The 55,945-nt window shown below is 73.6% G+C and carries 51 protein-coding genes (1 of these 51 only partly in view); 26 read left to right on the forward strand and 25 right to left on the reverse strand.

Annotation, left to right across the window (positions count from 1 at the left end):
• From ACZ6AQ_RS02495 to ACZ6AQ_RS02520, 6 genes are all read left to right on the forward strand, one after another.
• A protein-coding gene (locus ACZ6AQ_RS02495) for an alpha/beta hydrolase (protein ID WP_468756875.1) crosses the window boundary here: on the forward strand, positions 1-412 show its final stretch. The gene continues 800 nt to the left of window position 1, outside the view; 412 of the gene's 1,212 nt are visible here — the last part of the coding sequence; its start codon lies off the left edge, out of view; its stop codon occupies positions 410-412.
• 74 nt (positions 413-486) lie between these two features.
• Positions 487-1,527, forward strand: a complete 1,041-nt coding sequence (locus ACZ6AQ_RS02500; protein WP_468756877.1) for a DUF4429 domain-containing protein — start codon at positions 487-489, stop codon at positions 1,525-1,527.
• Positions 1,528-1,725: 198 nt separating this feature from the next.
• Positions 1,726-3,150, forward strand: coding sequence for a sensor histidine kinase (locus ACZ6AQ_RS02505; RefSeq protein WP_468756879.1), 1,425 nt, complete (start codon positions 1,726-1,728; stop codon positions 3,148-3,150).
• Positions 3,147-3,827, forward strand: a complete 681-nt coding sequence (locus ACZ6AQ_RS02510) for a response regulator (protein ID WP_388694555.1) — start codon at positions 3,147-3,149, stop codon at positions 3,825-3,827. The genes ACZ6AQ_RS02505 and ACZ6AQ_RS02510 overlap by 4 nt, the downstream gene beginning before the upstream one ends.
• 296 nt (positions 3,828-4,123) lie before the next feature.
• Complete coding sequence (locus ACZ6AQ_RS02515) at positions 4,124-5,104, forward strand: alpha/beta hydrolase (protein WP_468756881.1); 981 nt, start codon at positions 4,124-4,126, stop codon at positions 5,102-5,104.
• Positions 5,101-6,315 (forward strand): acyltransferase family protein, encoded by a 1,215-nt coding sequence (locus ACZ6AQ_RS02520; protein ID WP_468756882.1) that lies wholly within the window; start codon positions 5,101-5,103, stop codon positions 6,313-6,315. Before ACZ6AQ_RS02515 ends, ACZ6AQ_RS02520 begins: the two co-directional genes overlap by 4 nt.
• A 17-nt stretch (positions 6,316-6,332) precedes the next feature.
• Here the strand turns inward: ACZ6AQ_RS02520 and ACZ6AQ_RS02525 are convergent, their stop codons facing one another.
• Positions 6,333-7,358, reverse strand: coding sequence for an aldo/keto reductase (locus ACZ6AQ_RS02525; RefSeq protein WP_468756883.1), 1,026 nt, complete (start codon positions 7,356-7,358; stop codon positions 6,333-6,335).
• Entirely contained in the window at positions 7,355-7,774 is a 420-nt protein-coding gene (locus tag ACZ6AQ_RS02530) for a MerR family transcriptional regulator (protein WP_468756885.1), read from the reverse strand. Before ACZ6AQ_RS02530 ends, ACZ6AQ_RS02525 begins: the two co-directional genes overlap by 4 nt.
• Before the next feature lie 70 nt (positions 7,775-7,844).
• Here ACZ6AQ_RS02530 and ACZ6AQ_RS02535 point away from each other — a divergent pair, with 70 nt between their 5' ends.
• On the forward strand, positions 7,845-8,702 hold the full coding sequence (locus tag ACZ6AQ_RS02535) for a serine hydrolase domain-containing protein (protein WP_468756887.1): 858 nt from the start codon (positions 7,845-7,847) through the stop codon (positions 8,700-8,702).
• 151 nt (positions 8,703-8,853) lie between these two features.
• Here the strand turns inward: ACZ6AQ_RS02535 and ACZ6AQ_RS02540 are convergent, their stop codons facing one another.
• The 5 genes from ACZ6AQ_RS02540 to ACZ6AQ_RS02560 all read right to left on the reverse strand — a co-directional run bounded on the left by ACZ6AQ_RS02540 (position 8,854) and on the right by ACZ6AQ_RS02560 (position 14,844).
• Positions 8,854-9,510, reverse strand: coding sequence for a hypothetical protein (locus tag ACZ6AQ_RS02540; protein ID WP_468756889.1), 657 nt, complete (start codon positions 9,508-9,510; stop codon positions 8,854-8,856).
• Positions 9,507-11,099 carry an ATP-binding protein gene (locus ACZ6AQ_RS02545; RefSeq protein WP_468756890.1) on the reverse strand — a complete coding sequence of 531 codons (1,593 nt, stop codon included), beginning with the start codon at positions 11,097-11,099 and terminating at the stop codon, positions 9,507-9,509. The genes ACZ6AQ_RS02540 and ACZ6AQ_RS02545 overlap by 4 nt, the downstream gene beginning before the upstream one ends.
• A gap of 128 nt (positions 11,100-11,227) precedes the next feature.
• Complete coding sequence (locus ACZ6AQ_RS02550) at positions 11,228-11,911, reverse strand: response regulator (RefSeq protein ID WP_468756891.1); 684 nt, start codon at positions 11,909-11,911, stop codon at positions 11,228-11,230.
• Positions 11,912-11,959: 48 nt separating this feature from the next.
• The gene (gene murJ, locus ACZ6AQ_RS02555; protein ID WP_468756893.1) at positions 11,960-13,642 is read right to left on the reverse strand and encodes a murein biosynthesis integral membrane protein MurJ; all 1,683 of its coding nucleotides are present in this window, start codon (positions 13,640-13,642) and stop codon (positions 11,960-11,962) included.
• Positions 13,639-14,844, reverse strand: a complete 1,206-nt coding sequence (locus ACZ6AQ_RS02560) for a lipid II:glycine glycyltransferase FemX (protein ID WP_468756895.1) — start codon at positions 14,842-14,844, stop codon at positions 13,639-13,641. The genes murJ and ACZ6AQ_RS02560 overlap by 4 nt, the downstream gene beginning before the upstream one ends.
• 205 nt (positions 14,845-15,049) lie before the next feature.
• Here ACZ6AQ_RS02560 and ACZ6AQ_RS02565 point away from each other — a divergent pair, with 205 nt between their 5' ends.
• From ACZ6AQ_RS02565 to ACZ6AQ_RS02575, 3 genes are all read left to right on the forward strand, one after another.
• Positions 15,050-16,207: a L,D-transpeptidase gene (locus tag ACZ6AQ_RS02565; RefSeq protein WP_468756897.1), complete on the forward strand. Its 1,158-nt coding sequence runs from the start codon at positions 15,050-15,052 to the stop codon at positions 16,205-16,207.
• 134 nt (positions 16,208-16,341) lie between these two features.
• Positions 16,342-17,166, forward strand: coding sequence for a helix-turn-helix domain-containing protein (locus ACZ6AQ_RS02570; RefSeq protein ID WP_468757071.1), 825 nt, complete (start codon positions 16,342-16,344; stop codon positions 17,164-17,166).
• Entirely contained in the window at positions 17,150-17,344 is a 195-nt protein-coding gene (locus tag ACZ6AQ_RS02575) for a DUF397 domain-containing protein (RefSeq protein ID WP_468756899.1), read from the forward strand. The genes ACZ6AQ_RS02570 and ACZ6AQ_RS02575 overlap by 17 nt, the downstream gene beginning before the upstream one ends.
• 66 nt (positions 17,345-17,410) lie before the next feature.
• Here the strand turns inward: ACZ6AQ_RS02575 and ACZ6AQ_RS02580 are convergent, their stop codons facing one another.
• The 3 genes from ACZ6AQ_RS02580 to ACZ6AQ_RS02590 all read right to left on the reverse strand — a co-directional run bounded on the left by ACZ6AQ_RS02580 (position 17,411) and on the right by ACZ6AQ_RS02590 (position 20,214).
• Positions 17,411-18,097, reverse strand: coding sequence for a helix-turn-helix transcriptional regulator (locus ACZ6AQ_RS02580; RefSeq protein WP_468756901.1), 687 nt, complete (start codon positions 18,095-18,097; stop codon positions 17,411-17,413).
• A complete protein-coding gene (locus tag ACZ6AQ_RS02585) occupies positions 18,094-19,278 on the reverse strand; it encodes a threonine synthase (protein ID WP_468757073.1) in 1,185 nt (394 codons plus the stop codon). Before ACZ6AQ_RS02585 ends, ACZ6AQ_RS02580 begins: the two co-directional genes overlap by 4 nt.
• Positions 19,279-19,551: 273 nt before the next feature.
• The gene (locus tag ACZ6AQ_RS02590; protein WP_468756903.1) at positions 19,552-20,214 is read right to left on the reverse strand and encodes a pirin family protein; all 663 of its coding nucleotides are present in this window, start codon (positions 20,212-20,214) and stop codon (positions 19,552-19,554) included.
• A gap of 129 nt (positions 20,215-20,343) precedes the next feature.
• Here ACZ6AQ_RS02590 and fasR point away from each other — a divergent pair, with 129 nt between their 5' ends.
• The 5 genes from fasR (at position 20,344) to fabF (ending at position 25,230) form a co-directional block, all read left to right on the forward strand.
• A complete protein-coding gene (gene fasR / locus ACZ6AQ_RS02595) occupies positions 20,344-21,525 on the forward strand; it encodes a fatty acid biosynthesis transcriptional regulator FasR (RefSeq protein ID WP_388694602.1) in 1,182 nt (393 codons plus the stop codon).
• 89 nt (positions 21,526-21,614) lie between these two features.
• Positions 21,615-22,535 (forward strand): ACP S-malonyltransferase, encoded by a 921-nt coding sequence (locus ACZ6AQ_RS02600; protein ID WP_388694604.1) that lies wholly within the window; start codon positions 21,615-21,617, stop codon positions 22,533-22,535.
• Positions 22,536-22,553: 18 nt separating this feature from the next.
• Positions 22,554-23,585 (forward strand): beta-ketoacyl-ACP synthase 3, encoded by a 1,032-nt coding sequence (locus ACZ6AQ_RS02605; RefSeq protein WP_468756904.1) that lies wholly within the window; start codon positions 22,554-22,556, stop codon positions 23,583-23,585.
• 55 nt (positions 23,586-23,640) lie between these two features.
• Complete coding sequence (locus ACZ6AQ_RS02610; protein ID WP_388694609.1) at positions 23,641-23,889, forward strand: acyl carrier protein; 249 nt, start codon at positions 23,641-23,643, stop codon at positions 23,887-23,889.
• A gap of 78 nt (positions 23,890-23,967) precedes the next feature.
• Complete coding sequence (gene fabF, locus ACZ6AQ_RS02615; protein WP_468756906.1) at positions 23,968-25,230, forward strand: beta-ketoacyl-ACP synthase II; 1,263 nt, start codon at positions 23,968-23,970, stop codon at positions 25,228-25,230.
• 66 nt (positions 25,231-25,296) lie between these two features.
• On the opposite strand, the gene ACZ6AQ_RS02620 is transcribed toward fabF, so the two are convergent.
• Positions 25,297-25,791 carry a DUF3145 domain-containing protein gene (locus ACZ6AQ_RS02620; RefSeq protein ID WP_468756908.1) on the reverse strand — a complete coding sequence of 165 codons (495 nt, stop codon included), beginning with the start codon at positions 25,789-25,791 and terminating at the stop codon, positions 25,297-25,299.
• Between the two features lie 257 nt (positions 25,792-26,048).
• Here ACZ6AQ_RS02620 and ACZ6AQ_RS02625 point away from each other — a divergent pair, with 257 nt between their 5' ends.
• The gene (locus ACZ6AQ_RS02625) at positions 26,049-26,954 is read left to right on the forward strand and encodes an SGNH/GDSL hydrolase family protein (protein ID WP_468756910.1); all 906 of its coding nucleotides are present in this window, start codon (positions 26,049-26,051) and stop codon (positions 26,952-26,954) included.
• A 59-nt stretch (positions 26,955-27,013) separates the two neighbouring features.
• Here the strand turns inward: ACZ6AQ_RS02625 and ACZ6AQ_RS02630 are convergent, their stop codons facing one another.
• Entirely contained in the window at positions 27,014-29,452 is a 2,439-nt protein-coding gene (locus ACZ6AQ_RS02630) for a glycoside hydrolase family 3 protein (RefSeq protein WP_468756912.1), read from the reverse strand.
• A 155-nt stretch (positions 29,453-29,607) separates the two neighbouring features.
• Here ACZ6AQ_RS02630 and ACZ6AQ_RS02635 point away from each other — a divergent pair, with 155 nt between their 5' ends.
• Complete coding sequence (locus ACZ6AQ_RS02635; protein WP_468756913.1) at positions 29,608-30,183, forward strand: TetR/AcrR family transcriptional regulator; 576 nt, start codon at positions 29,608-29,610, stop codon at positions 30,181-30,183.
• Positions 30,184-30,225: 42 nt separating this feature from the next.
• The gene (locus ACZ6AQ_RS02640) at positions 30,226-30,939 is read left to right on the forward strand and encodes a carbon-nitrogen hydrolase family protein (protein WP_468756914.1); all 714 of its coding nucleotides are present in this window, start codon (positions 30,226-30,228) and stop codon (positions 30,937-30,939) included.
• 91 nt (positions 30,940-31,030) lie between these two features.
• On the opposite strand, the gene ACZ6AQ_RS02645 is transcribed toward ACZ6AQ_RS02640, so the two are convergent.
• Entirely contained in the window at positions 31,031-33,223 is a 2,193-nt protein-coding gene (locus ACZ6AQ_RS02645; protein WP_468756916.1) for a M4 family metallopeptidase, read from the reverse strand.
• A 135-nt stretch (positions 33,224-33,358) separates the two neighbouring features.
• Here ACZ6AQ_RS02645 and ACZ6AQ_RS02650 point away from each other — a divergent pair, with 135 nt between their 5' ends.
• Positions 33,359-34,333, forward strand: a complete 975-nt coding sequence (locus ACZ6AQ_RS02650; RefSeq protein ID WP_468756918.1) for a LysR family transcriptional regulator — start codon at positions 33,359-33,361, stop codon at positions 34,331-34,333.
• Between the two features lie 172 nt (positions 34,334-34,505).
• Here ACZ6AQ_RS02650 and ACZ6AQ_RS02655 read toward each other — a convergent pair whose 3' ends face one another.
• The 3 genes from ACZ6AQ_RS02655 to ACZ6AQ_RS02665 form a co-directional block, all read right to left on the reverse strand.
• Complete coding sequence (locus ACZ6AQ_RS02655; protein ID WP_468756920.1) at positions 34,506-35,321, reverse strand: EI24 domain-containing protein; 816 nt, start codon at positions 35,319-35,321, stop codon at positions 34,506-34,508.
• A gap of 140 nt (positions 35,322-35,461) precedes the next feature.
• The gene (locus tag ACZ6AQ_RS02660) at positions 35,462-35,884 is read right to left on the reverse strand and encodes an organic hydroperoxide resistance protein (protein ID WP_468756922.1); all 423 of its coding nucleotides are present in this window, start codon (positions 35,882-35,884) and stop codon (positions 35,462-35,464) included.
• A gap of 81 nt (positions 35,885-35,965) precedes the next feature.
• A complete protein-coding gene (locus ACZ6AQ_RS02665; RefSeq protein ID WP_468756924.1) occupies positions 35,966-36,979 on the reverse strand; it encodes an NADP-dependent oxidoreductase in 1,014 nt (337 codons plus the stop codon).
• 102 nt (positions 36,980-37,081) lie between these two features.
• Between ACZ6AQ_RS02665 and ACZ6AQ_RS02670 the strand changes: the two genes are divergently transcribed.
• Positions 37,082-37,516, forward strand: a complete 435-nt coding sequence (locus ACZ6AQ_RS02670; protein ID WP_388694636.1) for a MarR family winged helix-turn-helix transcriptional regulator — start codon at positions 37,082-37,084, stop codon at positions 37,514-37,516.
• A 39-nt stretch (positions 37,517-37,555) separates the two neighbouring features.
• Here ACZ6AQ_RS02670 and ACZ6AQ_RS02675 read toward each other — a convergent pair whose 3' ends face one another.
• Positions 37,556-38,410, reverse strand: a complete 855-nt coding sequence (locus ACZ6AQ_RS02675; RefSeq protein ID WP_468756925.1) for an SCO2400 family protein — start codon at positions 38,408-38,410, stop codon at positions 37,556-37,558.
• Between the two features lie 540 nt (positions 38,411-38,950).
• Between ACZ6AQ_RS02675 and ACZ6AQ_RS02680 the strand changes: the two genes are divergently transcribed.
• From ACZ6AQ_RS02680 to ACZ6AQ_RS02690, 3 genes are all read left to right on the forward strand, one after another.
• Positions 38,951-40,030 (forward strand): rod shape-determining protein, encoded by a 1,080-nt coding sequence (locus ACZ6AQ_RS02680; protein WP_468756927.1) that lies wholly within the window; start codon positions 38,951-38,953, stop codon positions 40,028-40,030.
• Positions 40,031-40,214: 184 nt separating this feature from the next.
• Positions 40,215-41,726 (forward strand): sensor histidine kinase, encoded by a 1,512-nt coding sequence (locus ACZ6AQ_RS02685; protein ID WP_468756929.1) that lies wholly within the window; start codon positions 40,215-40,217, stop codon positions 41,724-41,726.
• Positions 41,727-41,878: 152 nt separating this feature from the next.
• Positions 41,879-43,372 (forward strand): acyl-CoA synthetase, encoded by a 1,494-nt coding sequence (locus ACZ6AQ_RS02690; protein ID WP_468756931.1) that lies wholly within the window; start codon positions 41,879-41,881, stop codon positions 43,370-43,372.
• 46 nt (positions 43,373-43,418) lie between these two features.
• Here ACZ6AQ_RS02690 and ACZ6AQ_RS02695 read toward each other — a convergent pair whose 3' ends face one another.
• Both ACZ6AQ_RS02695 and ACZ6AQ_RS02700 read right to left on the reverse strand, forming a co-directional pair.
• On the reverse strand, positions 43,419-44,681 hold the full coding sequence (locus ACZ6AQ_RS02695; protein ID WP_468756933.1) for an MFS transporter: 1,263 nt from the start codon (positions 44,679-44,681) through the stop codon (positions 43,419-43,421).
• The gene (locus ACZ6AQ_RS02700) at positions 44,678-45,130 is read right to left on the reverse strand and encodes a GNAT family N-acetyltransferase (protein WP_388694651.1); all 453 of its coding nucleotides are present in this window, start codon (positions 45,128-45,130) and stop codon (positions 44,678-44,680) included. The genes ACZ6AQ_RS02695 and ACZ6AQ_RS02700 overlap by 4 nt, the downstream gene beginning before the upstream one ends.
• A 616-nt stretch (positions 45,131-45,746) precedes the next feature.
• Between ACZ6AQ_RS02700 and ACZ6AQ_RS02705 the strand changes: the two genes are divergently transcribed.
• Positions 45,747-47,330, forward strand: a complete 1,584-nt coding sequence (locus ACZ6AQ_RS02705) for a prenyltransferase/squalene oxidase repeat-containing protein (RefSeq protein ID WP_468756935.1) — start codon at positions 45,747-45,749, stop codon at positions 47,328-47,330.
• Between the two features lie 52 nt (positions 47,331-47,382).
• Here ACZ6AQ_RS02705 and ACZ6AQ_RS02710 read toward each other — a convergent pair whose 3' ends face one another.
• Positions 47,383-47,901: a MarR family winged helix-turn-helix transcriptional regulator gene (locus tag ACZ6AQ_RS02710; protein ID WP_468756936.1), complete on the reverse strand. Its 519-nt coding sequence runs from the start codon at positions 47,899-47,901 to the stop codon at positions 47,383-47,385.
• A gap of 106 nt (positions 47,902-48,007) precedes the next feature.
• Here ACZ6AQ_RS02710 and ACZ6AQ_RS02715 point away from each other — a divergent pair, with 106 nt between their 5' ends.
• The gene (locus ACZ6AQ_RS02715) at positions 48,008-48,424 is read left to right on the forward strand and encodes an organic hydroperoxide resistance protein (RefSeq protein ID WP_468756938.1); all 417 of its coding nucleotides are present in this window, start codon (positions 48,008-48,010) and stop codon (positions 48,422-48,424) included.
• Positions 48,425-49,247: 823 nt separating this feature from the next.
• Here the strand turns inward: ACZ6AQ_RS02715 and ACZ6AQ_RS02720 are convergent.
• From ACZ6AQ_RS02720 to ACZ6AQ_RS02735, 4 genes are all read right to left on the reverse strand, one after another.
• A complete protein-coding gene (locus ACZ6AQ_RS02720; protein WP_468756939.1) occupies positions 49,248-50,810 on the reverse strand; it encodes an RICIN domain-containing protein in 1,563 nt (520 codons plus the stop codon).
• 558 nt (positions 50,811-51,368) lie between these two features.
• Positions 51,369-52,226: a hypothetical protein gene (locus tag ACZ6AQ_RS02725; protein WP_468756940.1), complete on the reverse strand. Its 858-nt coding sequence runs from the start codon at positions 52,224-52,226 to the stop codon at positions 51,369-51,371.
• Positions 52,227-52,289: 63 nt separating this feature from the next.
• Positions 52,290-52,478 (reverse strand): DUF4314 domain-containing protein, encoded by a 189-nt coding sequence (locus tag ACZ6AQ_RS02730; RefSeq protein ID WP_468756942.1) that lies wholly within the window; start codon positions 52,476-52,478, stop codon positions 52,290-52,292.
• A 116-nt stretch (positions 52,479-52,594) separates the two neighbouring features.
• A complete protein-coding gene (locus ACZ6AQ_RS02735; RefSeq protein WP_468756944.1) occupies positions 52,595-52,987 on the reverse strand; it encodes a hypothetical protein in 393 nt (130 codons plus the stop codon).
• A 483-nt stretch (positions 52,988-53,470) separates the two neighbouring features.
• Here ACZ6AQ_RS02735 and ACZ6AQ_RS02740 point away from each other — a divergent pair, with 483 nt between their 5' ends.
• Complete coding sequence (locus ACZ6AQ_RS02740; protein WP_468756946.1) at positions 53,471-55,108, forward strand: IPT/TIG domain-containing protein; 1,638 nt, start codon at positions 53,471-53,473, stop codon at positions 55,106-55,108.
• Positions 55,109-55,336: 228 nt separating this feature from the next.
• Here ACZ6AQ_RS02740 and ACZ6AQ_RS02745 read toward each other — a convergent pair whose 3' ends face one another.
• Positions 55,337-55,735 (reverse strand): hypothetical protein, encoded by a 399-nt coding sequence (locus ACZ6AQ_RS02745; RefSeq protein WP_468756948.1) that lies wholly within the window; start codon positions 55,733-55,735, stop codon positions 55,337-55,339.
• Positions 55,736-55,945 lie beyond the last annotated feature (210 nt).

Below are 55,945 nucleotides of genomic sequence, written 5' to 3' on the forward strand. Positions count from 1 at the left end.
GCTCTTCTGCCACAGCTACGGCTCCGTGCTCTGCGGGGCCGCCGCGCCCCGGCTGCCCGCCCGGGTGACGGACGTGGCCGTGGCCGGAAGCCCCGGGATGCGGGTGGAACGGGCCGCCGACCTCGCCGCCCCGGCCCGGATATGGGCGATGCGGGACACGGACGACTGGATAGCGGACGTGCCGCACGTGGAGGTGGGCGGGATCGGGCACGGCGCGGACCCGGTGGAACCCGGGTTCGGCGCGCGGCTGCTCTCGGCGGGCGGGGCCGTCGGGCACAGCGGCTATTTCGAGCCGGGGACGGTGAGCCTCGGCAACCTCGCCGCGCTGGGCGTCGGCGCCTACCCGCGACTGGTCTGCGTCCGTGCCGACAGCCCCTGTCGCGAAGGAATTTCCGGTACGGAGGGGTCCTGACGCGCGGAGATCCCGTGATGTCCGGACCTTTCACAGGGGCGACGCCGGAGCGGACGCCGCTTACGATGAGGCGCATGGGTGATGTGCTGGCCGGAATTCATGCCACCTGGGAGTTCGAGAGCGACGCCCTCGTCATCCGCTTCGAACGGGGGATTCGAACGCCGAAGCTCTTCCAGACCTTGCGCGAACGACGCATACCGTACGAGGCGTTGGCGTCCGTGGCGCTCACGCCCGGCAAGCGGGGCACCGTCGTGCTGCACGCCGCGCCGAGGCCGGGCGCCGATCCGCTGATGGAGGCGGCCGCGGGGCAGCTCAAGGAGAGCTGCGACCCGTACCGGCTGGTGCTCCCGGCGGACCGGGAGGCGCGGGCCGAGTACTACCGGGACGCGTTGCGGGCGATTCTGCCGCCGGAGCCGGGGGTCGCGGGGGCCCACGGCCCCGGCGGTAACGCGCGGCACGGCCCGTCCGGCGGGTTCGGTCCGCCCGACGGGATCGGCGGGATCGGTGAGACCGGTGAGACCGGTGAGATCGGTGAGATCGGTGGAACCGACGGGATCGACGGACCCGGCCGGACGGCGGACGAGGGGGCCGGCGGGTGTGCCGGGGCCGTGACGCCCGCCGACCGGTTCCTCGTGGCGCCGCCGTCCGGGCCGATGTCCTTCAAGGCGTACGACGGGAGGGCGAGCTTCGACGGCGGCTCCGAGGTCACGTTCCGCTGGTCCTCGACGGGGGCGTCCTCGGCCAAGTGGAAGGCGGGCGACCAGACCTTCCCGGTGCGGAGCCTGTGCGGGGTCGAGTGGCGGACGCCCGACGTCTTCGACGGATACCTGCGGCTCGTCCCCCGGTCCGGCGAGCCCCCGGCCGCCAGGCCCGACCACGACCCGGCGTCCGTCGTCTTCGGCCTCGGCTACGGGCCGGTCCACGAGTCCCTCCCCTTCGCGGCGGCGGTCCTCGCGGCGATCCGGGCCTCCGACCGCACCCCCGTGCCCGTGGGGGCCCGTACCCCCGAAGTGGTGGCCGAAAGGATTCGGCACTTGGGAGAACTGCACCGCGCTGGTCTGGTGACGGACGAGGAGTTCTCCGCGAAGAAGGCCGAGCTGCTGGCGGAGCTCTGACGGCCGGGGACCGGGCCGGGTGGCCGACGACCGGGGCAGGAAAGGAAGTCCGACGGCCGGAGGCGAAGGCCGGAAAACCGACGACCGGGGTGTCGGACCGGGGAGCTTCCCGCCCCCGAGTCATACCCGGTACCGGGCCGCGTCCCGGTCCCGGGTATGACGTCGGGGCCCGGAACCGCTGCCTACCCTGAGCGGGTCATGGCTACCGAACCGCGGCCCGAGCCGCCCGCCGCCCGGCCCGAACCGCCCGCCGCCCCACCGGCCGGGCCGCCTCCTCCCTCCGGACCGCCCGCCCTCCCCCCGCCCGTCGTCCCCCCGCCCGCCGGTCGCCGGTCCCTCGCCGGCACGCTGTCGGCCGTCCGGGCGAGCGGGATGTTCCAGGGGCTCGGCGCCGCGTTCACCACCCCCGCCGAACCCGGCGCGCCGCTGCTCGCCGACGCCTCCTCGCGGTGGGTGCGGCTGCTGCCGTACGTCGTCGCCCTCGCGTTCGCCGCCTCGCTCGTCCCCACCACCATCCACCTCCTCATCCACGACTACGGGCTCAACGGCGCCCTCGCCGGGGCGATCGGCACCGCCCAGGCGGCGCCGCTGCTGCTCGCCGTCGCCCACCCCCTCCAGGCGTGGTGGATCGTCTTCGCCGCCGACGTGCTCGGCGCGCTCGCGACGCTCGGTGCGGACCTGCCCCCGGCGCGGCTCTGGCCCTGGACGCCGCCGGCGGTCATCGGCTACTGCGCGCTGATGCTCGCGCTCGGCCTCCGCGAATCCCGGCGGGTCCTGTTCGGCGTGTGGCTGACGACCGGCGCGGCCGGGTACCTCCTGGGGGCCTTCCGGCCCGCCGGGCAGGTCGGCGTCCACACCCTGCTGCTCGTCCTGAGCGGGGTACTGCTGCTGCTCACCTCGGCCGTGCGCGCCCGGGGCGACGCACAGCGGCGGCTCGTGGAGCAGGAGACCATCAGCGAGGCCGAACGGGCCCGCCGCACGCTCCTGGAGGAGCGGGCCAGGATCGCGCGCGAGCTGCACGACGTCGTGGCCCACCACATGTCCGTGATCACCGTGCAGGCGGACTCCGCCCCGTACCGCGTCCCGGACCTCCCCGAGGCGGCCCGCGAGGAGTTCGTCTCCATCGCGGCGAGCGCGCGCGAGTCGCTGGCGGAGATGCGCCGGCTGCTCTCCGTCCTGCGCAGCGACGGCGGCGAGGACGAGCGGGCCCCGCAGCCGGGGCTCGGCCGGCTCCAGCAGCTGGTGGAGGCGACGGTGCGGGCCGGAGTGCCGGCCGAGCTGCGGCTCGCCGCCGGTCTCGGGGACGTGCCGCAGGCCGTGGACCTCTCCGCGTACCGGATCGCGCAGGAGGCCCTCGCCAACGTCGTCCGGCACGCGCCGGGCGCCCCGACCCGGGTGTCGGTCCGGGCCGACGACGGATGGCTGACGGTCCTCGTCGTCAACGGGCCTTCCCTGGAAGGCCGTTCCTCCGTCGAGCGGGGCGCCCCCGGGACCGGGCACGGGCTCGTCGGCATGCGGGAGCGCGTACGGTTGACCGGCGGCACGCTGGACACCGGGCCGCTGCCGGACGGCGGCTTCCGGGTCGCGGCCCGGCTCCCCCTGCGTACGAAGGACCCCGAGTGACCATCCGCGTGATCATCGTCGACGACCAGGCCATGGTGCGGGCCGGTTTCGCCGCGCTGCTCGCCGCGCAGCCCGACATCGACGTCGTCGGGGAGGCCCCCGACGGACGGCTGGGCGTGGAGGTGGCGCGGTCGGCGCACCCGGACGTGGTCCTGATGGACGTGCGGATGCCGGAGCTGGACGGGCTCGCGGCGGCGCGCGAGATCCTGCGTCCGCCGGCCGGGGTCACGCACCGGCCGAAGGTGCTGATGCTGACCACCTTCGACGTGGACGACTACGTGTACGAGGCGCTGCGCGCGGGCGCGTCCGGCTTCCTCCTGAAGGACGCGCCGCCGGCCGACCTGATCGCGGCGGTACGGGTGGTGGCGGCGGGCGAGGCGCTGCTCGCGCCCTCCGTGACCCGCCGTCTGATCGCCGACTTCGCCGCCTCCCGTCCGGCCCCGCGCCGGGACACCGCGGCCCTGCGCCTCAACGGCCTCACCCCGCGCGAGACGGAGGTCCTGGAGCTGATCGCCCGGGGCCTGTCCAACCAGGAGATCGCGGACGGCCTCGTCCTCGCCGAGCAGACGGTGAAGACCCACATCGGCCGGGTCCTCGCCAAACTGGACCTGCGCGACCGGGCCCAGGCGGTGGTCTTCGCGTACGAGTCGGGGCTCGTGACGCCCGGCACGGCCTGACCCGGGTACGGCCCCGGGGCGACCCGTGCCGCAGGGGCCCCCGGGAGATCCCCGCCCCTGGGGAAAGCCGTTCTCCGGGACATCCCCACCCCGGGACATCCCCACCCCGGGAGAAGCCACCCCCTGGGGGAAACCCCACCCCCGTCCTGGGGCCCACCGCTCCTCCACCCCCTACCCCGGTATCGGAAGGGAGTTGGCTCCCCGGTGTGACGTGCCGCCACCCCTCCTCTTCCTACCTTCCTCCCGTCGCCGGACGCACGGCGGACGAGTGAGGACCGGAGAGGGAGGGCGGCCGCATGCGCCGTACGACGAGGACCCTGATCACCGCCGCATTGGTGGCCTGCGTGGTCTCCGGGACGGCCGGGTGGGCGGCCGGGGACGCGCAGGAGGCCGTGACCGGAGCGCCGGTCGGGACGGGGGCCTGGCGGGGTGCGGGGCTGCCGGACCCGGAGCGGATGGGGCCGGCCGGGACCGCGCGGTTCTTCGCGGGACTCGGTCCCGTACGACGGAGGGAACTGGCCCGCGCCCATCCCGCGGTCGTCGGGAATCTGGACGGGACCCCTCCGGAGCTGCGGTACGAGGCCAACGCCCTCACCTCGGGAGGGCGGTTCGGGGACGCGCGGGTCCTCGCGTACGATCCGCGCGGCCGGGGCCAGGTGGTCCTGGTCTACGGGGACCTGGCGCGGGCCGCGCACGTCGCCGTGATCGTCCCCGGCTCCGACGTGGACGCCGGGCACGTCCGGCCGCTCGTGGACATGGCGACCGCGCTGCGCCGGGCGACCGGGAACCGCACGGCGGTCGTCGCCTGGGCCGGGTACACCACCCCCGTCGGCGTCGGCCTGGACGCGGCCACCGGCCGGCTCGCCGGGGCGGGGGCGGAGCGGCTCGCCCGCTTCACGGAGGGGCTCGCGGCCGTCGGGGCGGCCGAGCCCTCGGTGTTCTGCCACAGCTACGGCTCGGTGGTCTGCGGGCTCGCCGCCCGCGAGCTGAAGGCGAAGGACCTGGTGGTCCTCGGCTCGCCGGGGATGCGCGCCGGGAACGTCTCCGAACTCGGCACCTCCGCCCGGGTCTGGGCGGCGAAGGACCCCACCGACTGGATCGACCGGGTGCCGAACGTCTCGTTCGCGGGGCTCGGGCACGGCGCCGACCCCACGGAGCCGTCCTTCGGCGCGCGCCGCGTCCCGGCCGGGGACGCCACCGGACACGGGGGCTACTTCGCGGCCGGGACCTCCTCGCTCCGCGCGTTCGCCGCGATCGCCGCGGGGGACGTGCGATGAGCGCCCCCGCCCTCGTGAAGCGCACGGTCCGGCGGATCGAGTCGGGCACCCCCGCCCACCGCGACCGGGCGGTCGACGGGCTGCGGGCCCTCGCCCTGCTCGCCGTGCCGACCGGGCACTGGCTGCTCGGCGGGTTCACCCTCTCCTCCGACGGGGCAATCCACAACGCCAGCCCCCTGGGCACCTTCGCCGGGCTCGCGCCGGTCAGCTGGGTCCTCCAGATGCTGGGGATCTTCTTCCTGGTCGGCGGCTACGCCTCCGTCCTGTCGTACCGGCGCCGGAAGGGCTCCACGGGCGACTGGCTCAAGGGGCGGCTCGCCCGGCTCGGGCGGCCGGTGCTCGGGGTCACCGCCGTGTGGGCGGTGCTCCTGCCCCTCCTCCGCTTCGGGCCCGGGGTCCCCGTGGACACCCTGCGGACGGCGTCCACGCTGGTGGTCCAGCCGCTCTGGTTCGTCGGGGTCTACACGGTGGTCACCGCGCTCACCCCGTACTGCGTGCGGGCCGCCCGCCGCCTCGGGGTGTGGGCGGCGGCCCCGCTGCTCGGCTCGGTCGCCGTCGTCGACCTCCTGCGGTACGGGCCCTGGGCCGACGCCGTGCCGTCCTGGCTGAGCCTGCTGAACATCCTGCCCGGCTGGCTCTTCGCCTACCAGCTCGGCGTCTCGTGGGGCGAGGGCCGGGTCACCCGGTGGCACGCGTGGGTCCTCCTCGCCGGCGGGGCCGCCCTGTTCGCCGTGCTGCTGCTCGTCTTCGGCTACCCGGCGTCGATGGTCGGCGTCCCCGGCGAGGCCCGCACCAACTCGCACCCGCCGTCGCTGCTCGTCCTCGCCCTCGCCGCCGCGCAGAGCGGCGCCGCGATCCTGCTCCGCGACCGGTTCGGCGCGCTCCTGCGGCGGCCCGCGCTCTGGGCGCCGGTCGTGGTCGTCAACCTCTCCGCGATGACGGTCCTGTGCTGGCACCAGACGGCGATGCTCGCCGCCGCGGTCCCCGCCTCGTACGCCGGGGAGGTCCCGGGCCTGGTCGGCGCGCCCGACTCGGCGGGGTGGATCCTGGCCCGGCTCGCCTGGATGCCGGTCTTCGCCGGGCTCCTCGTCCTGATCGGCCGGTACGCCCGGGGCTTCGAGTCCCCGTGGGCGAAGGCCGGTCCGGCCCGCCGCGTCCTGGCGGGACTGCTCGCGGCGGGGTTCGCGGTCTTCGCCCTGGGGCCGGTGTGAACCCTCCGGCGGTCCGCTCAGACCTCCCGGCCCACCGACGTGAAGCTCATGTCCGGGTAGCGGTCGCCCGCCACCCGTCCGGCGATCGGCTCCAGTTCGGCCAGTTCGGCGCCGGTGAGGGTGATGCGGGTGGCGGCGGCGTTCTCCAGGAGGCGGGAGCGCCTGCGGGTGCCGGGGATCGGGACGACCGTGAGGCCGTGGACGGCGGCCCGCTGCTGGACCCAGGCGAGGGCGATCTGCGCCGGGGTGGCCCCGTGGGCGGCGGCGATCTTCCGGACCGGGTCGAGGAGGGCGGCGTTCCGCGCGGCGTTCTCCCCGGTGAACCGGGGCTGCCGGGCACGGAAGTCGTCGCCCGCCAGCTCCTTGGAGGCGTCCGTGAACGCCCCGGTCAGGAAGCCCCGGCCGAGCGGCGAGTACGGCACGACGGTCACGCCGAGGTCGGCGGCGGCCGGGACCGCGCTGCGCTCCACGTCCCGGGAGAAGAGCGACCACTCCGACTGGAGGGCGGTGATCGGGTGCACGGCGTGGGCCTCGCGCAGTTCGGGCCCGGTGACCTCGCTCAGGCCCAGGAAGCGGACCTTGCCCTCCCGGACGAGTTCGGCCATCGCGCCGACGGACTCCGCGAACGGGACCGCCGGGTCGCGGCGGTGCATGTAGTAGAGGTCGATGGTCTCGACGCCGAGACGGCGCAGGCTGGCCTCGACGGCGCTCCTGACGTACGCCGGGTCGTTGCGGACGCCCCGGTACGCGGGGTCGTCCGCGCGCCGCTCTATGGCGAACTTGGTGGCGAGGACGACCTCGTCGCGGTGGGCGGCGAGGAAGGGGGCGAGGAACTCCTCGTTGGCACCGACGCCGTAGATGTCGGCGGTGTCGATCAGGGTGACGCCGGCCTCCAGGGCCGCGTCGAGGGTGTCGCGGGCGGCGGCCTCGTCGGTGTCGCCGTAGAACTCGCTGATGCCCATGGCGCCGAAGCCCTGGACGCCGGTCTCCGGTCCGCCCCGGCCGCCGAGTCGTACGGTGTCGATCCTGGTCACGCTGGTCATGAAGGGGTTCCTCCGCATGCGGTCCCGTAGTGGCCGATCTTGATGTCGAGCACGGCGAGCGTGTCCTGGAGCTCGGTGATCCGGGCGAGGACGTCCCGGCGGGTGGCCTCCAGGAGGGCGCGCCGTTCCCCGCGCGTGTGGTCGCCCGCGCGCACCAGCTCGGCGTACCTGACCATGTCGGCGACCGGCATCCCGGTCAGCCGCAGCTTGCCGACGAAGGCGAGCCAGTCGAGGTCGCGGGCGGTGAAGCGGCGCTGCCCGGTGTGCGAGCGGTCGACGTGCGGCATGAGGCCGATCCGCTCGTACCAGCGCAGGGTGTGCGCCGAGAGCCCCGTGAGGGCGGCGACCTCGCTGATGGTGTGGTGCGTCCGGCTGTCGCCCCCGGTCGTACCGCTCGTGCTCGCGATCACGCTCATGCCCCCACGCTAGGGGGTTGGAGCGCACTCGAAGCAAGCCCGTTCCCGGGCGGGAAGTAGGCTCGGCCGCATGGAGAGTCCCGTGGAGAGCAACGTGGAAGACGGCCTGCCGAGCCTGGCGTCGATCGAGAACTGGCCCGTCCCCACCGCGGCCGCCGCCGTGGTCCGCGCGGACGGCACCCGGGCCGGGGCCTACGGTCCCACCGGGCGGCGCTTCCCGCTCGCCTCGGTGACCAAGCCGCTCGCGGCGTACGCGGTCCTCGTCGCGTACGAGGAGGGGGCGATCGACCTGGACGAGCCGGCCGGCCCCGAGGGATCGACCGTCCGTCACCTCCTCGCCCACACCTCGGGGCTCGCCTTCGACGAGCACCGGGTCACGGCCGCGCCGGGCACCCGCCGGATCTACTCCAACGCCGGTTTCGAGGTGCTGGGCGACCACGTCACCGGGGCCACCGGCATCCCCTTCGCCGAGTACCTGCGCCAGGCCGTCCTGGAGCCGCTGGGCATGGTGTCCACGACCCTCGACGGCTCGCCCGCCAAGGACGGCGTGTCCACCGTGGACGACCTGGCGCGGTTCGCCGCCGAGGTCCAGGCGCCCCGGCTGCTCGACGCCCGGACCGTCCTGGACGCGATGACCGTGGCGTACCCGGGCCTGACCGGCATCCTGCCCGGCTACGGGCACCAGCGGCCGAACGACTGGGGGCTCGGCTTCGAGATCCGCGACGGCAAGTCCCCGCACTGGACGGGCGCCGGCTCCTCGCCGCGCACCTTCGGGCACTTCGGCCAGTCCGGCACCTTCCTGTGGGTCGACCCGGACGCGCGGGCCGCGTGCGTGGCGCTCACCGACCGGCCCTTCGGACCGTGGGCGGTCGAGGCATGGCCGGCGTTCACGGACGCGGTCCTGGCGGACCTGCGGGCGGCGGGCTAGGCGCCGGGGCTCCGCACGGCGGACGTCCTCGCCCCCGGCCGGTAGTCGCGGACGCCCTCGTGCCCGGCCCGTCGCGGCGGATGCCGTCGCACCCGGTCCGCAGGGGCGGACGCCCTCGTGCCCGGCCCGTCGCGGCGGGCGCCGTCGTCGCTCACTCCTCGCAGCGGGCGGCGGGCAGCGTGCCGTCCGGGCCGCTGACCGTCACCTCGATCCGGCCCGCCGGGTGCTCCGCGTAGGCCGTCGTGCAGACCAGCTGGAGGACGGCGCCCTCCGAAAGGCCCCGCACGGCGAAGGGGGTCCGGAGCAGACGCGCCGAGGCGGACCCGGCCGGGTCCGCCTCCACGCGCGGCGCCCGGGTGCCGTCCCCCGGCAGGGCGGTGGTGACGCCCGCCGCGGTCTCGGTGTCCCGCGGGCCGGCGAGGAGCGCGGCGAGGGCCTTGTCCGTGAGGCTCCGCCCGGGGCCCTGGGCGTCGGCGGGGGCCTCGCGTCCGGGCCCGAACCTGTCGTACGGGGCCCGCCCGGCCCCCGACGCGCCCCACGGGAGGCCGGCGCGGCCGACGTCGCGGACCACCGGCATCGTGCGGCCGTCGGGGCCGAGGAAGTAGAGCACCATCCGGTCCTCGGGCACCGGCCCGACGATGACGGTCGCGGCGCCGCCCGCCTCCACGACGTCGCTCTCCCGTATGCCGCAGCCGGCCAGGGCGACCAGGGCGGCCAGGCCGGAGAGGAGCGCGGCGGCCGTACGGCGGCGCCCGGCGGGGCCGCCCGCGCGGCGGCCCTCCGCGACGGCGCCCGCCCGGCGCCTCACCGCGGCATCCGCACGGTGAACACGGCTCCGCCTCCGGGCCGGTTGGCCGCCGTGACGGTGCCGCCGTGGAGCCGGACGTTCTCCAGGGTGATCGCGAGGCCGAGGCCGCTGCCCGCCGAACGGGCCCTGGCCCGGTCCGCCTTGTAGAAGCGGTCGAAGACGTGCGGCAGGACCTCCGGGTCGATGCCGGGCCCCCGGTCGGCGACCTCCGTCACGAGCACCTGCCCCTCCGCGTACAGCCGGACCGTGACCGGTGCCTCCCCGTGCCGCAGCGCGTTGCCGACGAGGTTGGCCACGACGACGTCGAAGCGGCGCGGGTCGAGCCGGGCCCTGATCCCCTCCGCGAGGTGCGGGACGACCTGCTCCGGGTCGGTCCAGTGCCGGTGCTGGAGGGTCTTGTGGACGCAGTCGGCGGCGTCGACCTCGTCCGTGTGCAGCTCGGCGGCGCGGGCGTCGAAGCGGGAGATCTCCATCAGGTCCTCGACCAGGAGGGCGAGCTTGCCGGTCTCGGTGCTGATCAGGCGGACCGCGCGGGCGGTGTCGCTGTCGAGGCTCCCGGCGTCCTCGTCCAGGACCTCGGTGACGGCGAGCATCCCGGCGAGCGGGGTGCGCAGTTCGTGCGAGACATCGGAGGCGAAGCGACGGGCGCGGGCCTCGGCGTCGCGGAGTTCGGCGACGGAGCGTTCGAGCCGGGCGGCGGACTCGTTGAACGTGCGGGCGAGGCCCGCGAGTTCGTCGCGCCCCTTGGCGTGGATGCGGGTGTCGAGGCGGCCTCGCCCCATGCTGTGGGCGGCGCGCCGCAGTTCCCGTACGGGGCGGAGCACGCCCCGGGCGGCGAGGAGCGCGGGGATCAGGGCGACGGCGAGGGCGGGGAGGGCCCCGTCGCGGGCGGCGGTGACCATGGCCTCGATGCCGGCCTCCTCCTCGTTCAGCTCCATGACGGCGTAGAGGACGAGGCCGGTGTGCTGGGCGGTGCCCTCGGTCGCGTGGGTGCGGAAGACGGCGGGGACGGCGATGGTCAGGTACGGGACGCCGTCCTTCACCACGCGCTGGAAGCTGCCGTGCGGGGTGGCGGCGCGGGCGCGGGCGCGGGCCCTGAGTTCGGGGGTGACGACGGAGGAGGTGGGGCGGTCGGTGGAGGAGACGCGGACGGTGCCGTACTCGGCGTAGACGCGCCAGGGACGGGGCTTGCCCTGGCGGGCGATCCGGAGGAGCGCGTCCCGCAGGTTGTCGGTGTCGACGGGCAGGGTGACGGCGAGTTCGTCGACCTGCTCGCGGAAGGCGGAGACGGCGGTGTTCTGGGTCTGCTCCAGGATGGCGTTGCGGGCGGCCCGGTAGGTGAGGGCGGCGGTGGTGCCGCAGCCGACGGCCGCGACGAGCAGGAAGGCCAGGACGAGCCGGGTGCGCAGGCCGAAGGGGTGCGGGCGCAGGCGCGGGGGGCGGGCCTTCCGGCGGGACCCCGCCTCCTCCGGGGCGGAGGCGCGACCGTGGGGGCCTTCGCCGCCCGGGGCGGACGGGCGGTCGTAAGGTCCACCGGTCCCGGAGTCGGACGCCCGTCCGTGGGGCCCACCGGCCCCGGAGTCGGACACCCGGTCGCGGGGTCCACCGGTCGCGGGGCCGGACGCCCGGTCTCGGGGTCCACCGGTCCCGGGGCCGGGCACCCGTCCCTGGGGCCCGTCGTCCCCGGGGTCGGTCGCCCCGGGCCGCACGCACGCCTTCACAGCGGGCCGAAGCGGTAGCCGAAGCCCCGCAGGGTCTGGATGTAGCGGGGTTCGCCCGGGACGTCCTCGATCTTGTTCCGGAGCCGGCGGACACAGGCGTCGACCAGCCGCGCGTCCCCGTGGTAGCTGTGCTCCCAGACGTGTTCGAGGAGCTGCTGCCGGCTGAAGACCTGCTCGGGGGCGGCGGTGAGGTGGAGCAGCAGCTTCATCTCGGAGGGGGCGAGGGCGATCCGTTCACCCGCCTTGGCGACGGTGAGCCCGGCCCGGTCGACGGCCAGTTCGCCGTGGAGCTCGACGGCGGGCCGCGCGCCGCCGGGCTCCTCGATGCGGCGGAGCACGGCCCGTATCCGTGCCTCGATGACCTCGGTGCGGGCGGGCTTGACGATGTAGTCGTCCGCCCCGGCCTCCAGGCCGACGACGATGTCGAAGTCGTCGCCCCGGGCGGTGAGCATGATGATCGGGAGCTGGCTGTCCTCCCGGACCCGGCGGCAGACCTGGACGCCGTTCATGCCGGGCAGCATCAGGTCGAGCAGGAGCAGGTCCGGCCGGAACTCCCCGAGCGCGGCGAGCCCGGCCTCCCCGGTGGGGGCGGTCCGCACCTCGTGTCCGCGCCGCCGGAGCCCGAGTTCGACGCCCTCGCGGACGGACGGGTCGTCTTCTATCAGGAGCACGCGGGGCATCTGCGGAGTATCCCAAGGTCGTCGGGGCGGGGCTTCCCCGGGGCGGGGTCACGCACGGCGGGTGAGGGCGCGGAGGCGGGCGCCCCCGGCCGCGAGGAGGTTCCGCACCTCGGTGAGGCGGAGGGGGCGGGCGAGCAGGGCGAAGACGGCGAGGATCGCGAGGGCCCCGGCGAGCCCGGCGGCGACGGGCCCCGCCGGTCCCGCGGCGCGGGCGGCGAGGAGGCCGTACCCGGTGGCTGGGACGGCGGCGACGAGCATCCGCGCGAGGGCGGGCACCGCGCCGCCGCCGGGGAGGACCGGGCCGTCTCCGGAGGACGTGCCGCCGGGGTTCTCCGGCGGCGCGGTGCCGCCCCGCAGCACGCGCCGCAGCACGTACGCCGTGACGCCCCAGCCCGCCCACAGGGCGAGGGAGTACGCCGCCGCCATGCCCGCGACGGTCCAGCGGTCGGGGAGGAGCCGGTACGCGGCGAGGGAGAGGCCCGCGTTGAGCCCCGCGATCACCAGGTTGAGCAGGAACGGGGTGCGCGTGTCGCGCAGGGCGTAGAAGGCGCGGGTGCACACGTACTGCCCGGAGAGGGCGACCAGTCCGGGCGCGAGGGCCATCAGGATCCAGGACATCGCGCGGACGTCGTCGTCGTCCGTCGCCCCGTACCGGAAGACCACGGTCATCAGGGGTACGGCGAGCGCGAACAGCGCGCAGGCGGCGGGGACGACGGCGGCGGCGCTGGTCCGCAGCGCGTACGAGACGTCCCGCCGGACCCCCGCGAGGTCGCCGTCGGCGGCCGCGCCGCTCATCCGGGGCAGCAGGGCGGTGACGAGGGAGACGGTGACGATGCCGTGCGGGACGGTCCACAGCAGATAGGCGTTGTTGTACGCGGCGAGGCCCGCGCCGCCGCCGGCCGCCGCGTCGCCCGCCGAGGTGGCGACCCAGGTGGTCACCCAGTACGCGCCCTGGTTGGTGAGGACGAGCAGCACCAGCCAGCCGGCCGACCGCAGCGGGGCCGCGAGGCCGCTGCCGCGCCAGTCGAGGCGGGGCCGCCAGCGGAAGCCGGCGGCGCGCAGCGGGGGGACGAGCGCGAGGGCCTGGAGCGCGATGCCGGCGGTGGTGCCCCAGCCGAGGAGCGCGGTCTCGCCCGGGGTGAGCGCGCCCCCGTCGCCCACCACCAGGAAGAGGCCGAAGACGGCGGCGACGACGACGTTGTTGAGGACGGGCGTCCACATCATGGCGCCGAACCGGCCCCGGGCGTTGAGGACCTGGCCGAGGAGCGTGAAGAGGCCGAGGAAGAAGATCTGCGGAAGGCAGGTGCGGGCGAAGGCGACGGTCATCTCCCGCTGGTCGCCCGTGTAGTCGGTGTACGCGTCGACGATCGGCGGCGCGGCGAGGACGGCGGCGGCGGTGAGGACGGCGAGGGCGAGCGCGCAGAGGGTGAGGAGGCGGTCGGTGTAGGCGACGCCGCCGTCCTCGTGTTCCTTGGCGGCCTTGACCAGTTCGGGGACGAAGACCGCGTTGAGGGCGCCGCCGAGGAGCAGGGTGTAGACGATGGTGGGGACGGAGTTGCCGACCGCGTAGCCGTCGGCGACGGTGGCCGCGCCGAGCGCGGCGGCGACGACGGAGGCGCGGACGAAGCCGGTGGCGCGGGAGACGAGCGATCCGGCGGCCATGAGGGCGCCGCTGCGGAGCGCGGACGGGGCCGCGGCCTTCCGTCCCGGCGCGGCGAGGGTGGCCGTCACCGGCGGGCCAGGTACGCCTGGAAGGCGCGGTACAGCGCCTGGTTGGTCGTGCCCCGCATCGGAATCTCCCACTCCCCCAGCGTCTCGACGACCTGGCCGCCCGTGCCGAGCTTCCAGCGGAGGAGGCCGTGGGCGCGGTCGTCCGGGTCGAGGGTGGAGGGTACCCCGCGCAGGTCGTAGACGGCGGCGCCGAGGGAGTGGGCGTCGAGCAGCATGCGCCACTGGAGGGCGTTGGAGGGGCGGACCTCGCGGCGGTGGTCGGCGGAGGCGCCGGTCTGGTACCAGACGCGCCCGCCGGCGGTGATCATGGTGTGGGCGGCGAGGACCTCGCCCCCGTGGCGGGCGAGGTAGAGCCTCATCCGGCCGGGCTCCTCGGCGTTGAGGACCGCGTACTGGCGCTCGTAGTACGCGAGGGAGCGGCCGAGCCGGAAGCCGTCGCGCTCCTCGGTGATCCCGAGCAGCCGGTAGAACTCGGGCAGGTCGGCGGCGGTCCCGACGGTGACCTCGACGCCGGCCTTCCGGGCCCTGCGGACGTTGCGCCGCCACTCCTGGTTGAGGCCGGACCACAGGTCGTCGGCGCTGCGGCCGGCGAGCGGGACCTGGAAGACGTGCCGGGGCTGGGCGTCGGCGCCGTCCTCGGAGTCGCCGCCGCAGCGGCGCCAGCCCCGGGCCCGGAGGCGTTCGGCGACGACGGTGCCGAGGGGATCGACCTCGTCGGCGAGGACGTCGGCGAGGCGCCGGCCGGGTCCGGCGGCGGCCTTGACGGTGGCGGCGTTCCAGCGGCGGTGGGCGGGGCCGGGCCCGATGCGCACGGCGAAGGCTCCGGAGGCGCGCAGATGGCCGAGGAGCGGGTCGAGCCAGTCGTCCACCCCGGGATCGGCCCAGTCGGCGACGGGCCCCTCGGGCAGGTAGGCGAAGTGCTTCCGGGTCCCGGGGAAGGTCCGCAGCAGCACGAGCGCGACACCCGTCAGGTCGCCGCCCTCCGGCCCCCACCCCACGAGCTGGTGGCCCCACCCCTCCTTCACCCCGGCCCACGAGGGGAGCTGGAGGAAGCTGGGGCCGTCCGCGCCGGAGCGGGACGCGAGGAAGGCGCGGTACGCCCCGGGGGTGACGGGTCCGAGCCGGACCGGCCGGGCGGGGGCGCGGCGGTCCGTGGGGGCGCGGCGGTCGGCGGGTGCGGCGGTCACGAGCGACGCTGACACAACGGGGGCCTCCTGGTTCCGCCCCTCGGTGGTGGGGCGCCCAGCAGGTTCACAGCCGAATGCGACGGAGCCGCACGGCGTGTGTGACCGGACGGTGACCGTTCCGCCGCAGCCCCCGTCACAGGGGCCCGTGCCCGCCCGGCCGGCCCTACAGTCCAGGACATCCCACCCCTTTTCCCACCTCGCGGAGGCTTCCGTGCCGCCCATGCGCACCCCCCGTCCCGCCCTCGCGGCCGCCGCCCTGGCCGTCTCCCTCACGGCCTGCACCGCACAGGCGGTGGACGAGGGCCCGGCGGAGGACCGGACCCCGGCCGCGCCCCCGGCGAAGGTGACGGTCGTGGACCGGACGGCGGGCCGGCCCGTGACGGTGACGGCCGCGAACGGCACGCTGGTCGCCGTGAGGGTCACGGCGGCGGACGGCACGGTCCTCACCGGCCGCGCGGACGGGGGCGGTACGCGCTGGACGTCGGACCGCAAGGCGGCCCCGGGCGTCTCGTACACGGTGGAGACGACCGTCCGCGCCGCCGACGGCAAGGAGACGACGGCCCGTTCGCCCTTCTCCACCCCGGCCCCCGCGAAGGTCAACAGGCTGACCCTGGCCCCCGGCAAGAACACCACCGTGGGCATCGGGCACCCCCTCTCGATCGTCTTCGACCTCCCGGTGACGAAGAAGGCGGACATCGAGAAGCAGCTCAGGGTGACGACCTCGAACGCCACCGAGGGCTCCTGGGGCTGGGTCAGGGACTGGTCGGGCCGGGACCGGGCCGACTGGCGGCCGAAGGAGTACTGGAAGCCCGGCACGAAGGTCACCCTGGAGGCGGACCTGAACGGCACCGACTCGGGAGGGGGCTGGTTCATACGGGACTACCGCACGGGCTTCACGGTCGGCGCCGCGCAGGTGGTCCGGGTCGACCTGGACCGGCACCGCCTGACCCTGGAGAAGGACGGAAGGACGGTCCGCACGATCCCGGTCTCCGGCGGCACCCCCGGCGGCGACAAGCGCTCCTGGCGGGGCACGGCCGTCCTGATGGCGAAGGAGGGCGCCATCAACATGAACTCGGAGACGGTGGGCCTGGGCGACGCCTACGACAAGATGGTCGACCACTCGATGCGCCTGACCTGGTCGGGCATGTACGCCCACGCGGCGCCGTGGAACGCGGCGTACTTCGGGCGGGCGAACAGGAGCTCCGGCTGCATCGGCATGAGCGACGCCGACGCGGCGTCCTTCTACGCCCTGGTGAACGTCGGCGACCCCTTCGAGATCACGGGCCGCGACACGAAGGGCACGGTCGCGGAGGGCAACGGCTACGGGGCGTGGAACGTGGGCTGGACGGAGTGGCGGGCGAAGAGCGCGCTGCGCTGAGCGCCGGGCGCACAACGGGGTTACTCCCACGGGTGGTTTACGTGATACGCCCTGCCGGCCCGCGATGTCCCGGATACGCTCGGCAACGCAGCGTGGAGGACGCCGTGCGCGTCGCAGGGCCGGAGGCAATGATCGTGGTCAACATCCAGCAACTCGACCCCAGCGCTTCCCCGCTGGACTACTACGGCTGGGAACTCCGCCGTCAGCGTGAGGCGCACGGTCTCACGCAGCAGCAGCTCGGAGACATCATCTTCTGCACGGGCTCCCTCGTCGGTCAGATCGAGACGACGAGGAAGCTCCCCACCCGGGAGTTCTCGGAGCGGGTGGACGCGGCACTCGGCACGGGCGGGATGTTCTCCCGGCTGATCGGACTGGTGCTGCGAAGCCAACTTCCGTCATGGTTTCAGCCGTACGCGGACCTGGAAGCTCGTGCCACGTACATTTCCGCGTTCCAGTCGCAGGTCGTCTACGGTTTGCTGCAGACATCGGGGTACGCGCGCGCCCTGCTCGCTGTCGACTACCCGGACAAGGTCGAGGAATTGCTGGCGGCCCGGCTCGAACGCCAGCGCATTCTGGAACGTGCCGAACCGCCCGCCCTGTGGGTCGTGCTGAGCGAGGCCGTGCTGCTTCAGGAGGTGGGCAGCCTTGAGGTCATGCGCGAGCAACTGGCCCACCTGTTGGCCTTCCGCGACAACCCGTGGGTACAGATCCAGGTGCTTCCGTTCACCGCCCGTGAACACACGGGGCTGATGGGATCGTTCAACCTTCTCAGGTTCGACGACGACCCCGACATCTTCTACGTCGACGGATACGACCAGGGCCACATGACCGCCAATCCTTCCGTGATCAAGGAGCGTTCCGTCGGCTACGCTCGGCTGCAAGCCGCCGCCCTCTCCCCCGAGGACTCGGCGGCACTGATCACCCGCGTGATGGAGGAACGCCATGGAGACCCGTCCTGACCTGACCGCAGCGCGGTGGCGGAAGTCGTCGCACAGCGGCACCAACGGCGGTGACTGCGTCGAGGTGGCCGACCACTTCCCCGGCACCGTCCCCGTCCGCGACAGCAAGAACCCCACCGGCCCCGCCCTGCTCGTCGGCACCGGGGCGTGGCAGGCGTTCGTGGACGGGCTCCGCTGAGGACCGTCCCTTAACGGTGCTCCCGGCCGTCTCGGGCGGGGGCCGGCGGCGCGGTTGCGCGGGCGTTCACCGGTGTGGCTGCTTCGTGTAGTTGTAGACGGTCGCCCGGGAGATGCCGAGTTGGTCGGCGATGAGTTGTGCGGAGCTCCGGGTCTCGAAGAAACCCTCGCCGTGCAGCCGACGGACCAGCTCGCGCTTCTGGTCACGGTTGAGGCCCCGCGGCGTGCTGGAGCGCTCCGCCGCGAAGGAGTCGATGGCCGAACGGAGTTCGCGTCCGGTGCGGTCGCGCAGTGTCTCCAGGGGCTCGTCCTGGTTCGGGACATCCGTGGTGACGAGGTTGGCGAGGGTCAGGGCCAGCGGGGACAGCGTGCTGATGTCCAGGTTCAGGCACAGGGCCGCGATGTAACGTCCCTCGGCGTTCTTGATGCCGATCGAGGTGCTCTTGGCCGGACGCCCGTCGGGGAACCGGTTGCCGTAGTTCTGGATGACACCGGGGTATTCGGGGTCCGCGATGCGGCGCAGGCCCAGTTCGGTGGCGGAGTCGCCGACCTGCCGTCCGGACAGGTTGTTCTCGATGACGCGGATGGCGTTGTCGGGGCGGCGCAGGTCGTGCAGCACGACCTCGCACAGACCCGGGAACATGCGGCCGACGGCGACGGCGATGCGCTCGGCTTCCCGTACGAGGTGTTCGTCTTCCGGTGCGGCGGTCCGGTCGGCGCGTTCGTCGGCCGGCCGGCCGGTGGGGCGGGTCATCGGGTGCCGCTCGGTTTCCGCGCTCCCTCGCCGGATCCGGCGAACACCGCGGCCATCGTCTCGGCGGACTTCAGCCCCGCGCCGGTGAGCACGACCACGGTCGTCTCGTCCGGAGCGATCTCTCCGGTCGCGATGAAGTGGTCGAGGGTCGCCGCGGCGACGCTGCTGGTCGGCTCCGCGTACAGACCGCGCGCGCTCAGGGCGCGGACCGCCGCGTGGATCTCCGCCTCGGGGACCGCGTAGGCGGCGCCGTCACAGCGGCGGACGGCCTCCACGGCCTCGGGCAGCCGGACCGGGTGGGCGATGGACGCGCCCTCGGCGATCGTCGGCACCCGCTCGCCGCGGTCGGCCGGGTCGATGCCGTTGAACGTGTCGGCGATGGTCGCCCAGTGCTCGGGCTGCCCGACGAACAGGCGCGGGCGCCTGTCGATCTGTCCGGCGGCGAGCAGTTCGCCGAACGCGAGGTCGCACCCGATGACGTTGCTGCCGGCCCCGGCCACGAGGACCACGTTGTCGGGCGCGGTGAAGCCGAGCGACTCCCACATCTCGTAGGCGATGGTCTTGGTGCCCTGGATGAACATGGGGTGCCAGTTGTGACTCGCGTAGGGGATCCGCTCCGACTGGCGGATCGCCTCTTCCGAGACCTCGTCGCGGGTGCCCCCCACGAGTTCGACCTCCGCTCCGTAGGCGCGGGCCTGGAGGATCTTGGCCTCCGAGGTGGCGGCGGGGACGATGATCTTGGCGCGGACGCCGGCGGCGGCGGCGTAGGCGGCCACCGCGGCACCGCCGTTGCCCGAACTGTCCTCCAGTACGCGGTCGGCACCGTGTGCCACGAGGTGGGACATCATCACCGATACGCCCCGGTCCTTGAAGCTGGAGGTCGGGTTGAACCACTCCAGTTTGAAGTGGACGCGTCGGCCTGCCCAGTCGACCGGGACCATCGGTGTGCACCCTTCGCCCAGGCTCACCCGGCGGGCGGCCTCGACGGGCAGGGCCGCGTGATAGCGCCACAGGGACCGTTCGGCGGTGTCGATCTGCTCGGGCCGCAGGCCCGGCAGCGTACTGACGGCGAGGGGGCCGCCGTCCTCGCCCCGCCAGCGGGGGTCGTCCAGGGAGTAGCGCTTTCCGGACCGGTCGTGGAGGCCGGGGGTGGCGACGGCCGTGTGCTGTTCGGCGTTCATGGGCGGCTCCGGTTTCTCCTCGCTCGACACGCTGTCGTGCCGCCGGGTCTCGCGGCCCGGCGGTGCCCGCCCTCCCATGCTAGACGGATTGTCCAGAAGTGGACAGCAAGTCCACGTCGTGGTTTCGGAAGGGGGTTGGGAGCCGCCCCGGGCAGAGGACGCCGCCGGGCCGTCACCCCGCCGCGCCCGGTCCGCCCGGCGGGCCCGCCCCTTCGGCCCGCGTTCCCGCGCGGCACGTACGCGATGCCCCGGCGGGGATTCCGGGACGACCGGTCAGAACGCCCGCCGCATCTCCCACACCAGCACCTCCGCGTCGCCGGTCGCGAGCAGGACGAGGCCCTTCGCGTCCGTGGCGCGGACCGCGTCGCCGGGCGCCAGCTCCTCGTCGCCGACGCGCACCGTGCCGCGCGCCACGTGCGCGTACACGAAGTCGGCGTCCGGGAGCGGCACCCGCCCGCCCTTCGCCGGGCGGTGGACGCGCAGGGTCGCGCCCGCCGCCGCCACCTCGTACGGGGCCGCCTCCCCGAGCCCCCGCACCACCCCGTACGACGGCTCCCCGTCGAACGAGAGCGGCGCGAGCCACATCTGCACGAAGACCAGGGGCGCGTCGCCGTCGTTGCGCTCCACGTGCCGCACCCCGGACGCCGCGCCGAGGTGCTGGAGGTCGCCGGCGCGGACGACCGTGGCGTGGCCCGCGGAGTCGCGGTGGGTCAGTTCGCCCTCCACGACCCAGGTCACGATCTCGGTGTGGCGGTGCGGGTGTTCGTCGAAACCGGCCCCCGGCGCCAGTCGCTCCTCGTTGCAGGCGATCAGCGAACCGAAGCGGAGGTTGTCGGGGTCGTAGTGCGGCCCGAAGGAGAAGGCGTGCCTCGTTCCGATCCCGGCCGCCGGGTCGCCCCCGGGGTACCGCTCGGCCGCGCGCTGGATGCGTATCACGGGGCCCACCGTAGCCGGGGCCCGCGCCCCCGGGGCCGTCCCGTCGCGACGGCCCCGCCGTACCCCCCGCCGGGGGCGAACCCGCCCCGACCCCGCACGCCGACGCCCCGATAAGGCAGTCTTGTCCCCGTGCCTGAACCCGTGAACCGCCCCCATCCGCACGCCGCGACCCTGAAACGCCTCGAACAGTCCTCCGGGCGGCTCGCCGCCGGCGCCATCGCCCGCATGGACGAGACGCTGCCGTGGTACCGCGCGATGCCGCCCGAGAACCGGTCGTGGATCGGCCTGGTCGCCCAGGCGGGCATCGCCGCGTTCACCGAGTGGTTCCGGCACCCCGAGACCCCGCAGGCGATCTCGACGGACGTCTTCGGCACCGCGCCGCGCGAGCTGACCCGGGCGATCACCCTGCGCCAGACCGTGGAGATGGTCCGGACCACGATCGAGGTCATGGAGTCCGCGATCGAGGAGGTCGCCGCCCCCGGCGACGAGTCGGTGCTCCGGGAGGCGCTGCTCGTCTACGCCCGGGAGATCGCCTTCGCCACGGCGCAGGTGTACGCACAGGCGGCCGAGGCGCGGGGCGCGTGGGACGCCCGCCTGGAGTCGCTCGTGGTGAACGCCGTGCTCTCCGGCGAGGCCGACGAGGGCGCCGTGTCGCGGGCCGCCGCGCTCGGCTGGAGCTCCCCGGAACACGTGTGCGTGCTCCTCGGCACGGCTCCCGACGGGGACAGCGAGCTGACGGTGGAGGCGATCCGCCGGGCCGCCCGGCACGCCAAGCTCCAGGTCCTCACCGGCGTCCTCGGGAACCGGCTCGTCGTCATCGCGGGCGGCAGCGACAACCCCCTGGCGGTGGCGAAGGCCCTGATCGGGCCGTACGCGCCGGGCCCGGTGGTGGCCGGTCCCGTGGTCCCCGACCTGCTGGCCGCGACCCGCTCCGCGCAGGCCGCCGCGGCCGGTCTCAAGGCGTGCTCGGCCTGGCAGGACGCGCCCCGCCCGGTCCTCGCGGACGACCTCCTGCCGGAGCGCGCCATCGCCTCCGACCCGTCGGCGCGCGAGCAGTTGGTGGAGGAGATCTACAGACCGCTGGAGGAAGCGGGCTCGGCGCTCCTGGAAACGCTCAGTGTCTACCTGGAACAGGCGAGCAGCCTGGAAGGCGCGGCGCGCATGCTCTTCGTCCACCCGAACACCGTGCGCTACCGGCTCCGACGTGTGACCGACGTCACCGGCTGGTCACCCTCCGACGTCCGCTCCGCCTTCACCCTGCGGATCGCGCTCATCCTCGGGCGCTTGGCCGACGGGGACACGCAGTCCTAGACTTTTGTCGAACACCGACAATTCCCCCGACGGTTCTTCGTCCTTGTCCCCACGGGCGCTCGGAGCCGTCCCCAAGAGAGAGTGTGAGGGTGCTCGTACTCGTCGCTCCCGGCCAAGGCGCCCAGACGCCCGGCTTCCTGACCCCCTGGCTCGAACTCCCCGGCGCCGCCGACCGCATCGCGGCCTGGTCCGACGCCATCGGGCTCGACCTCGCCCACTACGGCACGAAGGCGGACGCGGACGAGATCCGCGACACCGCCGTGGCACAGCCCCTGCTCGTCGCCGCCGGCCTGCTCTCGGCCGCCGCGCTCGGTGACGACCTCGCGCCCGGCATCGTCGCCGGTCACAGCGTCGGCGAGTTCACCGCCGCCGCGTTCGCCGGTGTGCTGGACGACACCGCCGCGCTGCGTCTGGTCCGGACCCGCGGGCTCGCGATGGCCGAGGCCGCCGCGATCGCCCCGACCGGCATGTCGGCGCTGCTCGGCGGCGACCCCGAGGTGACCGTCCCGCACCTGGAGAAGCTCGGCCTGACCCCGGCCAACGTGAACGGCGCGGGCCAGATCGTGGCCGCGGGCACCCTGGAGCAGCTCGCCGCCCTGGAGGCGGACAAGCCCGAGGGCGTGCGCCGGGTCGTCGCCCTCAAGGTCGCCGGCGCGTTCCACACGCACCACATGGCCCCGGCCGTGGCGAAGCTGGAGGAGGCGGCGGAGCTGCTGTCCCCGGCCGCCCCGACCACCCGCTACGTCTCCAACAGGGACGGGCAGGTCGTCATGGACGGCGCCGAGGTCCTGGCCCGCCTGGTCGGCCAGGTCGCCAACCCGGTCCGCTGGGACCTGTGCATGGAGACCTTCAAGGACCTGGGCGCGACCGCGCTGATCGAGGTGTGCCCCGGCGGCACCCTGACCGGCCTCGCCAAGCGGGCCCTGCCGGGCGTGGCCACGGTCGCCCTGAAGACTCCCGACGACCTGGACGCGGCCCGTACGCTCGTCGCCGAGCACGCGGCCGTCTGACAAGGAGTGTCGAGAAGCATGTCGAAGATCAAGCCCAGCAGGGGCGCCCCGTACGCCCGCGTCCTCGGTGTCGGCGGCTACCGTCCCACCCGGGTCGTGCCGAACGAGGTGATCCTCGAGAAGATCGACTCGTCCGACGAGTGGATCCGCTCGCGCTCCGGCATCACCACCCGGCACTGGGCCTCCCCGGAGGAGACCGTCGCCGCGATGTCGGTGGAGGCATCGGGCAAGGCCATCGCGAACGCCGGGATCTCCCCGGAGCAGATCGGCGCCGTGGTCGTCTCCACGGTCTCGCACTTCCACCAGACCCCGGCCATCGCCACGGAGATCGCGGACCGGATCGGCGCGGGCAGGCCCGCCGCGTTCGACATCTCCGCCGGCTGCGCGGGCTTCGGCTACGGCCTGACCCTCGCCAAGGGCATGATCGTCGAGGGTTCGGCGGAGTACGTGCTCGTCATCGGCGTCGAGCGGCTCAGCGACCTGACGGACCTGGAGGACCGCGCGACGGCCTTCCTGTTCGGCGACGGCGCCGGCGCCGTGGTCGTCGGCCCGTCCGACGAGCCGCACATCGGCCCCACGGTCTGGGGTTCCGAGGGCGACAAGGCGACGACGATCCGGCAGACCGTGCCGTGGGACGCGTTCCACGGCGGCGACGTCTCGAACCTCCCGCTCGACAAGCAGGGCGCGATCAAGTTCCCGGCCATCACGCAGGAGGGCCAGGCGGTCTTCCGCTGGGCCGTCTTCGAGATGGCGAAGGTCGCCCAGCAGGCCCTGGACGCCGCCGGCATCACGGCGGACGACCTGGACGTCTTCATCCCGCACCAGGCCAACATGCGGATCATCGACTCGATGGTGAAGACCCTGAAGCTGCCGGAGCACGTCACGGTCGCCCGTGACGTGGAGACCACCGGCAACACCTCGGCCGCCTCGATCCCGCTCGCGATGGAGCGGCTCCTGGCGACCGGGGAGGCGAAGAGCGGCGACACCGCGCTCGTCATCGGCTTCGGGGCGGGTCTCGTCTACGCCGCGACGGTCGTTACCCTCCCCTAGGCACCCGGATCTCCCGGAAGCCCCTCACCGAAGCAATCACAGAAGGAGCGCCACCATGGCCTTCACCCAGGAGCAGATCGTCGAAGGTCTCGCCGAGATCGTCAACGAGATCGCCGGCATCCCGACCGAGGACGTCCAGCTGGACAAGTCCTTCACCGACGACCTGGACGTCGACTCGCTGTCCATGGTCGAGGTCGTCGTCGCCGCCGAAGAGCGTTTCGACGTCAAGATCCCGGACGAGGACGTCAAGAACCTCAAGACCGTGGGCGACGCCGTCGACTACATCGTGAAGCACCAGGGCTGATCAGCCCTCGCTGACCCGGTCAGCCACCCGGCGGTGGCGCCGTATTTCGACCATCACACACATGGAGAAAGAATTCCTGTGAGCTCGACCAATCGCACCGTGGTCGTCACCGGTATCGGCGCAACCACACCGCTGGGTGGCGACTCCGCATCGACCTGGGAAGGTCTGATCGCGGGGCGCTCCGGCGTCCGTCCCCTCGAGGGAGAACGTTTCGCCGAACTGCCCGTCCGGATCGCCGCGACGGCCGCCGTCGACCCCGGTGACGTCCTGCCCCGCCCGCTCGCCCGCAAGCTGGACCGCTCGGCGCAGTTCGCCCTGATCGCGGCCCGCGAGGCGTGGGCCGACGCGGGCTACACCGCCCCGGCCGGCGAGGACGAGAAGATCGCGCCCGAGCGGCTCGGTTCCGTCATCGCCTCCGGCATCGGCGGCGTCATCACGCTGCTCGACCAGTACGACGTGCTGAAGGAGAAGGGCGTCCGCCGCGTCTCCCCGCACACCGTGCCCATGCTCATGCCCAACAGCCCCTCCGCCAACGTGAGTCTGGAGGTGAACGCCCGGGCGGGCGTCCACACCCCCGTCTCCGCGTGCGCGTCGGGCGCCGAGGCGATCGGCTACGCCGTCGAGATGATCCGCACCGGCCGTGCCGACGTGGTCGTCGCCGGCGGCACCGAGGCGGCGATCCACCCGCTGCCGATCGCCGCCTTCGCCAACATGATGGCGATGTCGAAGAACAACGACGAGCCGGAGAAGGCGTCGCGTCCGTACGACACGGGCCGGGACGGCTTCGTGCTCGGCGAGGGCGCGGGCGTCGTGATCCTGGAGTCCGAGGAGCACGCGCGGGCGCGCGGCGCGCGGGTCTACTGCGAGGTCCTCGGCCAGGGCGTGTCGTCCGACGCCCACCACATCGCGCAGCCCGAGCCGACCGGCCGGGGCATCTCCGCCGCGCTGCGGTACCTGCTGGACTCGACGGACCTGAAGCCGGCCGAGGTCGCCCACCTGAACGCGCACGCCACGTCGACGCCGCAGGGCGACGTCGCCGAGATCAAGGCGCTGCGGAGCGTCCTGGGCGACGACCTGGACCACGTCGCGATCTCCGCGACGAAGTCGATGACCGGTCACCTCCTGGGCGGCGCGGGCGGCATCGAGACCGTCGCGACGGTCCTGGCGCTCCACCACCGGCTCGCCCCGCCGACGATCAACATCGACGACCTCGACCCGGAGGTCGGGGCGGACATCGTCCGCGACGAGGCGCGCGAGCTGCCGCAGGGCACGATCGCCGCGATCAACAACTCGTTCGGCTTCGGCGGCCACAACGTGGTCCTGGCGTTCCGCACGGTCTGAGCCGCGTCGTCCGCGTGAGGCCCGCCCCCGTCACGGGGGCGGGCCTCACGCGCGTCAGCGGGCCGTTCAGACGACCTGGTGGAGCCAGCGGACCGGGGCGCCCTCGCCCGCGTACCGGAAGGGCTCCAGCTCGTCGTCCCAGGGCTTGCCGAGGAGTCCGGCGATCTCGGCCTCCAGCGGGGTCCCGCTCTGCGCGGAGCGCGCCAGGGCGGCCCGCAGCCGGTCCTCGGGGACCAGGATGTCCCCGTGCATGCCGGTGACGGCGTGGAAGATGCCCAGCTCGGGGGTGGCGCTGTAGCGCTCGCCCTCGGCGGTGGGGCAGGGCTCCGCGGTGACCTCGAAGCGGAGCATCCGCCAGCCGCGGAGGGCGGAGGCCAGGCTGGAGGCGGTGCCGGTCCGGCCCTGCCAGGAGAGCTCGGTTCTCCAGGTGCCGGGGGACGCCGGCTGGCGGATCCAGTCGAGCTGGACCCTCGCACCGAGGACGCCCGCCACCGCCCATTCGACGTGCGGGCAGAGCGCACGCGGTGCGGAGTGAACGTACAGGACTCCACGTGTCGTCACCGGGACCTCCAGTGTGGGACGAGGTTCGCCTTTCCCAGCGGCCTCAGTAAACATCATCAGGAGCAGATCTTCACAAATCGCCTGAAAGGGGACAGTTTGTGACGTGACGTAATTTACCGGAGCCGGTCGGGGAGGGCGCCTCTGGTTCGACGGGGAAAAGCTACCGTGCCGCGCCGTCGCCGGGGTGACGTACGGTCGGTCCCGAGCGGGTGCACACGAAGCTTTCACCCGCCAGGACGCCGAAGGAGGGGCCGGGGATGCGCGGGCGACGCCGTTTCCGTACCGCCGTCGCCGCCGCGACGGCGGCGCTGCTGTGCGCGGGAGCGGTGGCCGGATGTTCGTCCGGGGCGCCGGAGGGGGCGGCCCCGAGCCGGACGGCGACACCCGCGCCCACCCGCACGCCCACTCCCACGCCCACGTCCCCGTGGGACACCTCCCCCGCCTCCGTCGCGGCCGTGGGCGACTCCCTCACCCGCGCCTTCGACGCCTGCTCGCTCCTCGCGGACTGCCCCGAGGCGTCCTGGGCGACCGGGACGGACCCCGGCGTCAACAGCCTGGCACTGCGCCTCCTGGGCCCGGAGCGGGTGGCCGGACACAGCTGGAACCTGGCGCGGACGGGCGCGCGGATGGCGGAGCTCCCGGAGCAGATGGCCGCCGCGGCGGCCCGGAAGCCGGAGCTGGTGACCGTGCTGATGGGCGCCAACGACGCCTGCCGGCCCACGCCGGACCTGATGACGCCGGTCGCGGACTTCCGCGCCTCCTTCGCCTCGGCGCTCGCCCGGCTGCGGGCGGCGGCGCCGAAGGCCCAGGTGTACGTGGCGAGCGTGCCGGACCTGAAGCGGCTGTGGGCGACGGGCCGGCTCGACGCGGCCGGGCTGCGGATCTGGGAGCTGGGGGTCTGCGGCTCGATGCTGGCGGACGCGGCGGACCTGGGGCCCGCGGCGGAACGGCGTCGCGCGACGGTGTCGGAGCGGGTGGTGGCGTACAACAGGGCCCTGGCGGAGGTGTGCGCCGGGGACGAGCGCTGCCGGTACGACGGCGGGGCGGTGCACGGCTTCCGCTTCGGCGCCGGGCAGCTGAGCCCCTGGGACCGGTTCCATCCGAGCCGGGACGGCCAGGCGCGGCTCGCGGAGCTGGCGTACCGGCGGATCACGGAGCGCTGAGGGGGCCCCGGAGCGGATGTCAGGTTCCGCTCCGGGGCCCGTCCGGGGGCCCGCCGGGGTCAGATCTCCAGGGTGGCGGTCAGACGCACGTCGGCGAGGGAGCGCGCCGCTCCCACGTCGTATGCCCCGGGGACGGGGATCCAGTCGTGCTTCTCCTCGTCCCAGACCTCGAAGGCGCGGCGGGGCAGCGTGATCGTGGTCTCCACGGTCTCGCCGGGGGCCGCCGTGACGCTCGCGAAGCCGGCGAGCCAGCGGCGGGGGCGGGCGGCGGTGTCGTGGCGCGGCGCCAGGTAGATCTGGACGGTCTCGCGGCCGGGCCGGCCGCCGGTGTTGGTGAGCCGGACGGTGACGGTGCCGGGGCCCGCGACCAGGGAGTCGTACGACCAGTCGGTGTAGCCGAGGCCGTGGCCGAAGGGGTACGCGGGGACGGCGCCGGTCCGGTCCCAGGCGCGGTAGCCGATGAAGACGCCCTCGCCGTAGTCGAGCGCGCCGCCGGTGGGGGTGGTCGTGGTGACGGGGGCGTCGGCGAGGGCGGCGGGCCAGGTGGTGGGGAGGCGGCCGCCGGGCTCCTCGGCGCCGGTGAGGACGTCCGCGAGGGCGGCGCCGCCCTCCTGGCCGGGGAACCAGCTCAGCAGGATCGCCGCCACGTCGTCGCGCCAGGGCATTTCGACCGGGGAGCCGGCGTTGACGACGACCACGGTGTTCGGGTTGGCGGCGGCGACGGCCCGGACGAGGTCGTCCTGACGGCCGGGGAGGGCGAGGTCCTCGCGGTCGAAGCCCTCGGACTCGACGCGTTCGGTGGTGGCGACGACCACGACGGCGGTGTCGGCGGCGCGGGCGGCCCCGACGGCTTCGGCGATCAGTTCGTCCGGGTCACGGCGCGGACCGAGGTGGACGAGGGAGAAGGCGACGGCCGGCAGCGGGGCCGCGAGCTCCTTGTCGGGGGTGTGGCGCAGGGAGACCCCGACGGTCTCGCCCGCGGTGAGCGCGACCCGGCCGCGCTCGACCGGGGAGCCGAAGAACGCCTCGAAGGGGTCGGTCTCGTCGCCCATGGCCTGGACGCCGTCGAAGACGGTCTCGCCGGCGACGGTGAGGGTGAAGGCGCCGAGGCCCCGGGTGCCGAAGGCGTGCTCGCCGGTCTCGCGCGGGGTGAAGGTGCCGGTGATCTCGACGGAGGCCAGGGCCTCGTGGGTGACGCCGTCGGGCAGGTCGCCGCCGATCCACTGGACCTGCCCGTGCGGCAGGGCGCTCTCGCCCAGCACGTTCCCGGCGGCGTCCCGGCAGCGGGCGCGGAGGGTGAAGCCCTGCCCGGCGGGGGCGAGTTCGTCGCTGGGGTCGGCGCCGACCGCGTAGGTCAGGGCCCCCTCGGGGAGGGCGGCGGCGAGTCCGTCGAGCGGGGAGACCACGTGGTCGGGGAAGACCTGGGCGGAGCCGCCGCCGAGGACGCGGGCGTCGCGGGCGGCCGCGCCGGAGAGGGCGACGGTGGTCCCGGCGGCGAGGGGCAGGGCGCCGTTCTCGTTCCGCACGAGGACGGCGCCGCGGTGGGCGATCTCGCGGGCGAGGGCGTCGCCGTCGACCGGGGCGGGGGGCGTGGTCACGGCGGGCGGGGCGCCTTCGAGGGCGCCGACGCGGGCGGCGAGGCGCAGGACGTTGCGCACGGCGGCGTCGACGGCGGACTCCTCGACCTCGCCGGCGCGGACGGCGGCGGCCAGGGCCTCGCCGTAGACGGTGACCGGGCCGGGCATGGCGACGTCGAGGCCGCCCCGCAGGCAGGCGGCGGTGGAGCGGGCGGCCATCCAGTCGGAGACGTTGAGGCCGTCGAAGCCCCACTCGCCGCGCAGGACCTCGTTCACCAGCCGGTGGTGCTCGGTCATGGTCACGCCGTTGACCCGGTTGTAGGCGGTCATGACGCCCCAGGGACGGGCGTTCGCGACGATGGCCTCGAAGGGGGCGAGGTAGAGCTCGCGGAGCGGGCGCGGGCCGACCCGGTTGTCCACGGTGAAGCGGTCGGTCTCGGCGTCGTTGGCGACGAAGTGCTTGACGGTGGTGCCGACGCCGCCGTCCTGGACGCCCAGGACGTAGCCGGTGCCGATGGCGCCGGTGAGGAGGGGGTCCTCGCTGTACGCCTCGAAGTGGCGTCCGCCGAGGGGGCTGCGGTGCAGGTTGACGGTGGGGGCGAGGAGGACGTGGACGCCCTTGCGGCGGGCCTCCTGGGCGAGGAGCCGGCCGGCCCGGCGGGCGAGCGCGGGGTCCCAGGCGGCGGCCAGCGCGGTCGGGGAGGGCAGGGCCACGGAGGGGTCGTCGGCGGTCCAGCGGACGCCCCGCACGCCGACCGGTCCGTCCGACATGACCAGGGAGGCCAGGCCGATCTCCGGCAGGGCGGGCAGGGACCACATGTCCCGGCCGGAGAGCAATCGGGTCTTGGCGTCCAGGCCGAGCCTGCCGAGCGCCGCCTCGACGGCCGCCTCCCTCACGGACTCCGCACGGGTCTCCGTCACGGCCGTACCTCCTCGTCGACGCACCGGGGCCCCATCGTGCACCCCTTCACCTGTAGCGAGGTAGGTGAAGTTGCCGTTCCGTTATCAACGGTGGGGGCGCGGACGCCGGAGGGGTACGGTCCTGTCCGGACGGACCCGCGGAAGGAGGCCCCGCGATGGCGCGGACCAGGAGCGAGGAGCGGCGCGCGGACATCGTGCGTGCCGCCCTGGAAGTGATCGCCGAGCGCGGTTACCGGGGCGCCTCGCTCGGCTCCGTCGCCGAACGCGTCGGGCTGACCCAGCAGGGCCTCCTGCACCACTTCCCGACGAAGGAGGCCCTGCTCGTCGCGGTCCTGGAGGAGCGGGACCGCTGGGACACGAGCGGCGGACCCGGCCGCGAGGGCTGGCGGCTCGACCTGCTCGACGCCCTCGTGGAGTACAACGCCGTGCGCCCCGGGATCGTGCAGACCTTCTCCGCGCTGCTCGGCGAGAGCGTCACGGACGGGCATCCGGCGCGGGAGTTCTTCACCGGGCGGTACGCCCAGGTGCGGGCGCACATGGCGGAGGTGCTGCGCCTGGAGTTCGGCGACCGGCTGCCCGGCGGCCTGACCCCCGAGCGCGCGGCGCCGCTGCTCACCGCCGTGATGGACGGCCTCCAGTACCAGTGGCTCCTGGACCCGTCGGCGGTCGACATGCCGGGCGCCTTCCGGGACTTCGTACGGCTGCTGCACGGCGGCGGAGCCCCCTCGTAACCCCGTGGCCCGTGCGGCCCGCCGGGCGGGATGATGGGGTCCATGATCGTCGCAGCCGCCCAGTTCGCCCCGGTCGCCGGGGACATCGACGCCAACGCGCGGACCGTCGCCGGCCTGGTCCGGGCGGCCGGGGAGGCGGGGGCCCGGGTCGTCGTCTTCGCCGAACTCTGCCTCAGCGGGTACGAGCCCACCCTGGTACGGGACTCCCCCGGCCTGGTCCTCACCGAGGACGACCCCCGGCTCGCGCCCGTGCGGGAGGCGTGCCGGGCGGTGTCGGCGGCGGCCGTGGTCAACGGGCCGGTGCGGACGGCGGACGGGCGGCCCGGCGTCACCACGCTGGTGACCGGCCCGGACGGCGGCCTCCTCGCCCGCTACGACAAGCGGCACCTGTACGGGATCGAACGGGAGGTCTTCGCGCCGGGGACGGCGGACGGGCGGTTCGCGCTCGACGGGATCCGGTTCGCGACGGCCACCTGCTACGACAACCGCTTCCCCGAAGTCGCCGGGCGGGCCGCCGCCGACGGCTGCGCGGTGTACCTGGCGAGCTCGGTGCTGACCGCCGGCAACGACTCGTTCACCGAGGTCTACCCGGTACGGGCCCGGGAGTTCGGCCTGTACGTGGTGGTCGGCAACGTCCTGGGGTCCAACGAGGACGGGGTGGGGCTGGGCCGCGCCGGGGTCTGGGGGCCGGACGGGGAACGGCTCGCGGACGCGGGACCGGACCGGCCGGGGTTCGTCCTCGCCGAGGTCGGCTGATTCCCCGGCGCGGGACCGGGCGCGCGGACGCCGGGCGGCCGTCGGGTCGGCCGCCCGGCGCGGGTCCCCGTGGGGCGGGACCCCCGGCCCGCTACGGGGCGCTCAGGCCCAGCGTGTACGCGCCGGAGCCGCTGTAGGCGTGGACCACGTACCGGTAGTAGCCCGCGGTGCCGTAGTAGCTGGTGTTCTCGTCGGCGGTCTCCGTGCCGCCGACCGCCACGTCGGTCCAGCCGTACCCGTTCCACTTCTGCAGGTACAGGTCGTAGTCCTGGCCGGCCGGTCCGCGCAGGCAGCCCGTGTGGGTGCCCGCGGTCGCCGCGTAGTAGTACGAACCGTCGGGCTGGACGGCGGTCTGCCCCGAGGCCAGGCTGCCCCGGTACGTGCGCTGGGCGCCGTCGCAGCCGGTGGGCGGGGTCGTCGTGCCGACCGTCAGCTGGTAGGTGACGGTGTGCGTGGTGGAACCCGTGCCGGTGACGGTGATCGGGTACGTGCCGTTGGGCGTGCCCGCCGCGACCTCCACGGACATCTTGGCGGACTCGCCGGAGGTGACCGAGGAGGGGCTGAAGGAGACGGTGACGCCGCTCGGGGCGCCGCTCGCGGAGAGCTGGACGGTCTGCGCGGTGCCCCCGGTCGTGCTCGTGCCGACCGTGGAGCTGACGGCGCCGCCCGGCTGGACCGAGCCCGAGGACGGGTCGAGGGAGAGCGTGAAGTCGGGGTTGGTGGTGCCGCCGCAGTCGGTCTCGCCGGACTGGGCGGGGACCCCGATCGCGTTCCAGGCGGCCTTTACGGCGTTGCACTCGGCGCTGCCGTAGGTGTTCTTGGCACTGGTCAGGGTCGCCCTGCGGGCGGCGAGGTGGTTCCAGGACGAGGTCTTCAGGAGCAGGGCGCCCATGAAGATCTTGCCGGCCTTCTGGACGCCGATGCCGGTCACCGAGGAGGGGCCGCCGGAACATATGGGGCTGCTGGGCTTGCCGCCGCCCGGGTTGGAGCCCTCGGCGAGCAGGTAGAACCAGTGGTTCTGCGGGCCGGCCGCCGCGTGCACCTCGGTCCCGGAGGAGAGCTGGGGGTAGCAGTTGGGGTCGTTGTTGTTCAGGGAGGGGTTGTACATGTACCGGATCGGCCTGTTGTTGCCGGTGAAGTTCAGCTTCTCGCCGACCGTGTAGTCCGGGGTGTCGTTCGGGTTGTCGGCGTAGTGCTCGGTGAGCGCGCCGAAGATGTCGCCGGTGGACTCGTTGAGGCCGCCGTTCTCGTTGGAGGAGCCGGCGCTTCCCGGGGTCCGGTCGAATATCTCGTGGCCGTACTCGTGGGCCACGACGTCGATGCCGGTGAGCTGGTTGGTGCCGTTCTGGTTGCGGCCGTAGGTGGTCTTCGTGCCGTCGTAGTACGCGTTGACCTCGCTCAGCCCGGCGCGGGCCGGCACCATGCCACCCTGTCCGTTCTGGCCGTTGTAGCCGAACCACTCCTTGAGCATGGAGTGTTCCTTCTGCGCCGCGTACATGATGTCGACGCAGGCGGTCACCAGGTCGTTGGCGCCGTTGTTGCCCCACGGCGGGGTGCCGGTGTAGGCGCTGCCGCCCTGGCCGCCGCACTTGAAGGAGCCGCGGGTGGTGTCGGTCATGGAGCCGGCGGCGGTGTCGATGGTGACGTTGCCGTTGTGATAGCCGCGCCCTTCGGCGTGCAGGATCTTCTCGGTGGACCGCGCGACGGCCCCGGTGCGGGCGTCGACGTACGTGTCGAGGGAGCTGGGCGCGCCCTTCGCGGTCCGGCCGACGACCAGGGTGTGCCAGGTCAGGACGGCCCTGCCGTCCTTGAGGAGCACGGTGAGTTCGGGGGCGCCGGCGGACTCGACGGAGGCGAGCTGTTTCCGGGCGGTGGCGAGGGCCGCGGCGGCGGGGACCCGGGCCGTGGTGGTGGCGAGGGAGATCGCGGGGACCCTGTCGCCGGTGATCTCGCGGACCGCGCCCGTGGAGTCGGTGAGGACGACCGCGTCGCCGCCGCCGGCGACCGGGAGGCCCTTGTAGGTGCGCTCGTAGGCGGCGTAGTACAGGCCGTTCGCCCAGGGGGTGACGGAGGTGCGGACGAGGTCTTCGTCGGCGCCGTGCCGCAGTTCGTCCAGACCGCCGGCCGCCGCGTCGTCGGCGGCGGCCAGGGCGAGGGACCGGCCCTGGCCGGGCGGTGCGGGCAGGGCCTGCGTGGCCGCGCCCGCGGTCCCGGCGAGGGCGGTCGCGAGGCTCGCCGAGAGCGCCAGCGCGGCCACGGCCGCCGTGAGTCTTGAGGGATGCACGCCTGCTCCGTTCGGAGGTGGGGGAGACGGATCGTCGCGCCGAGTATGGGGGCGTGCGCGACCGGCCCGGGACATCCCACACGGCATAAGACGCGGGTTATGGTGCGCCCGTGCGGCGCTGCGTACGCTGCCGGAATGCAGCTGGAGTTGAGGCATCTCGAAGCCGTCTGCCGGATAGCGGAGGCGGGCAGCCTGGGGCGTGCGGCGGTGCGGCTCGGGGTCTCGCAGCCGGCGCTCTCGGCGCAGCTGCGGCGGATCGAGCGGGTGGCGGGCGGCGCGTTGTTCCTGCGCGGGCACACCGGGGTGGAGCCCACGCCGCTGGGCGAGTTCGTCCTGGCCAAGGCGCGTCTGGTGCTCGGCGAGATGGACGCGCTCGCGGCCGGGGCGCGGGCCGTCGCGCCGGACGCCCCGCTGCGGCTCGGCTGCATCCTGCTCGTCCTGGTGGACCGGCTGATGGAACGGCTCGAAGAGGTCCTGGCGGGGCGGGAGATCGCGGTGACCGTGGAGCACTCGGCGACCACGCTGACCCGGCAGCTGGGCGCGGGCCGGTACGACGCCGTGCTGTACGGGGAGGTCAACGACCACGAGGTGGCGCTGCCGGAGGGCGTCACGGCCCGGACGCTGGTCCCCAGGGAGCCGTTCTGCGTGCGGCTCTCGGCCGGTCACCGGCTGGCCGGCAAGGAGCGGATCTCGCTCGCCGAGCTGGCGGGCGAGTCCTGGATGACGCTGGTGGAGGACGACGACGGCGGTCCGGAGGCGCTGGCCGCGGCCTGCGCGCGGGCCGGGTTCGCCCCCCTGCTGCGGCACCGGGTGGCGGACCGCAAGATGCACTACGACCTGATCGCGGCGGGCCGGGCGGTCTCGCTGAGCCAGCCGACGGCGCCGCCGGCCGAGGGGACGGTGCTGCGGCCGCTGGAGGGCGATCCGGTCAGCGGACGGATCCGGCTGGCGTGGAACCGGGCGGCGGTGCCCGCCCGGCACGCGGAGCTGCTGTACCGGGCGGCGGCGGAGGCGTACCTGGCGGGCGTCGGCACCAACGCCTTCCACCGGGAGTGGTGGGACGCCCGGCCCGAACTGCACCCGGTCCTCGGGGACTTCCGCGAGGACTGACGGGGCCGGGCGCGGCCGTACGGCGCCCCGGGGTCATTCGGGGGAGGGCTCCCCGGCCGGGTGGCGGCAGACGGCACCGTGGACGCGCCTGGACCCGCCGTCGTCCACGCTCCTGGCATCGGCGCTCACGGCTTCGGTGCTCACGGCCTCGGCGGTCGTGGCGACCGTCCGGTCACCCCTGGCCCGGGACCGGGTGGCCGGCTTCGCGGCCGCTCTCCCTCCCGTCCTCGCCGTCCCGCTTCCCTGCCGGGGTCTCCCCCCTCAGGTCACGGGCCATCAGGGTGGCACCGGCGACGGCTCCGGGCATCAGGAGGACGGCGACGAAGGGCACGAGGAAGGCGAGGGTCAGGGGGACGCCGAAGCCGAGTGCGGCCGTCCGGCGACCGCGCAGCAGCCCCAGCCGCTCCTTGAATTCGACACCGCGGCGCTGGAGCGCGACGGAGGTCAGCTCCTCGGCGAGGAAGAAGCCGGAGACGCAGAAGCCGATGACGGGGACGACGGTCTGACCGGCCACGGGGATGAAGCCGCAGGCGAAGAGCAGGATTCCGTAGAACGCGACCCGCACCAGGATCCGCAGGCTGTCCCGGGCCGAGATCCACAGTTCGCGCCAGAGCGGGAGCCCGGACTCGGGCACCTCGCCGCCTTCGCTGCGGTCGACCTCCTCGGAGAGCGATTCGTAGAAGGGCTGGCCGACGAGGAGGGTGACGGCGGTGAAGGTGATGACGGCGAGGAAGAGCCCGAAGACGAAGACCAGCCCCGTCAGGGTGCCCCGGAGGACATCGATCCAGGGGGAGGACCAGTCGTCGGCGAACGGGGTCGCCCAGGCGGCCAGGTCGTCGGCTGCGTAGCCGAGCCCGACGAGCGCGCCGGCGTAGAGGACGAGGGTCACGAGTCCGGGCAACAGCCCGAACCCGAACCACCGTCCGTGCTTGCCGACCCACTTCTGGCCCTGTACCAGATACCCGAAACCCACCCCGAGATCACGCATGGGTTCACCCTATCGGCCCACCCCGCCCCGGCCAGGGACGGGGACAGGCACGGCGGGGGCCGGGGACGGCGAAGGCCGGGGACGGCGAAGGCCGCACCCCGGTCGGGGTGCGGCCCTCGTGTGCCGTCGCGCGTCCGGGATCAGACGGCGAGTTCGACCGTGATGTTGCCCCGGGTCGCCTTGGAGTACGGGCAGACCTGGTGGGCCTTCTCGATCAGGCTCTTGGCGGTCTCGGCGTCCACGTTCGGGAGGGTGGCCGAGATCCTGACGATGATGCCGAAGCCGTCGTCGTTCTTGCCGATGCCGACCTCGGCGGTGACCGTCGAGCCGGAGACGTCGACGTTCTCGTTGCGGGCGACCACTCCGAGGGCGCCCTGGAAGCAGGCGCTGTAGCCGGCCGCGAAGAGCTGCTCCGGGTTGGTTCCCTCGCCGGATCCGCCCATGGCCTTGGGCGGGTTGACGACGACGACGAGCTTGCCGTCGTCGGTGGCGACGCGTCCGTCACGGCCGTTCTCGGCGGTGGCGATCGCGGTGTAGAGGACGTCTGACTGCTGGATGGACATGCCGGGTACTTCCTTCTGCGGTTCGCCGCGACTCGCGCCCACGATCGCGACGGCTGGGGGAAGCCTAGCGGGTCGCACCGGTCACACCGAGACGATCATCTTTCCGGTGTTGTCGCCGCGCAGCAGTCCGAGGAAGGCGTCCACGCCGTTCTCGATGCCCTCGACGAAGGTCTCGCGGTGCTTCAGCTCACCGGCGGCGAGCCAGCCGCCGACCTCCTGGACGAACTGCTCCTGGAGGTCGTAGTGGTCGCCGACCAGCATGCCCTGGAGGCGCAGGCGCTTGCCGATGATCAGCGCCATGTTGCGCGGGCCGGGGGTCGGCTCGGTGTCGTTGTACTGGGCGATCATGCCGCAGATGGTGGCGCGGCCGTGCACGTTGAACGAGGAGATCGCGGCTTCGAGGTGGTCCCCGCCGACGTTGTCGAAGTACACGTCGATGCCGTCCGGGGCGGCCTCGCGGAGCTGGTCCTTGACCGGGCCGTCCTTGTAGTTGAAGGCGGCGTCGAAGCCCAGCTCCTCGACCAGCCACTTGACCTTCTCCTCGGAACCGGCCGAGCCGATGACCCGGGAGGCGCCCTTGAGGCGGGCCATCTGGCCGACCTGGCTGCCCACGGCGCCGGCCGCGCCGGAGACGAAGACAGCGTCGCCCTCCTTGAAGGAGGCGACCTCGAAGAGTCCGGCGTAGGCGGTGAGGCCGGTCATGCCGAGCACGCCGAGGTAGGCGGAGAGGGGGGCGAGGTCCGGGTCGACCTTGGTCGCGTGCCGGGCGGGCACGTCGGCGTACTCGCGCCAGCCGAGGCCGTGCAGCACGTGGTCGCCGACGGCGAAGCCCTCGGCGTTGGAGGCGACGACCTCGCCGACCGCACCGCCGTCCATGGGGTGGTCGAGCTTGAAGGGCGGGACGTACGACTTCACGTCGTTCATCCGGCCGCGCATGTACGGATCGACGGAGAAGTGCAGGTTGCGCACGAGGACGCGCCCCTCGGCGGGCTCGGTCACCGGGGTCTCGCGCAGGGCGAAGTCCGCGGGAGCGGGCCAGCCGTGCGGACGGGCGACGAGGTGCCACTCACGGCTGGAAGCGGGAAGATCGGTCATGGTGCGGCCTCCAGGAAGCTTCAGGTCGAAAAAGATTCACTGCCTGAAACAACCATGCCTCTTGATATTTCACGTTGTCAAGCATCCGGGTAGGATGTCCCCATGGCCACCTCACGCACGGACCCCCTCACCCTCGAAGTCGTCGAGCTGATCGGCACGGTCGTGGCGCGTTACCACGAGGAGTACGAGCAGGTGGCCGCGGAGCACTCGCTGACCGGCGCCCAGGCTCGTGTCCTCGGCCTGCTCTCCCTCGAACCGCTGCCGATGCGCCGCATCGCCCAGAAACTGAAGTGCGAGCCGTCCAACGTCACCGGGATAGTCGACCGCCTGGAGGCGCGCGGCCTCGTGGAGCGCCGGGCCGCCCCGGACGACCGGCGGGTCAAGCTGGCCGCCCCCACGGACGAGGGCCGGGCCACCGCCCGCCGGTTGCGCGAGTCGCTCGACTTCGCGCGCGAGCCGCTCGGCGAGCTGACCGATGTCGAGCGGACCCTGCTGCGGGACCTGCTGAGACGGATGCTGGGCGAGGGCCCGGCGTAACCGGGGCGCGCTCCGCGCCCGTCCGGCCGGAGATCCCGGCTACACGCACCACCAGAGGAAACGGGTACAGGTCGGCGTCGGACTCGGGGTCGGTGCGGACGTCGGCGTCGAGGCAGGGGGGACGCTCGGCGCGGGACCGGTGGCCGGGGCCGAGGGCGCGGGCGCGCCGGGTGCTCCCGTGAGGGAGGGCGTCGGGTCGCCCGGCGTCGCGGACGGGACGGTGGCGGGCGGAGAGGACGGAGCGGCGTCCGCCGGGGAACGCGTGGGGGTGCGTTCGCTCCCCCGCCCCGGACCGGTTCCGGAGCCCCGTCCGGTTCCGGAGCCGCCCGGACCGCTGCCGCCGTCCGCGCCGTGGCTGTCCGAACCGCCGCCCGAGCCGCCGCCGGTGGCCGGCGCCGTACCCGCCACCGGTCCCGCCCCGGCGTTCGCACCGGCCGGGCGGGAGCGGGTGGGCGCGGAACCCGGCGCGTCCGTGACCGGCTCCGGGCGCGAACCGTCCGGTGGCCCGGAGCTCTCGGCGGGCTCGCTCGGCAGCGGGGTTTCGGTGACCTCCAGCTCCTCGACGGCCGTGGCGGCACCGCCGGACGGCGACCCCTCCAGGGCCGGCCAGGCCAGGCCCATCGCCCCGGCCGCGAGCACCAGCCCCGTCGCCCCCGCCAGAGCGGCACGCCCCCGCGACCGCGACCGTCGGCGCGCGGCGCGGCGCCCCCCTGCGGCCGGACGCGGCGGCTCGATCAGGTCCAGTTCGTAGACCTGCTCGGGTTCGGCGGCCGGAGTCCCCGGGTGGACGGGAGCGCGGGGGGTCCCGTGCCGCAGTTCCTCGACGGGAGTCCCGCACCCGGCGCAGGCGAGGGCCCCGTTGAGATGCCGTCGGCACGCGTGGCAGTAGTCCATGGAGTCCGCAGGCTATGCGTCCCGGCACGGCGCCAGGTAGGCACGGAGGTGAGGATTCTGTGAGGAACCCGCAGGTCGGAGGCGGTGCGTCGCGATTCTCCCGCTTCGGGAAGGATCATCTCCGGAACACTCTCCCGCCGGAGGACCGACTCCGGGAACGCTCCGCCGCCCCGGGCAGGAACACCCCGGACACTCCCGCCGTCCCGGCCAGGAACACCCCCGGACATCCCCGCCGTCCCCGCCGTCCCCGCCGTCCCGGGCCTCCCGGGCCTCCCGGGCCTCCCGGGCCTCCCGGGGAGGAACACCCCGAACATCCCCGGCGTCCCCGCCGTCCCCGGAAGGAACGCCACGGAAACCCGCGCCGCTTCGGAGGGGCCGGCCTCCGGGCACCTCCCCGCTTCCGGGAGCTCCGGGGCTCCGGGAGCTCCGGAGCCCCGGGCGGCGCATCCCAGCGCGCGCCGCGGCCCGGCCGGCCGGACGATGCGAACAGGACCGTGCACCATCCCGCCCGTGCCAGCACCGCACTCCGGAGGATCCGCCATGACCGTCAGCCTGGAGCAGCTGCGTCGTTGCCATGTCGCCGTCGACCTGGGTGCCGCCCGCACCCGGGTCTTCGTCAAGGGCGCCGGGCTCGTCGTCGACGAGCCGAGCGTCGCCGCCGTCAACACCCGTACCGGCGCGCTGATCGCCGTCGGCACGCTCGCCGAGAAGATGACCGGCCGCACCCCCGACTACATCCGGGTCGTGCGCCCGGTCTCCGGCGGCACGGTCGTCGACATCGAGATGGCACAGCGGATGCTCCGTCACCTCCTCGGCGAGAAGCTGCGCCGGCAGCTGCGCCGCAAGCCCCGGCTGCGCGCGGCCGCGTCCACCCCGCACGACAGCGACCCGCTGGCGCAGCGCGCCACCGTGGAGACCCTGGTCGGTCTGGGGGCGCGCCGGGTCGAGCTGGTGGACACCCTGATCGCGGCAGCCGTGGGCTGCGGGCTGCCCGTCGAGCAGCCGACCGCGACCATGATCATGGTCTGCGGGGCGGCGACCACCCAGATCGCGGTGCTCTCGCTGGGCTCGATCGTCACGGCGGAGCGCATCCCGATCGGCGGTGACGCCATCGACCGCGCCGTCGTCCAGCACCTGCGCCACCACCACGAGCTGATGCTGCCGAGCCAGTCGGTGCGCCCGCTGCAGCTGGCCCTGAGCGGCAACGGCCTGACGGACGACGGCCCCAGCCGTACCGAGATCCACGGCCGGGACGTCGCCACCGGCCTGGCCCGTTCGGTGACGGTGGAGACCGCCGCCGTGCGGGAGGCCCTCCACGCCCCGCTGACGGCGGTCCTCGACGCCATCGGCAAGGTGCTGCGGGACTGCCCGCCGGACCTGGTGGCGGACCTCGCGGACTGCGGGATCACGATGGTCGGCGGCTCCGCCCTGCTGCCGGGGCTCGACCAGATGGTGCACGAGGCGACCGGGATGCCGGTGCGGATCGCCGAGCAGCCCGACGTGTGCGCGGTCCTGGGACTGGGCGCCATGCTGGAGGGCAAGGTCCAGCCGATGGTCCTGGACCCGCTGGTGGTCCGGGACACCTTCGACTTCGACGAGGCCACCGCCGACGCGGAGTGAGCCCCCGGGCGCGCACGGCCCGGGGACGTCCACCGGCACGGGTGGCCACCGGCACGGGTGGCCACCGGCACGGGTGGCCACCGGTACGGACGCCCGCCGACCCGGACGTCCACCGACCCGGGCGTCCACCGGTCCGGGTGTACACGAACCGCCGGAAGCGACCGACGCGTACGACAATGAGGCCATGACGCTCATGGATGAGGGCCGGGGCGAGGGTTTCCCCGCGGGTCCGGACGAGGACGCGCTCCGTCCGCCCCGTCTGCCCATGCTGCTCGAAGCGGTCCTCGGCATCGGCACGGACCTCGAACTGGGCGCCACGCTCCAGCACATCGTCGACGCCGCCACCGGGCTGACCGGCGCCCGCCGGGGGGCGCTCGTGGTCCTCGACCCCGAACGCCACCGGCTCGCCGAACTCTTCACCACCGGCATGACGGAGGAGGAACGGCGCCGCGTCGACCGCCTCCCCGCCGGACCCGCCGGACCCGACGGACCCGCCGGGCTCTCCGGACCCGACCGGACCCCGGAGGGGGGCGCCTCCCTGAGCATTCCGATCCGGGTCCACTCGCAGGTCTTCGGCCACCTGTACCTCGTCGAGAAGCGCGCGGGCCGCTTCACCGAGGAGGACCGGGCCCTGCTCCGGGTCCTCGCGTCGCAGGCCGGGATCGCCATCGGCAACGCCCGTCTGTACGAGACGGCCCGGCAGCGGGAGCGCTGGATCGAGGGCGCGGCCGCGGTGACCACGGCCCTGCTCACCGGCGCGTCCGCCGAGAACGCCCTGACCACCGTCGCCGAGCAGGCCCGCGTCCTGGCCGGCGCCTCGGCCGGGGTCGTGCTCCAGCCCACCCCGGAGGGCGGGATGAAGATCGTCGCCGCCTCGACCCCGGACGACCCGGGCGACCTGATCGGCACGACGATCGAGCCCGGCTCCCCCGTGCTCGTCCAGCTGCTCGGCGGCGAACCCGTCTTCGTCGAGGACTCGGCGACCGACCCGCGGATGACCACCCCCGTCCGGTCCCGGTTCGGCCCGTCGATGATGCTGCCGCTGCGGAGCGGCGGGGAGCTCATCGGCACCCTCGCCCTCCCCCGGCGGCGCGGCGACCCGCCGTACTCGGCGGCGGACCGGCTCCTCGCCTCGCAGTTCGCCTCGCAGGCGGCGCTCGCGCTCGTCCTCGCGGACGCGCGGCACGACCGGGAGCGCCTCGCGGTGTACGAGGACCGGGACCGGATCGCCCGGGACCTGCACGACCTGGTCGTCCAGCGGCTGTTCGCCACGGAGATGATGCTGGAGTCGACCCGGCGGCGGGCGGCGGGCTCCTCCGAGGAGGACGCGTTGCTGAGCCGGGCGGTGGACGAGCTGGACTCCACGATCCGGGAGGTCCGTACGGCCATCTTCGCGCTCCAGCAGCCGCCGGCGGACGCTCCGACGACCTTCCGGGGGCGGGTGCTCCGCGAGACCGGCGGGGCCGCGGCCCTGCTCGGTTTCCAGCCGTCCGTGCGCTTCTCCGGCGCGGTGGACGCCCTCGTGGACGACGAGACCGCCGGGAAGCTCCTCGCCGCCCTGCGCGGCGCGCTCGCGGCGGCGCACCGGCGGCCCGGGACCGGCGCGTTCACCGTCGAGGTGTCGGCCGGGGACGGGGGCGTACGGCTGCGGACCGAGGACGACGGGACCCCGCCGACCGTGGTGACCTGGCCCTGAGCAGTTCGTGCGGATGTCCGTCCCCCTTTCCGCTCCCGCTCCCACTCCTGTTCCCGTTCCCGGTCCCGCCCCCCGCCCCGGTCCCGGTCCCGGTCCCGGCAGAATGCCTTCCGGCAGCCCCGCCCCCGACCGCGACCCGAGGAGTACCGCCGGTGAGTGCGTTCTTCCCCGCCCTGAGAGACGGTTCCGCCCGGCCCGCGCTGCGCTTCGGCGCGGACCCCGCGACGGCCGGGACGCTGACGTACGGGGAGCTGGCCCGGACCGCCGCCTCCCTGGCCGCCCGGATCGCGGGGGCCCGGCGGGTCGCCGTCTGGGCCACGCCGACCGCGCGGACGGCGGTGGCCGTGGTGGCGGCGCTGCTCGCGGGCGTGCCCGTCGTACCGCTCAACCCGCGCGTCGGGGAGCGGGAGCTGGCGCACATCCTCGCGGACAGCGAGCCCGCCCTGCTCCTCGCGGGCGCGGAGGACGAGCCGCCGGCGGCGCTCGCGGGGCTGCCCCGGCTCGACGTGGAGACGGAGGGGGGCTCTGTCGTCCCGGCCCCGGTCCCGGTCCCGGAGGCGTCCGTGCCCGGTGACGGCGGGATCGACCCCGAGTCCCCGGCCCTGATCGTCTACACCTCCGGCACCACGGGCCCGCCGAAGGGGGTCCTGCTCTCCCGCCGGGCGGTCGCCGCCTCCCTCGACGCGCTGGCCGGGGCCTGGGCGTGGACGGCCGACGACGTCCTGGTGCACGCGCTGCCGCTGTTCCACGTCCACGGACTCGTCCTCGGCGTCCTGGGCCCGCTGCGGCGGGGCGGCGAAGTCCGGCACCTGGGCGCGTTCTCGGTGGAGGGCGTGGCACGGGGGCTGGAGGCCGGGGGCACGATGCTGTTCGGCGTGCCGACCATGTACCACCGGCTCGCGGACGCGCTCTCCGGCGACGGGGCACTGGTCCGGGCGCTCGCCGGGGCGCGGCTCCTCGTGTCGGGCTCGGCGGCGCTCCCGGTCCACGACCACGAGCGGATCGCGGCGGCGACGGGCCGGACGGTCGTGGAGCGGTACGGGATGACCGAGACGCTCATGAACACCAGCGTCCGGCCGGGCGGGAGGCCCCGGCCGGGGACGGTCGGGACCCCGCTGCCCGGTGTGGACCTGCGCCTCGTGGACGAGGACGGTTCGGTGCTCGGCGCGTACGACGGGGAGGCGGTGGGCGAGGTGCAGGTGCGCGGCCCGAACCTCTTCTCCGGCTACCTGAACCGGCCGGAGGCGACGGCGGCGGCCTTCGACGGCGACTGGTTCCGCACCGGCGACATGGCCGTGCGGGAGTCCGACGGGACGGTCCGCCTGGTGGGCCGGAAGGCGACCGACCTGATCAAGAGCGGCGGGCACAAGATCGGGGCGGGCGAGATCGAGAACGCGCTCCTCGACCACCCGGGGGTGCGGGAGGCGGCCGTCACCGGCGAGCCCGACCCGGACCTGGGCGAGCGGATCGTGGCCTGGGTGGTGCCCGCCGACGCGGCGCGGCCGCCGGGCGGGGCGGAGCTGGCGGACCACGTGGCCGGGCTCCTCGCCCCGCACAAGCGGCCCCGGACGGTGCGCTACCTGGACGCCCTCCCCCGCAACGACCTGGGCAAGGTCCTGAAGAAGGCGCTGCCGCCGGCCGGTTGAGCGCACGGCCGGCCGAGGGGGCGCCGGGAGCGGGCCCGGCGGCCGGTCACGGCGTCGGGGCGAGGGCGTCGTAGCGGCGGAATCCGCGCCCGTACAGGGCGAGCAGTCCGACGGCGACGACACAGGCGATCCCGCCGCCGGTGACGGCGACGGCCGGGGAGGTCAGGTCCGCCACCGACCCCGCGAGGAAGTCCCCGAGGCGGGGCCCTCCCGCGACGACCGCGATGAAGACGCCCTGGAGCCGGCCGCGCATCTCGTCCGGGGCCGCGACCTGCATCATCGTGTTCCGGAAGATCATCGAGACGGTGTCGGAGTATCCGGCGAGGGCCAGGAACAGCAGCCCGAGCCAGAGGTTCCGGGTCAGCCCGAAGACGGCGACGGCGGTGCCCCAGCAGGCGACCGCGAGCAGGATCGCCCGCCCGTGGTGCCGGACGCGGCCCTGCCAGCCGGACAGGACCCCGCCGAGGAGCGCCCCGCACGCGGGCGCGACGACGAGGAGTCCGGTGGTCTTCGCGTCGCCCCCGTACCAGAGCACGGCGACGGCCGGGAACAGGGCGCGGGGGTGGGCGAGGATCATCGCGCAGAAGTCCGAGAAGAACGTCATGCGCAGGTTGGGGCGGGTGGCGAGGAAGCGCAGCCCGTCGAGGACCGAGGCGCGCCGGCCCTTCCGGCGGTCCGGGAGCATCGGCGGCAGCCGCCACATCGCGTACAGGCTCGCGGTGAAGGCGACGGCGTCGACGAGGTAGGCGGTCTGGTAACCGGCGAATCCGACGATCAGCCCGCCGAGGCTGGGGCCGACGAGGGTGCCGAAGGTGGTGACCATCGAGTTCAGCGCGTTGGCGGCGGGCAGCTGTTCGGGCGGCAGGAGCCGGGGGATCATCGCGCTGCGGGCGGGCGCGTTGAGCGCGGCGCACACGGCCTGGAGGGCGACGACCCCGTACAGGAACCCGACCCGGTGGAAGCCGGCGAACGCGGCGGCGGCCAGGGACACGGAGAGGGCGGCGGAGCCCGCGGCGGCCACGAGGCCGAGCCTGCGGCGGTCGACGGTGTCGGCGACGGCGCCGCCGTACAGGCCGAAGACGACGAGCGGGACGAGGGAGAACAGCCCGACGAGCCCGACGGAGAAGGGCGAGCGGGTGAGGTCGTACACCTGGAGGGAGATGGCGAGGGCGGTCATGCCCTGTCCGACCCAGGAGACGGTGTTCCCGAACCAGAGGCGGCGGAAGTGCGCGGAGGTGCGCAGAGGGGTGAGGTCCGCGAGGACCCGCCGCCGTACCCGCTCGCGCTCGCGTGCGTCGGTGGCGGTCACGCGACGTCGTACCGCAGTTCGGGACGCTCCCAGTGGACGCGGCCGGAGGGCGGGACGGTGCCGGTGCGGACGGCGCCGGTGCGCAGGTAGAACTCCTCGGCGGGCGGGTGCGCGACGACCTTCACGGAGCCGAGTCCGGCGGCCCTGGCCCGTGCGGTCATGTGCTCCATGAGGAGGCGCCCGATGCCGAGCCCCTGGGCCTCGTCGGCGACGAACGCGAGGTCCAGTTCGGCCTCGTCGACCAGCAGCGCGTAGAACCCGAGGACGCGCCCCTCTCCGCCCCCGTCGGCGGCGACGAAGACGGCGTGGTGCTCGATGTACGAACCGCCGACCCGGTACCCCTCGACCATGGCGGCGTAGTCCCCCCGGTAGGCCCGGGAGCCCCGTACCAGCCGGGTGAGACGCCGTGAGTCGTCGGCGGTGGCGCGCCGGACGGTGATGTCGGACATGGAGCGAGTATAGGGGCGGAGAAGGAGCTGGCTCCTTACAGTTTTCCGGCCGGGAGGCCGGGAGGGGTGGAACACCGGGGCCGGACACGCCCGACTGAAATCGAACGCTCGATTCGCCGAGGGGTTCGAGGGATGACCCGTCAGAAGGGCGCGTGGAGGGTGAAGATCGGTACGGGGTTTACGATTCGTCATCATGCAAGCACGACGCGTCACCCTCGGCGTGCCTCCGGCTCCCCTTCACGGGAGGGCCGCGCGGGCTCCCGGAACACCTCCGAACGGCCTCTCCTCGCAGGCGACACCCCTGCCCGGCGACGGAACGCCGACCACGGGAACGAGGGTGACGCGTTTCCACCGGCGGACATGAGCACGCACACCCGAGAACCGCACGCCCCCGGCGCGCGTTCCGTCCCCGCACGCCCTCTCTCGCACACCCCTGCGAACGGGGTGACCGAGCGGACCTCCGGCCACGGCTGACGGTCCGGGGCGGACGGGTGGGCCACGCCCCGGCCGGGCCGCCCGGACCGGCCGCCCGTCGCGGCGGTACGCGGCGGGCGGCCCGGCCGCGCCCGGACGGATACGCCTCCCTTCCGCACGACCTCCCCCAAGGACCCCCTCCATGACGCACTGCGCACCCCCCTTACCCGGCGCCTCCCTCGCCGTCCCCGGCCCCCCGCCGCCCGCCGGGACGGACCGGCTCGACCGCGCCCGGACCCGGCTCGCCGCCCGCCTGCTCGCCGCCGCCGGGCCGGACGGACTGCTGCGCGCCCCGTGCGACAGCCGGGTCCTGGAGTCGGCCCTGGCCCTGCGGCTGCTCACGGTGACGGACGTGGACCCGGACGCCCAGGAACGGCTCCGGCGCCGCCTGAAGACCGCCCTGGACGAGGGCGCCCCCGACCCCGTGCAGGAGGCGGCGGCCCGCGCCGCCCTCGGTGAGTACGCGGACGGGCGGGAGGCACTGGCCCGGCTGCTCGGCGGCTTCGACCACTTCACCGCCGGACGCAAGCACCTGATGTTCCGCACGGTCCTGGCGGAGCTGGGCGCCCACTCCTTCCCCGAACTCCCCTCCCCCGCCTCCCTCTTCGAGGCGCGCGGCCAACAGCGCTGGCTGATCACGGAGATGGCCGCCCTGAAGGTCCTGTACGCCTTCGGCACGCACTCCCCCCGGCTCGTCACCGAGGACGACTGGCGGACCCTCGAACCCTGCGCGCTGCCCGGCCCTCCCCCGTACGGCAACCACCTCGCCCGGCTCCTGGCCCTGCTCGCGCTGCGGCTGCGGCCCCGGTACGCGGCGGCCGTCCGGGCGCGGGCGGGGGAGGTGCGGGAGGCGCTGGCCGAGGACGGCGGGCTGCCGTTCCTCACGGGCATGGACGTGTTCGCGACGGCGACCGGTGGCCTCGCCCTGGCCGGAGCGGGAGCGCCCGCCCCCGTCCTGCGGAGGCTCGCGGCGTCCCTGTCGCGGCACCAGAACCCGGACGGCGGCTGGGGTTTCGAGCGGGGCGTCGGGCAGAGCGACGTGGACGACACGGCGTACTGCGTGGAATTCCTGCGGGCGGCGGGGCGGTACGGGGCCGGGGTGGCGGCCGGCGAGCGGTACCTGCTGGCCCGGCAGGGCGAGGACGGCGGCTTCCCGACCTTCGAGCGCGGCACGGCGTCGGAGGTGGCCATAACGGCGGCGGCGGTGAACGCGCTGGCCCCCGAGCCCGCGCACCGCGCGGCGGTCGGGTCCGCCGTCCGGTTCCTCGCGGCCCGCGAGGAGGCCGCCGGGCCGTGCGAGCGGAGCTGGAGCCTCAACGAGAGCAACGCCCTCTTCCGCACCGTCCTCGCCCACGACTCCTTCCGGGCCGTGGCGCCCGGCCATCCCCTGGCTCCCGGGTCCGCGCGGGCCCGGGAGCGGGCGGTGGCGCGGCTGCTCGACACCCAGAACGGGGACGGCGGGTGGGGGCACGTGCCCTCGGACCCGTCCGACCCGATCAGCACGGCGTACGCGCTGATCGCCGTGGCGCGGGCGCCCGGCGCCCGGCGCGCCACCGCGCGGGCGGCGCGGCACCTCCTGGAACGGCAGCGGCCGGACGGCGGCTTCAGCTCGCGCCCGGACCAGGCGGGCCCCCGGCCGCTCGCCTACCACGTACCGCTCCTGACGGACGTCTGCGTGCTCCTCGGCCTGAACCACGTACGGGCGAGGCCGGTCGGGCGCCGCTGAACACGGCCGCGAGGCGCGCGGGGCACGGCGGGAAAGCCCCCGGCGGGGAAGCTCAGGCGCAGCCGGAGAGGTCCCCCGGGTCGGCGGCGGCGAGCCGGGCGGTCAGCGCGTCGAGCCGTTCGCGCAGGTCACGGAGGTCCCCGAGGTCCAGGCCGGTGGCGGCGGCGATCCGGCGCGGCACGCCGAGGGCCTTCTCCCGCAGCCCGGCGCCGGCCTCCGTGAGGCGCACGGTGACGGACCGCTCGTCCTCGGCGCTGCGCCGCCGCTCGACGTATCCGGCGGCTTCGAGCCGTTTGAGCAGCGGCGACAGGGTCCCGGAGTCGAGCCGCACCCGCTCGCCTATCCCCTTCACGGACAGTTCTCGGTGCTCCCAGAGCACGAGCATCACGAGGTATTGGGGGTAGGTGAGCCCGAGCTCCTTGAGGACCTCGCGGTAGACGCCGTTGAAGGCGCGGGTCGCCGCGTGCAGCGAGAAGCAGATCTGCCGGTCGAGGCGGAGGAAGTCCTCATCGGGAAGACCGGGAAGACCAGGAAGACCGGAGAGATCGGGAAGGGTGTCGGGCGTCTCCATGACTCCAGGATACGCGAGGCCCCTTCACGCGCCATTGAGTTGTGTACAACTCAATGGCGCGCTACAAATAGAGGGCCACCGCACCCCAGGACAGGACGGAAGAACCATGGACGCGATCTACACCGCCGTCGCCACCGCCAACGGCCGCGAGGGCCGGGCCATCAGCTCCGACGGCCGGCTCGACCTCCCGCTCGCCCACCCCCAGGCCCTCGGCGGCAACGGAGAGGGCACCAACCCCGAGCAGCTCTTCGCCGCCGGGTACGCGGCCTGCTTCGCCAGCGCTATGGGCGTGATCGCCCGCCGGGAGAAGATCGACGTCTCGGACGCCTCGATCACCGCCGAGGTCTCCCTCGGCAAGGACCCCGCCGACGACGGCTTCGGCCTCTCGGTCGTCATGCGCGCCGAGTTCCCGGACCACCTCCAGGGCGAGGCGGGCCTGGCCCTCCTGAAGAAGACCCACGCCTTCTGCCCGTACTCCAAGGCCACCCGCGGCAACATCGAGGTCGAACTGGTCGTGGAGTAACCGTTCCCTCTTCGCACGAGCCGTACGGAAGCCCCGGAGCCCCGCGCCGGGGCTCCGCGCCGTACGGGACCGCCAGAGAAGGCGCATCCGGGTGACCCCGGCGTGTCACTGCGAAAACCCGGGCCGGACGGGGGGCACCGTGGGAACGGAAAAGTCCGCGGCGCAGGGGAATCCTTCCTGCGACCACGGACCGGTGGTGGGGCGGGTGGGACTCGAACCCACGGCCGACGGATTATGAGTCCTCCGAGGGTCTTGGCGGCCTTTGCCTTTCAGTACTCAGGATTACTGTTTTGGCTGGTCAGATGGGGTGGACCGCGCCACTCCTTATCCGCCCTTGCCGGTTCGTTCTTGTCCTTGTGTCCCAACAGTGTCCCAACAGCGTCCCGACCGGGGGCCCTGCCCACGCCGGAAGTTCAATGCCCCAGCTCAAGAGAATCCCGCGAACTCGCGGACAGCGGATTCTCCTTCCGACGCGCAGAGGCTCCACCCCTCGCGTTCGGGGCGGAGCCTCTATGGCCGTTCACTCGGCCTTACGTCTCCCCTCAGGCTACCGGGCGACGGTGGGCTGCACCAGGAACATCCGCACGGTTTCCCGCCACACGCCCTAGGCCCTGTCGTCAAACGTCACGCCCACATCAGGAGTGATGCGAGGGTGACGGCTGCTTCGCAGGACTGGGCGGTCTTGTTACAACGGATGGCAATGCCACGCCACTGCTTCGAGCGGTTGAAGCACCGTTCCACCATTCGGCGGCCGCCACGATCTGCTGGGCGGGTGGAGACCGCTGCGCCTCCCAGGCAATGGCTTTCGGCCCGTCGTGGCCGTCTACGGGAGAACGGCCCAGCGTTGGGCCTTGATGGTGGGGCTCGCCGGCTCGACGGTTGTCTCACTGCCCACGGTGGTGAGGACGCGGCCAGTCGCCTGGCAGGTGAGGGTGAGGGTGCCGCTGTCGTTCTGGGCGAGCGTCCACTTCTGCTTCGGATCCGTGGGGGCGATCGTCTGGACGCCGAGCGATTTGTACTCCCCGTTGGACGTGAGGGCCCGCGGGGTGGGGCAGCCGTCGGTGATCCGCACCGTGCCGTCCGCGTTGGCGTCCAGCTTCCAACGCTGCTCGGGGACGGAGGTGTCGAGGGGGCTCATGCTCGTCCTGCTGCTGTTTCCCACCGAGCACGCGTCCGCCCGCCGCAGCGCGAGGTTGTTGCCGTTGGTCAGACTGTGGTAATTGCCGTCGCCCACGACCGTCACGGCGTAGTGGATGGTGTGCCGGGCCGTCTTGTCGAGCGCCGCTCCCGTGGTGGCCAGCGGCGGGTTGGCGGCGGGCCGGGCGTTCTTGTAGTACTCGACGAAGGTGGCCGGGACGTTGGCGGTCAGCGTCTTGATGGTGCCGTCCCACCATCCGCCGTCGACCCCCCGCCAGAGGTCGAGCAGCGAGCCGGCCACGTTTCCGGGCACCTTGTCCCCGGTGTCCCAGCCGCCGCCGTAGACGTACTCACTGCTGCTCCCGTCCGCCCAGACGTAGCGGTTGTCGCCGAGCAGGTAGGAGGCGGTGGCGTTGGCGAAGCCCTCGGCCCACGCGCAGGGCCGGGAGCTGGCCTTCCAGATGACGTTCGGGTAGCAGATGCTGTCGGCGGACGGCATGTTGCCGTTGTAGATACGGTGCATCAGGAAGTGGCCGCCCTCGTGCAGGACGACGTGCTCGGAGTCGGGGTCGGCATCGGGAAGATAGATGGTGTTGTCGAGGCCGTACTCCGGCCCGTCGGTCGAACCGGGGAACCACTTGACGGTGAGCTCGGTGCAGTCCCAGTTGCTCGGCTCGTGAGAGCTCCAGCAATCGCTGACCGGGTTCCCGCGGGCCCACCACAGCAAGTTGAGGGTGTCGAAGGCGTGCCAGGCCCGCGAGATCTGCGCTGAGGGCTTCAGGTCACCGACGGAGGTGCTCGCGGCGATGTCCTGCCGCACCGGCGAGTTCATGGTGTAGGTGGCACCGTTGGCGTCCACGACCTTCCACAGCCGGGTGCTCTCGGCGTCGAACCGCACCCACATGCTGCTCATGGTGGTCGTGGTGACGGGGGTGTGGCAGAGGTTGAAGGAGCCGTCGTAGACCGAGGTGTAGTCCCAGGACGTGCTGTTGAGCCGGCGCACGGGGTCGGTGGGCTTCTCACGGCCCCACAACTCGAGGTTGGCGTTGCGGACGGGCTTGGTCCGGGTGGGCTTGGACGGACCCTCTTCGGCGGCCTGGTAGTCGTAGAGGAGCTTTCCGCTCAGACAGATCGGGTTTGCGGCGGCGGCTGGTGACGCGGTGAGCGGCACGGCCGTCACGGCGGCGAGAAGCGCGGTGCCGAGCGTGGCGATGCGAGTCAGGCGAGTGCGCAGGGGTGTGGCCAACACGGTCCTCTCATAGGGCCTCGCCACCGGCACCCGGTACGAATTCCCGGCATGCACGGCGACGCAGGCGGGACGAGGCGCCGGCGAACAGACCGACGTCGCCGCTCACCGGTGATCGTTCCGGCGAGCAGGCCCATACTCACGGTGCGGGCCGGCTCGCGGGGAGAGGCGTGCGGGAGCACGCGCGGGGCGCACGCTCCCGCACGCATCTCCCAGTCGACAAGAACGCCGAGTCGCACGAAGCCGCCATCGCTCTCGCGTTCACTTCTGACGTAAGTTCGAGATTTGATGACAGCGCCTCGGCGTTTGTCACGAAGGCCAACGACCGTCCGGATGAACTGATCAGCCACGTCTCCAGCTGCCCGTCGCCGATCCTTGATTGAAGAGCCTCCAGCACCACCTCGGACGACACAGGCACGGGGCTGTCGTCACTGATCACCCAAGACTCGATCACGAGCACGACGATCTCACGGGCGGTTCAAAGAGACAGTCCCTAGGCCGTACAGCGCAGAGGGCGCCTCCTCTCAGTGCAGCCCTGACTCCGCATGGTCGGGTTGAGATTCAGGAGGTGTTGGCCTTCGGCTGCCGCTTAGCAGGGGGGGTACGGCCACGTGATCGGCGCTTCGCGGCCGGCTGGGAGTTGGCGGTGGGAGTTCGGGTGCTCGCGCTGTTGGTGATGCTGTCGTTCGGAGTAGGAGGCGTGTCGACTACGGGCGCCCCTTCACTTTGGTCACCCGGGGTGTCGGTGGCCGAGACGGTCTGCGGCCGTTCCGTCGGCTCCTCATCGGGGGGCGGGGGTGTTGCGTTTCGACCTTCCTGGTCGGCGGGCCTCTCGGGAGGGGAGATGTCGGTCGGATCAGCCTCGACCTTCGGTTCGGGGGCGGGTTCCTGTTCGCCCTCCATGTCCTGGTCCCGGGGGTCGGTGTGGAGTTCAGGGTCGCGGGCCCGAAGGGTGGTGCTGGGAGCGGCTTCGTCCATGACCTGATCGAGCGCGTTGTCGAATAGCTCGACCCAGGGGCGGTGGCCGACGTAGTGGGGCTTGTAGGCGAAGGCGGGGAGGAGGTGGTTCTCGAGGGCGCTCAGGAGGATGTCGGCGGGGTCTTCGTCGTCTTCGGTGATGAGGGAGACGGCCTTGTTGTAGCGGTGGCCTTCCGCGAGACGGATGGCGAGGTGTGCTTCGTGGGCGGCCCGTTCGGCGAGGGTGGCGTCGTCGGGGATGGAGGGGGCGGCGTTGCCGGTGATCCAGAGCTGGGCTGCGGTGCCGCCGAAGATCGGGCGGAAACTGACGCTTCGGCCGTCGCTGTGTATCAGGTGGACCGCGCCGTCGGCGGGTGCGTCGGGGTCGAGCGTCCAGTCGCCGTCGAGGCGCTGCGTGAGAGCGAGCGCCGTTTCGTGAACGGCGGCGTTGGTGATGAGCATGGTCGTTCTCCAAGAGGTCTGCTGGCGTGGCCCCGTCCCGGGTTCGGGACGGGGCCGGCGGGGTCAGGCGGGGCGCACTTCGTCGCCGTCTTCGAGGAGCATGGAGAGGCGGGAGCCGTTGTCCCACTGGACCCGGAGCTGGGCGAGGGCGGGGTCGTATCCGGTGACGGTGCCCTGGTCGCCGGGCTTGAGGTCGGTCCACTGGTCGGTGGTGTGGACGAGGGCGATGCGGTCACCCTTGCGGTGGTTCATCTGTTCTCCAGTCGTTGGGTGGATAGTTGGGTGGATAGGGGTGAAACCTCCCTGCATGCTTTTATTCTATATGCATTCGGGGGAGGGTCAAGATTCCTTTTCGAGATTCCCGCAGGTCAGGGCGCTTTTCCGGCGATCAACGCTTCGACCTTTCCGATCGCGACGAGCATGGACGCTTGGGCGTGCATCTGGTCGCGGCGCTCGATCGATTCGAGGGCTTCCCGGACTGCTCTGGCCGGCAGGTCACCTTCCGCCAAGGTGTCGCCGCAGGCGACGAGGATGTGCGGGCCGAGGTCCCACAGGATGGCGTTGACGGCGGCTCCGGCGGCGGCGAGGGGGTCGATGTCCGCGAACGACCAGCCGAAGTCGTGCGGATCGATGCTCCTTTCGCGCATGATCTGGGCGGCGGCCCGGAAAAGGCCGCCGGTCCCGCTGGCGGGGTCGTTGAACCTCATCCCGGGTTCCAGCGGCGCGTCGGAGTACAGCATGCGGGCCATCAGCTCGGCCACGATCGTTATCTCGGGTTGTTGCGCCGTTGGTGCAGGTCACAGTGAGACTCCGAATGAAGGCACGTGAGGCACGGTGTCCGTCTGGGCTCCCACTTCGTCAGCGCGGGCAGGGCGGTGCATGCGGGCACATATGTAACTAAAGCAGTCATCGCCTGATCAGATCCGAACATTTGTGAAGGCTTCATGTAGTGGATGAGCGTTCATTGAGACGATGTCAGAGCATCCCCATGTCCGTTCATCGGGCGGGGGCTGCAGGGCTGTCGCGGATCGGCTACCGCCGCGATGGGTGTGCGAGGGGCGGGCCTGGGCTACGGGGGCGGTTGTCGCCGCTGGCGCGGGGCGTCTTGTACGACTGCGGCACGGGCGGTTTCCGGGGGGCCTTCGGTCCCCGCCGTCGTGCCGCGGCTTTGGAGGGGGTACTTCGCCGTGTCTTCGAGATCCCAGTTACGTTTTCCCCGTGTTCTCTGGCGGCGCCGCACGGCGGTGGCCACCGTGTTCGCGCTGGCCGTGACCGGTCTGGGCGCCGTGGCGGCCACGCCGGCCGCCGCGGTCACCCCGGCCGTGATCGCCACCGTGCCGACCGGGGCGAGCCCGCAGGAAGTGACCGTGGCGCCGGACGGCGCCCACGTCTACGTCAGCAACGGTAGCGGCCCCAACGGCGAACCCGCCGGAACCACCGTCACCGTCCTGAACACGTCCAGCAACACCGTCGGGGCCACCATCACGGTCGGCAACAACCCGACCGGAATCGCCGTCACCCCCGACAGCGCGCACCTGTACGTCGCCAACCGCGACAGCGCCACGGTCAGCGTCGTGAACACCGCCACCAACACGGTGACGGCTACCATCGGCGGGTTCAACGACCCGACAGGGGTCGCGGTCAACGCGGCGGGCACCCAGGTCTACGTCTCCGACTCCGGCTACCCCAACGGGTCGGTCCGTGTCATCGACACCGCCAGCAACACGGTCGTCGCGTCGGTCGCCGTCGGCCCGTTCCCGCAGGATGTCGCTCTCAGCCCGGATGGATCGCGCGCCTACGCCACCAACCACGGCAACAACACGCTGAGCGTCATCGATACCGCCGCTCTCATCGTGAGTGCCACCGTGGCGCTGAGCGACCAGCCGTTCGCGGTCGCGGTCAACCCCGTGACCGGGACGGCCTACGTCAACCACTCCAACGACAACTTCCTGTCCGTGGTGGACCCGACCACGCTCACCGTCACCACGACGATCGCCACCGCGGGCAACCCGATCGGCGCCGCATTCAGCCCCGACGGCGCGACCGCCTACGTGACCAGCTACTCCAGCAACTCCCTGGCGGTGATCAACACCGCGACCAACACCGTCACCGAGAACGCCCCCATCGGCAGCGGCCCCTACGGTGTCGGGGTGAGCCCGGACGGCACCCTCGCCTACGTCGCCAACAACGCCAGCGCGACCCTCGACGTCCTTCAAGTCGCCACGGCCACGCCCGCACCGGCCGTCACCGCAATCAGCCCGGCCTCGGGTCCGACCGCGGGCGGCACCGTCGTGACGATCACCGGCACCGACCTGGCCGACGCCACCTCCGTCACCTTCGGCGGCACCCCCGCCACCGGCGTGAGCTGCGCGGCAACCTCCTGCACCGCCACGTCCCCCGCCCATGCCGCCGGGACCGTCGACGTCCAGGTGACCACCCCCAGTGGCACCAGCGCGACCACGCCGGCCGACCAGTACACCTACCTGGTTCCGCCCGCGGACATCGACGTCAGCCTCACCGCGCAGCCGCACCTGGGCCTCCTGGTGCCCTACCTGTCCTACACCCTCACCGCCCACAACACCGGCCCCGGCACCGTCACCTCCGCGACCTTGACCGCGAAGCTGCCCCCGGGCGCGACTGCCACCAACCTGTCCGCCGGATGCACCGTCGCCGCCACCACGGTGACCTGCGCCTACGACGCCATCCCCAACGGTGCCAGCACGCACAAGACGTTCCGCGTCCCCCTGCACCTGCTGACCCTCGGCCAGGTCAAGGTCACCGGCACGCGTATCCTCTCCGCCCCCACCGACCCCAACCCCGCCAACGACACCGCAACCGCCACCTGCACCGCCATTTCCCTCATCCTCGTCACCTGCCCCTGACCCATCCGGCGCGCGACCGTGCGCCACACACCACCGCTGCCCTCCACCGACGCCCACAGGCCGGAGGAGGGCAGCGGCTTGAGCGAAGCGTTCTGACCGGAACATTCGCTAGAAACTCGACCCGGACCTCCCACACATGCCTAACGTGCCTCGACAACCCATGGATATGGGTGAGGCACATGGCTCTCAGATCACCTGCCTCATATGCCTCACCCCTTCCGAAGCACCCTAGATAACGCTTGGCGGCGTGAGGAATTCCGCGAGCGCGTCGCGGCTGCCCTTGGAACGGAGGGTCGCCAGGAGCGCCCCCAGGATGTCGGCAGCGGCGCGAATTTCAGCGTGGGCGCTGCCGGTCCAGTGGAGGAGTCCGTTGGCGAGTGCGGCCTTGACGACGTCGCGTACCGCGCGGGCACGCCTGGAGGGGGATTCCTTGTCGTCGAGCCATTTGTGCAGGGGTGCGGCCCGGTCGATGAGGTCGGGGCGCATGATCCACCAACGGGCCCAGCATTCACGGAAGGCGGCCATCAGGTCCTCGTCGCCGAGGTCGATCCACCAGTCGGCCAGGAGGTAGGCGTCGGGGCCGCGCATCGGCCACAGGGCGAGGGTGGCCACGATTCCGATGGGCACGGCGATGTCTTCGCCCCCTGGGCATGGTGCCAGGCGTAGCTGACAGCCTCGGCGATCTCGAATGCATGTCTGTGCGGATCGTTGTGCGAAGGGCGGCGGTGGTAGGGCTTGCGTACGGGGGCTGCGGGTTCGGGGGGCGTGACGGTACGAAGGCGTGCGGGGGCCCTCAGCGTGACCGGCTCGGGCGCCGGCGGGAGGTCGGTGAGGAGT

The sequence above is a fragment of the Streptomyces sp. NPDC041191 genome (assembly GCF_055591945.1).

Bases quoted from the DNA above. Each gene is read 5' to 3' on its own strand.
- ACZ6AQ_RS02550 (WP_468756891.1), bottom strand. From the start codon at position 11,911: ATGCCCCGCGTGCTCCTGATAGAAGACGACCCGTCCGTCCGCGAGGGC.
- ACZ6AQ_RS02515 (WP_468756881.1), top strand. From the start codon at position 4,124: ATGCGCCGTACGACGAGGACCCTGATCACCGCCGCATTGGTGGCCTGC.
- ACZ6AQ_RS02605 (WP_468756904.1), top strand. From the start codon at position 22,554: ATGTCGAAGATCAAGCCCAGCAGGGGCGCCCCGTACGCCCGCGTCCTC.
- ACZ6AQ_RS02715 (WP_468756938.1), top strand. From the start codon at position 48,008: ATGGACGCGATCTACACCGCCGTCGCCACCGCCAACGGCCGCGAGGGC.
- ACZ6AQ_RS02670 (WP_388694636.1), top strand. From the start codon at position 37,082: ATGGCCACCTCACGCACGGACCCCCTCACCCTCGAAGTCGTCGAGCTG.
- ACZ6AQ_RS02585 (WP_468757073.1), bottom strand. From the start codon at position 19,278: ATGAACGCCGAACAGCACACGGCCGTCGCCACCCCCGGCCTCCACGAC.
- ACZ6AQ_RS02530 (WP_468756885.1), bottom strand. From the start codon at position 7,774: ATGAGCGTGATCGCGAGCACGAGCGGTACGACCGGGGGCGACAGCCGG.
- ACZ6AQ_RS02500 (WP_468756877.1), top strand. From the start codon at position 487: ATGGGTGATGTGCTGGCCGGAATTCATGCCACCTGGGAGTTCGAGAGC.
- ACZ6AQ_RS02610 (WP_388694609.1), top strand. From the start codon at position 23,641: ATGGCCTTCACCCAGGAGCAGATCGTCGAAGGTCTCGCCGAGATCGTC.
- ACZ6AQ_RS02565 (WP_468756897.1), top strand. From the start codon at position 15,050: ATGCGCACCCCCCGTCCCGCCCTCGCGGCCGCCGCCCTGGCCGTCTCC.
- ACZ6AQ_RS02680 (WP_468756927.1), top strand. From the start codon at position 38,951: ATGACCGTCAGCCTGGAGCAGCTGCGTCGTTGCCATGTCGCCGTCGAC.
- ACZ6AQ_RS02640 (WP_468756914.1), top strand. From the start codon at position 30,226: ATGATCGTCGCAGCCGCCCAGTTCGCCCCGGTCGCCGGGGACATCGAC.
- ACZ6AQ_RS02725 (WP_468756940.1), bottom strand. From the start codon at position 52,226: ATGCTCATCACCAACGCCGCCGTTCACGAAACGGCGCTCGCTCTCACG.
- ACZ6AQ_RS02505 (WP_468756879.1), top strand. From the start codon at position 1,726: ATGGCTACCGAACCGCGGCCCGAGCCGCCCGCCGCCCGGCCCGAACCG.
- ACZ6AQ_RS02675 (WP_468756925.1), bottom strand. From the start codon at position 38,410: ATGGACTACTGCCACGCGTGCCGACGGCATCTCAACGGGGCCCTCGCC.
- ACZ6AQ_RS02635 (WP_468756913.1), top strand. From the start codon at position 29,608: ATGGCGCGGACCAGGAGCGAGGAGCGGCGCGCGGACATCGTGCGTGCC.
- ACZ6AQ_RS02655 (WP_468756920.1), bottom strand. From the start codon at position 35,321: ATGCGTGATCTCGGGGTGGGTTTCGGGTATCTGGTACAGGGCCAGAAG.
- ACZ6AQ_RS02580 (WP_468756901.1), bottom strand. From the start codon at position 18,097: ATGACCCGCCCCACCGGCCGGCCGGCCGACGAACGCGCCGACCGGACC.
- ACZ6AQ_RS02660 (WP_468756922.1), bottom strand. From the start codon at position 35,884: ATGTCCATCCAGCAGTCAGACGTCCTCTACACCGCGATCGCCACCGCC.
- ACZ6AQ_RS02685 (WP_468756929.1), top strand. From the start codon at position 40,215: ATGACGCTCATGGATGAGGGCCGGGGCGAGGGTTTCCCCGCGGGTCCG.
- ACZ6AQ_RS02700 (WP_388694651.1), bottom strand. From the start codon at position 45,130: ATGTCCGACATCACCGTCCGGCGCGCCACCGCCGACGACTCACGGCGT.
- ACZ6AQ_RS02520 (WP_468756882.1), top strand. From the start codon at position 5,101: ATGAGCGCCCCCGCCCTCGTGAAGCGCACGGTCCGGCGGATCGAGTCG.
- ACZ6AQ_RS02730 (WP_468756942.1), bottom strand. From the start codon at position 52,478: ATGAACCACCGCAAGGGTGACCGCATCGCCCTCGTCCACACCACCGAC.
- ACZ6AQ_RS02535 (WP_468756887.1), top strand. From the start codon at position 7,845: ATGGAGAGTCCCGTGGAGAGCAACGTGGAAGACGGCCTGCCGAGCCTG.
- ACZ6AQ_RS02710 (WP_468756936.1), bottom strand. From the start codon at position 47,901: ATGGAGACGCCCGACACCCTTCCCGATCTCTCCGGTCTTCCTGGTCTT.
- ACZ6AQ_RS02705 (WP_468756935.1), top strand. From the start codon at position 45,747: ATGACGCACTGCGCACCCCCCTTACCCGGCGCCTCCCTCGCCGTCCCC.
- ACZ6AQ_RS02650 (WP_468756918.1), top strand. From the start codon at position 33,359: ATGCAGCTGGAGTTGAGGCATCTCGAAGCCGTCTGCCGGATAGCGGAG.
- ACZ6AQ_RS02575 (WP_468756899.1), top strand. From the start codon at position 17,150: ATGGAGACCCGTCCTGACCTGACCGCAGCGCGGTGGCGGAAGTCGTCG.
- ACZ6AQ_RS02665 (WP_468756924.1), bottom strand. From the start codon at position 36,979: ATGACCGATCTTCCCGCTTCCAGCCGTGAGTGGCACCTCGTCGCCCGT.
- ACZ6AQ_RS02525 (WP_468756883.1), bottom strand. From the start codon at position 7,358: ATGACCAGCGTGACCAGGATCGACACCGTACGACTCGGCGGCCGGGGC.
- ACZ6AQ_RS02625 (WP_468756910.1), top strand. From the start codon at position 26,049: ATGCGCGGGCGACGCCGTTTCCGTACCGCCGTCGCCGCCGCGACGGCG.